Origin of the sequence: Methanoregula sp., from assembly GCF_028679125.1 — an archaeon.
GTDB lineage: Archaea > Halobacteriota > Methanomicrobia > Methanomicrobiales > Methanospirillaceae > Methanoregula.
Genome location: NZ_JAJRCG010000019.1, coordinates 1 through 52106 on the forward strand (window position 1 = coordinate 1; position 52106 = coordinate 52106).

The 52106-nt window shown below is 56.0% G+C and carries 63 protein-coding genes, 1 tRNA gene and 1 rRNA gene; 40 read left to right on the forward strand and 25 right to left on the reverse strand.

Features of this window, described 5'->3' with window-relative positions; translation table 11 throughout:
* The 7 genes from LUQ43_RS10990 to LUQ43_RS11020 form a co-directional block, all read right to left on the reverse strand.
* A partial coding sequence (locus LUQ43_RS10990) for a formylmethanofuran dehydrogenase subunit A (protein WP_299967542.1) occupies positions 1-1163 on the reverse strand: 1163 nt, incomplete at its 3' end.
* 1 nt (position 1164) lies between these two features.
* Positions 1165-2541 carry a formylmethanofuran dehydrogenase subunit B gene (locus LUQ43_RS10995; protein WP_299967544.1) on the reverse strand — a complete coding sequence of 459 codons (1377 nt, stop codon included), beginning with the start codon at positions 2539-2541 and terminating at the stop codon, positions 1165-1167.
* 2 nt (positions 2542-2543) lie between these two features.
* Entirely contained in the window at positions 2544-2954 is a 411-nt protein-coding gene (locus tag LUQ43_RS11000) for a molybdopterin dinucleotide binding domain-containing protein (RefSeq protein WP_299967546.1), read from the reverse strand.
* Positions 2955-2969: 15 nt separating this feature from the next.
* Complete coding sequence (locus tag LUQ43_RS11005) at positions 2970-3233, reverse strand: 4Fe-4S dicluster domain-containing protein (protein WP_299967549.1); 264 nt, start codon at positions 3231-3233, stop codon at positions 2970-2972.
* 889 nt (positions 3234-4122) lie between these two features.
* Entirely contained in the window at positions 4123-4818 is a 696-nt protein-coding gene (locus LUQ43_RS11010; RefSeq protein WP_299967551.1) for a tetratricopeptide repeat protein, read from the reverse strand.
* A 92-nt stretch (positions 4819-4910) separates the two neighbouring features.
* Positions 4911-6158 (reverse strand): DsrE family protein, encoded by a 1248-nt coding sequence (locus tag LUQ43_RS11015; RefSeq protein ID WP_299967554.1) that lies wholly within the window; start codon positions 6156-6158, stop codon positions 4911-4913.
* 10 nt (positions 6159-6168) lie between these two features.
* The gene (locus tag LUQ43_RS11020; protein WP_299967556.1) at positions 6169-6411 is read right to left on the reverse strand and encodes a sulfurtransferase TusA family protein; all 243 of its coding nucleotides are present in this window, start codon (positions 6409-6411) and stop codon (positions 6169-6171) included.
* Between the two features lie 160 nt (positions 6412-6571).
* Here LUQ43_RS11020 and LUQ43_RS11025 point away from each other — a divergent pair, with 160 nt between their 5' ends.
* Together LUQ43_RS11025 and glp are read left to right on the forward strand one after the other, a co-directional pair.
* Entirely contained in the window at positions 6572-6748 is a 177-nt protein-coding gene (locus tag LUQ43_RS11025) for a hypothetical protein (RefSeq protein ID WP_299967558.1), read from the forward strand.
* Positions 6745-7953, forward strand: a complete 1209-nt coding sequence (glp, locus tag LUQ43_RS11030) for a gephyrin-like molybdotransferase Glp (protein WP_299967561.1) — start codon at positions 6745-6747, stop codon at positions 7951-7953. The genes LUQ43_RS11025 and glp overlap by 4 nt, the downstream gene beginning before the upstream one ends.
* A 197-nt stretch (positions 7954-8150) precedes the next feature.
* Here glp and LUQ43_RS11035 read toward each other — a convergent pair whose 3' ends face one another.
* Positions 8151-9284, reverse strand: coding sequence for a putative sulfate/molybdate transporter (locus tag LUQ43_RS11035; protein ID WP_299967564.1), 1134 nt, complete (start codon positions 9282-9284; stop codon positions 8151-8153).
* A gap of 192 nt (positions 9285-9476) precedes the next feature.
* Between LUQ43_RS11035 and LUQ43_RS11040 the strand changes: the two genes are divergently transcribed.
* The 5 genes from LUQ43_RS11040 to LUQ43_RS11060 all read left to right on the forward strand — a co-directional run bounded on the left by LUQ43_RS11040 (position 9477) and on the right by LUQ43_RS11060 (position 13343).
* Entirely contained in the window at positions 9477-9665 is a 189-nt protein-coding gene (locus LUQ43_RS11040; protein ID WP_299967567.1) for a hypothetical protein, read from the forward strand.
* A gap of 14 nt (positions 9666-9679) precedes the next feature.
* Positions 9680-9865: a hypothetical protein gene (locus LUQ43_RS11045; RefSeq protein ID WP_299967570.1), complete on the forward strand. Its 186-nt coding sequence runs from the start codon at positions 9680-9682 to the stop codon at positions 9863-9865.
* A 129-nt stretch (positions 9866-9994) separates the two neighbouring features.
* Positions 9995-10783: an MBL fold metallo-hydrolase gene (locus LUQ43_RS11050; RefSeq protein WP_299967572.1), complete on the forward strand. Its 789-nt coding sequence runs from the start codon at positions 9995-9997 to the stop codon at positions 10781-10783.
* An 83-nt stretch (positions 10784-10866) separates the two neighbouring features.
* Positions 10867-12519 carry an ATP-dependent DNA ligase gene (locus LUQ43_RS11055; RefSeq protein WP_299967575.1) on the forward strand — a complete coding sequence of 551 codons (1653 nt, stop codon included), beginning with the start codon at positions 10867-10869 and terminating at the stop codon, positions 12517-12519.
* Positions 12520-12587: 68 nt separating this feature from the next.
* Positions 12588-13343: a hypothetical protein gene (locus LUQ43_RS11060; protein ID WP_299967577.1), complete on the forward strand. Its 756-nt coding sequence runs from the start codon at positions 12588-12590 to the stop codon at positions 13341-13343.
* Between the two features lie 11 nt (positions 13344-13354).
* Here LUQ43_RS11060 and LUQ43_RS11065 read toward each other — a convergent pair whose 3' ends face one another.
* The 4 genes from LUQ43_RS11065 to LUQ43_RS11080 are packed head-to-tail and all read right to left on the reverse strand — an operon-like array spanning position 13355 to position 16284.
* Positions 13355-14503, reverse strand: coding sequence for a hypothetical protein (locus LUQ43_RS11065; protein WP_299967704.1), 1149 nt, complete (start codon positions 14501-14503; stop codon positions 13355-13357).
* 36 nt (positions 14504-14539) lie between these two features.
* Complete coding sequence (locus LUQ43_RS11070) at positions 14540-14869, reverse strand: hypothetical protein (protein WP_299967579.1); 330 nt, start codon at positions 14867-14869, stop codon at positions 14540-14542.
* Entirely contained in the window at positions 14853-16043 is a 1191-nt protein-coding gene (locus LUQ43_RS11075; protein WP_299967582.1) for a glycosyltransferase family protein, read from the reverse strand. The genes LUQ43_RS11070 and LUQ43_RS11075 overlap by 17 nt, the downstream gene beginning before the upstream one ends.
* Before the next feature lie 40 nt (positions 16044-16083).
* On the reverse strand, positions 16084-16284 hold the full coding sequence (locus tag LUQ43_RS11080) for a PspC domain-containing protein (RefSeq protein ID WP_299967585.1): 201 nt from the start codon (positions 16282-16284) through the stop codon (positions 16084-16086).
* 103 nt (positions 16285-16387) lie between these two features.
* Between LUQ43_RS11080 and msrA the strand changes: the two genes are divergently transcribed.
* The 4 genes from msrA to LUQ43_RS11100 all read left to right on the forward strand — a co-directional run bounded on the left by msrA (position 16388) and on the right by LUQ43_RS11100 (position 18599).
* Positions 16388-16882: a peptide-methionine (S)-S-oxide reductase MsrA gene (gene msrA, locus LUQ43_RS11085; RefSeq protein WP_299967587.1), complete on the forward strand. Its 495-nt coding sequence runs from the start codon at positions 16388-16390 to the stop codon at positions 16880-16882.
* A 45-nt stretch (positions 16883-16927) separates the two neighbouring features.
* Positions 16928-17182, forward strand: a complete 255-nt coding sequence (locus LUQ43_RS11090; RefSeq protein ID WP_299967590.1) for a hypothetical protein — start codon at positions 16928-16930, stop codon at positions 17180-17182.
* 101 nt (positions 17183-17283) lie between these two features.
* Complete coding sequence (locus tag LUQ43_RS11095) at positions 17284-17538, forward strand: hypothetical protein (RefSeq protein WP_299967593.1); 255 nt, start codon at positions 17284-17286, stop codon at positions 17536-17538.
* Positions 17539-17651: 113 nt separating this feature from the next.
* Positions 17652-18599, forward strand: coding sequence for a magnesium transporter CorA family protein (locus LUQ43_RS11100; protein WP_299967596.1), 948 nt, complete (start codon positions 17652-17654; stop codon positions 18597-18599).
* Between the two features lie 176 nt (positions 18600-18775).
* Here the strand turns inward: LUQ43_RS11100 and LUQ43_RS11105 are convergent.
* A tRNA-Val gene (locus LUQ43_RS11105) sits at positions 18776-18849 on the reverse strand.
* Between the two features lie 148 nt (positions 18850-18997).
* Here LUQ43_RS11105 and LUQ43_RS11110 point away from each other — a divergent pair.
* From LUQ43_RS11110 to LUQ43_RS11120, 3 genes are all read left to right on the forward strand, one after another.
* Entirely contained in the window at positions 18998-19312 is a 315-nt protein-coding gene (locus tag LUQ43_RS11110; RefSeq protein WP_299967599.1) for a DUF4389 domain-containing protein, read from the forward strand.
* Between the two features lie 105 nt (positions 19313-19417).
* A complete protein-coding gene (locus LUQ43_RS11115; RefSeq protein WP_299967601.1) occupies positions 19418-19588 on the forward strand; it encodes a hypothetical protein in 171 nt (56 codons plus the stop codon).
* A 704-nt stretch (positions 19589-20292) separates the two neighbouring features.
* Positions 20293-20577, forward strand: coding sequence for a hypothetical protein (locus tag LUQ43_RS11120; protein ID WP_299967604.1), 285 nt, complete (start codon positions 20293-20295; stop codon positions 20575-20577).
* A gap of 107 nt (positions 20578-20684) precedes the next feature.
* Here the strand turns inward: LUQ43_RS11120 and serA are convergent, their stop codons facing one another.
* On the reverse strand, positions 20685-22289 hold the full coding sequence (gene serA, locus LUQ43_RS11125; RefSeq protein WP_299967607.1) for a phosphoglycerate dehydrogenase: 1605 nt from the start codon (positions 22287-22289) through the stop codon (positions 20685-20687).
* A gap of 173 nt (positions 22290-22462) precedes the next feature.
* On the opposite strand from serA, the gene ppsA reads away from it, so the two are divergent.
* Genes ppsA through LUQ43_RS11160 form a run of 7 tightly spaced genes read left to right on the forward strand, consistent with a single transcriptional unit; the run spans position 22463 to position 29359 of the window.
* Positions 22463-24748, forward strand: coding sequence for a phosphoenolpyruvate synthase (gene ppsA, locus LUQ43_RS11130; RefSeq protein ID WP_299967610.1), 2286 nt, complete (start codon positions 22463-22465; stop codon positions 24746-24748).
* On the forward strand, positions 24738-25847 hold the full coding sequence (gene mfnA / locus LUQ43_RS11135) for a tyrosine decarboxylase MfnA (RefSeq protein ID WP_299967613.1): 1110 nt from the start codon (positions 24738-24740) through the stop codon (positions 25845-25847). The genes ppsA and mfnA overlap by 11 nt, the downstream gene beginning before the upstream one ends.
* 5 nt (positions 25848-25852) lie before the next feature.
* Positions 25853-26401: a hypoxanthine/guanine phosphoribosyltransferase gene (gene hpt / locus LUQ43_RS11140; RefSeq protein WP_299967616.1), complete on the forward strand. Its 549-nt coding sequence runs from the start codon at positions 25853-25855 to the stop codon at positions 26399-26401.
* Positions 26379-27326, forward strand: a complete 948-nt coding sequence (gene dph2, locus LUQ43_RS11145) for a diphthamide biosynthesis enzyme Dph2 (RefSeq protein WP_299967618.1) — start codon at positions 26379-26381, stop codon at positions 27324-27326. Before hpt ends, dph2 begins: the two co-directional genes overlap by 23 nt.
* A complete protein-coding gene (locus LUQ43_RS11150) occupies positions 27323-27937 on the forward strand; it encodes an METTL5 family protein (protein WP_299967620.1) in 615 nt (204 codons plus the stop codon). Before dph2 ends, LUQ43_RS11150 begins: the two co-directional genes overlap by 4 nt.
* The gene (locus LUQ43_RS11155; RefSeq protein ID WP_299967622.1) at positions 27934-29127 is read left to right on the forward strand and encodes an MFS transporter; all 1194 of its coding nucleotides are present in this window, start codon (positions 27934-27936) and stop codon (positions 29125-29127) included. The genes LUQ43_RS11150 and LUQ43_RS11155 overlap by 4 nt, the downstream gene beginning before the upstream one ends.
* Before the next feature lie 52 nt (positions 29128-29179).
* Positions 29180-29359: a hypothetical protein gene (locus LUQ43_RS11160; protein WP_299967624.1), complete on the forward strand. Its 180-nt coding sequence runs from the start codon at positions 29180-29182 to the stop codon at positions 29357-29359.
* Positions 29360-29441: 82 nt separating this feature from the next.
* Here LUQ43_RS11160 and LUQ43_RS11165 read toward each other — a convergent pair whose 3' ends face one another.
* Positions 29442-29717 (reverse strand): hypothetical protein, encoded by a 276-nt coding sequence (locus LUQ43_RS11165; RefSeq protein WP_299967625.1) that lies wholly within the window; start codon positions 29715-29717, stop codon positions 29442-29444.
* Positions 29718-29956: 239 nt separating this feature from the next.
* Positions 29957-30307, reverse strand: a complete 351-nt coding sequence (locus tag LUQ43_RS11170) for a hypothetical protein (protein ID WP_299967628.1) — start codon at positions 30305-30307, stop codon at positions 29957-29959.
* 220 nt (positions 30308-30527) lie between these two features.
* Between LUQ43_RS11170 and LUQ43_RS11175 the strand changes: the two genes are divergently transcribed.
* Together LUQ43_RS11175 and LUQ43_RS11180 are read left to right on the forward strand one after the other, a co-directional pair.
* Positions 30528-31661 (forward strand): hypothetical protein, encoded by a 1134-nt coding sequence (locus tag LUQ43_RS11175; RefSeq protein WP_299967631.1) that lies wholly within the window; start codon positions 30528-30530, stop codon positions 31659-31661.
* On the forward strand, positions 31658-32236 hold the full coding sequence (locus LUQ43_RS11180) for a hypothetical protein (protein WP_299967633.1): 579 nt from the start codon (positions 31658-31660) through the stop codon (positions 32234-32236). The genes LUQ43_RS11175 and LUQ43_RS11180 overlap by 4 nt, the downstream gene beginning before the upstream one ends.
* Before the next feature lie 178 nt (positions 32237-32414).
* Here the strand turns inward: LUQ43_RS11180 and LUQ43_RS11185 are convergent, their stop codons facing one another.
* The 6 genes from LUQ43_RS11185 to LUQ43_RS11210 form a co-directional block, all read right to left on the reverse strand.
* The gene (locus tag LUQ43_RS11185) at positions 32415-33158 is read right to left on the reverse strand and encodes a TylF/MycF/NovP-related O-methyltransferase (protein WP_299967636.1); all 744 of its coding nucleotides are present in this window, start codon (positions 33156-33158) and stop codon (positions 32415-32417) included.
* Between the two features lie 79 nt (positions 33159-33237).
* Positions 33238-33702, reverse strand: coding sequence for a hypothetical protein (locus LUQ43_RS11190; RefSeq protein ID WP_299967639.1), 465 nt, complete (start codon positions 33700-33702; stop codon positions 33238-33240).
* A gap of 76 nt (positions 33703-33778) precedes the next feature.
* Positions 33779-33982 (reverse strand): hypothetical protein, encoded by a 204-nt coding sequence (locus tag LUQ43_RS11195; RefSeq protein ID WP_299967642.1) that lies wholly within the window; start codon positions 33980-33982, stop codon positions 33779-33781.
* Positions 33983-34043: 61 nt separating this feature from the next.
* Complete coding sequence (locus LUQ43_RS11200; protein WP_299967644.1) at positions 34044-34898, reverse strand: DUF6159 family protein; 855 nt, start codon at positions 34896-34898, stop codon at positions 34044-34046.
* An 82-nt stretch (positions 34899-34980) separates the two neighbouring features.
* Positions 34981-35610, reverse strand: coding sequence for a hypothetical protein (locus LUQ43_RS11205; protein ID WP_299967647.1), 630 nt, complete (start codon positions 35608-35610; stop codon positions 34981-34983).
* Between the two features lie 76 nt (positions 35611-35686).
* Positions 35687-36592: an alpha/beta hydrolase gene (locus LUQ43_RS11210; protein ID WP_299967650.1), complete on the reverse strand. Its 906-nt coding sequence runs from the start codon at positions 36590-36592 to the stop codon at positions 35687-35689.
* Positions 36593-36702: 110 nt separating this feature from the next.
* On the opposite strand from LUQ43_RS11210, the gene LUQ43_RS11215 reads away from it, so the two are divergent.
* Positions 36703-37986, forward strand: coding sequence for an MFS transporter (locus LUQ43_RS11215; RefSeq protein ID WP_299967653.1), 1284 nt, complete (start codon positions 36703-36705; stop codon positions 37984-37986).
* 176 nt (positions 37987-38162) lie between these two features.
* Positions 38163-38777 carry a hypothetical protein gene (locus LUQ43_RS11220; protein WP_299967656.1) on the forward strand — a complete coding sequence of 205 codons (615 nt, stop codon included), beginning with the start codon at positions 38163-38165 and terminating at the stop codon, positions 38775-38777.
* A gap of 148 nt (positions 38778-38925) precedes the next feature.
* On the opposite strand, the gene LUQ43_RS11225 is transcribed toward LUQ43_RS11220, so the two are convergent.
* Both LUQ43_RS11225 and LUQ43_RS11230 read right to left on the reverse strand, forming a co-directional pair.
* Positions 38926-39336 (reverse strand): hypothetical protein, encoded by a 411-nt coding sequence (locus LUQ43_RS11225; protein WP_299967658.1) that lies wholly within the window; start codon positions 39334-39336, stop codon positions 38926-38928.
* 62 nt (positions 39337-39398) lie between these two features.
* Positions 39399-40073, reverse strand: a complete 675-nt coding sequence (locus LUQ43_RS11230) for a RibD family protein (RefSeq protein WP_299967661.1) — start codon at positions 40071-40073, stop codon at positions 39399-39401.
* Positions 40074-40194: 121 nt separating this feature from the next.
* Between LUQ43_RS11230 and LUQ43_RS11235 the strand changes: the two genes are divergently transcribed.
* The 15 genes from LUQ43_RS11235 (at position 40195) to LUQ43_RS11305 (ending at position 51840) form a co-directional block, all read left to right on the forward strand.
* Positions 40195-40641 (forward strand): hypothetical protein, encoded by a 447-nt coding sequence (locus LUQ43_RS11235; protein ID WP_299967663.1) that lies wholly within the window; start codon positions 40195-40197, stop codon positions 40639-40641.
* Positions 40638-41276, forward strand: a complete 639-nt coding sequence (locus tag LUQ43_RS11240; protein WP_299967666.1) for a hypothetical protein — start codon at positions 40638-40640, stop codon at positions 41274-41276. Before LUQ43_RS11235 ends, LUQ43_RS11240 begins: the two co-directional genes overlap by 4 nt.
* Positions 41273-41584 carry a hypothetical protein gene (locus LUQ43_RS11245; RefSeq protein ID WP_299967669.1) on the forward strand — a complete coding sequence of 104 codons (312 nt, stop codon included), beginning with the start codon at positions 41273-41275 and terminating at the stop codon, positions 41582-41584. The genes LUQ43_RS11240 and LUQ43_RS11245 overlap by 4 nt, the downstream gene beginning before the upstream one ends.
* A 4-nt stretch (positions 41585-41588) precedes the next feature.
* Entirely contained in the window at positions 41589-42209 is a 621-nt protein-coding gene (locus tag LUQ43_RS11250) for a DUF1673 family protein (RefSeq protein ID WP_299967671.1), read from the forward strand.
* A gap of 2 nt (positions 42210-42211) precedes the next feature.
* On the forward strand, positions 42212-42406 hold the full coding sequence (locus LUQ43_RS11255) for a hypothetical protein (protein ID WP_299967674.1): 195 nt from the start codon (positions 42212-42214) through the stop codon (positions 42404-42406).
* Position 42407: 1 nt separating this feature from the next.
* Complete coding sequence (locus LUQ43_RS11260) at positions 42408-43217, forward strand: SdpI family protein (protein ID WP_299967676.1); 810 nt, start codon at positions 42408-42410, stop codon at positions 43215-43217.
* A gap of 110 nt (positions 43218-43327) precedes the next feature.
* A complete protein-coding gene (locus LUQ43_RS11265; RefSeq protein WP_299967679.1) occupies positions 43328-43777 on the forward strand; it encodes a hypothetical protein in 450 nt (149 codons plus the stop codon).
* On the forward strand, positions 43774-45198 hold the full coding sequence (locus tag LUQ43_RS11270; protein ID WP_299967681.1) for a hypothetical protein: 1425 nt from the start codon (positions 43774-43776) through the stop codon (positions 45196-45198). Before LUQ43_RS11265 ends, LUQ43_RS11270 begins: the two co-directional genes overlap by 4 nt.
* 167 nt (positions 45199-45365) lie before the next feature.
* Positions 45366-47210 carry a hypothetical protein gene (locus LUQ43_RS11275; RefSeq protein ID WP_299967684.1) on the forward strand — a complete coding sequence of 615 codons (1845 nt, stop codon included), beginning with the start codon at positions 45366-45368 and terminating at the stop codon, positions 47208-47210.
* Between the two features lie 197 nt (positions 47211-47407).
* The gene (locus tag LUQ43_RS11280) at positions 47408-47926 is read left to right on the forward strand and encodes a PQQ-binding-like beta-propeller repeat protein (RefSeq protein ID WP_299967687.1); all 519 of its coding nucleotides are present in this window, start codon (positions 47408-47410) and stop codon (positions 47924-47926) included.
* Positions 47927-48007: 81 nt separating this feature from the next.
* A complete protein-coding gene (locus LUQ43_RS11285; RefSeq protein ID WP_299967690.1) occupies positions 48008-48457 on the forward strand; it encodes a hypothetical protein in 450 nt (149 codons plus the stop codon).
* Positions 48454-49563, forward strand: coding sequence for a hypothetical protein (locus LUQ43_RS11290; RefSeq protein WP_299967693.1), 1110 nt, complete (start codon positions 48454-48456; stop codon positions 49561-49563). The genes LUQ43_RS11285 and LUQ43_RS11290 overlap by 4 nt, the downstream gene beginning before the upstream one ends.
* Positions 49560-50669 carry a hypothetical protein gene (locus LUQ43_RS11295; RefSeq protein ID WP_299967696.1) on the forward strand — a complete coding sequence of 370 codons (1110 nt, stop codon included), beginning with the start codon at positions 49560-49562 and terminating at the stop codon, positions 50667-50669. Before LUQ43_RS11290 ends, LUQ43_RS11295 begins: the two co-directional genes overlap by 4 nt.
* Positions 50666-50851 carry a hypothetical protein gene (locus LUQ43_RS11300; RefSeq protein WP_299967698.1) on the forward strand — a complete coding sequence of 62 codons (186 nt, stop codon included), beginning with the start codon at positions 50666-50668 and terminating at the stop codon, positions 50849-50851. Before LUQ43_RS11295 ends, LUQ43_RS11300 begins: the two co-directional genes overlap by 4 nt.
* Before the next feature lie 167 nt (positions 50852-51018).
* A complete protein-coding gene (locus LUQ43_RS11305; RefSeq protein ID WP_299967701.1) occupies positions 51019-51840 on the forward strand; it encodes a hypothetical protein in 822 nt (273 codons plus the stop codon).
* Between the two features lie 155 nt (positions 51841-51995).
* Here the strand turns inward: LUQ43_RS11305 and rrf are convergent.
* Positions 51996-52106 (reverse strand): 5S ribosomal RNA (rrf, locus tag LUQ43_RS11310); the annotation flags it as partial.

Consider the following 52106-nt stretch of genomic DNA (forward strand, 5'->3'; position numbering starts at 1 on the left):
GTCCGGTTCAGGTCCTTGGCATAGAGTGCCAGTTCGAGACCGGTTGCCCACTGGACTGCGTTGGGCGTGACATTCTTGTCATAGATGTAGGGGACAATGCCTGCGGCAGTCTCCATTTCGACATCCACATTGGTCCATTTCAGGTGGTTGAGGCCGTGGAGGTGGTGCTCGAACGGGCCGTCAGCGGTCATCGTGGTGGTCTCGTCCAGGGTTACGCAGCCGAGATCGATGGTGATGTTCTTCTGTTTGTTGACGTAGTCCATGACCTCTTTTGCCTTGGAGCAGAAGTCCTTCCAGCCCTCTCCGCCATAGGAGTGGAACTGGAGGTGGGTGGAGTGCAGGACCTGTTCGCGGCCGAACTTGTTGTGGGTCTTGACACCCTCCGCCAGCTTGAGGGATTCGAGGGTGTCCGGGTAGTTACCGGGGTTGCCGAGATTATTCTGGTGGACGTGGATGGAGTGCGGGAGACCGAGGTACTCATTTGCCTCCATCAGGCCCTTGATGATCTCACCGGGGGTGACATCGAAGTACGGGACCTGGTCGTTGAGGCTTAAGCAGTTGAGACCCCATGCCCATGCAGCGGTGCCACCGGGGTTGACGAGCTTGACACCATAGCCTTTCGTGGTCTTGAGGAGCCAGGCAATATAGGCTGCGGTGTTCTCGACCTCGCCCTTCTTGATGTACTCCATGATGAACCAGTTGTTGGCGAAGACCGGCAGTGCAGCTTCATCAATAATGGGGGTGTCATGGATCTCTTCGTGGGTGTGCGGGGCGAGGAGCGGGGGCATTGCTGCTTCCATGACGAAGGTATATCCCATACGGGCATAGTCGTACCCTGTCTTGAATACCGAGGGAATCGAGAATCCGGACTCCATGCGGTACCCGTTCTTCTGGGCCATCCCGCTCATGCAGACGCCCGACCGGAGCTTGTCCTCCGGGCGCATCAGGCGGCCGGCATTGACCTTGGGGCCTGCCACGTGGGAGTGGACATCCACACCGCCGGCCATGACGATCTTACCCTTCGCATCGATGACCTTTGCAGAGGAGCCAACCTTGTCGACAATCTTGCCGTCCTTGATGGCAACATCGCCGACATCGCCGTCGATCTTCCGGGTCGGGTCGATGATAAACCCGCCCTTGACAATAATTTCACCTGATGACATCTCAGATCACCGCCTCTGACTCGGGGTATCTCCGGTCTTCCTTTGCTGCAAGCCAGATGGGCTTGGTCTGGGTGAGTTCGCACATGCGCTCGTAGACCAGGTTGAAGAGTTCCTCGTCGCTTGGGACGCCGGGGAGTCCTTTGAGCACTGCCTTGAACTGGATCGGGACATTGTCCATACGGTAGACAACGCCCGGCTCATCGACACCGGCAATCCGGACCGGGATGTGGAGATCCGAGATCTCGCTTGCCATGTTGAAGTTCGGGTCGATGGTGATGAACGGGTGCTTCTTTAAGTGCTGGACCGGCTGGATCGGGAAGTGTGCTCCCGCATCGGCACCGACATTGACAAAGCAGTCCACTTCGTCCCTCATCGCGAGGTCGACGGAGCTGGTCTCGCCCGGGTTCATGTGGGCGTGGGTGCCCTTGGAAAGGTCAATACAGTACGGGAAGCCGAACTGCCATGCCCAGACCTGGCCGGGACCGGCGATATTGTAGTGGCCCCGCATTGCCATGATCGAGCACTTGGTGTGCTCGTTGAGGTCACGGGTCAGGCTGATTGCGGCATCGATGTTGTGGTTGCGGCCGTTCGTGTGGGTGCAGCCCATGCCGAAGAAGATCATGCAGAACCGTGCGTTCTTCATGATTTCCACAGACTTCTTGATCGTGTCGCGGGGGATACCTGCTACGGTCTCGGGGATGTCGAAGCCACGGAGCACGGTCCGGAACGCATCGAAGAGTTCGTAGTCGTGGCCCTGGTCGAGCATGAGGTGGATATCGGCGAGTTTTGCGGTATCGGTCTCACGCGGGTCGATGGAGAGAACGGTCCTCTGCATCTGTCCCTTCTGGGTGAAGTATCCGCGGGGGAAGATCGAGTACCGGGAGGTGTGGCGGGGGTGGGCGTGCATCGGGTTGCAGCCCCAGAAGACCACAACATCGGCACGGTTCTTTGCCTCACCGAGCGTGCAGCTCGGGTACCCGTTGTCGAAGATTGCAAGGAACGAGGGCCCGTGGCAGATGGTTGCACAGTTGTCGAGCACCGCACCGGATTTTTCTGCAATACGGGCGACTGCGCTCATGCCTTCACAGTTGGTTGAGCCGAAGCCGTAAATGAGGGGCTTCTTCGCCGCGAGCATGGTCTTTGCCATGTAGTCGATAGCCTCGGTATAGGGAATCTCTTTCATGGTGCCATCGGGCTGGCGCATGCGCGGGAGTTTCGGGCGGGTCGGGTCGTTCGCATGGTGGAACAGGTTGGTCCCGATGATACATGCATTGTGAACTTCGAGGACCTTGGTCTCGTCGTCCGAAATAAGAACTTCGAGGTCGTCGCAGGATGAACCGCAGTACGGGCATCCGACACCTTTGATAAGCTTAGGCATTGTTAGTTCCCTCCTTTCCAGAGGCCTACAGCACCCTGAACGAGGTTAAGGGCGGTTTTCAGTTTCTCTTCCGGTGCGGGTTCGATGGTGACCGGGAATCCGCTGTACTGGGGAGTGCCGGTGGACTGGGTCCGGGGCGGCACGACCTGGTTTGCCCAGACACCCTGGCGGATGTGGGCAAGGCCGGGCGGGCAGTACTGGGTCGGCTCGATAGCCTTGACAATAACCGTGCCGCATTCGCTGGTGACACGCACGTTCGTATTTTTCAGGATACCGCCACGCTTCATGTCTTCAGGATTCATCTCGCAGATCGAGCAGGCGATGAAGTAGTTCGGGTTGGTTTTTCCCTGTTCCATCGCAGCGCCTTCCTCGATCGAACGCTGGGTAATCATGTTCAGGTGGATTTTTGCCATTCGTCCATCTCCAGGTTACATCTGTACCAGTGCGCTGGTCTCTCCCCTTCCTGAAAGGGTGATCACTTTGTACGGGCATGCTGCTACACACACGCCGCAGCCGGCACAGAGTTCGTTCTTCGCGTCAACGTTGACAGATTTGCCATCCTTGACGGTATAGATCTTCTCGTTGGTTACCGGGTCGAGCGTATGAAGCTCGAGGGCATTGACCGGGCAGGCAACCACGCAGATGCCGCATCCGGTGCAACGGTTCATGTTTACATGTACTGAAAACGCCATGCACATCACACACATAATAGTGTTAACTTTCTGTTATTTTTTGAATTGTAAATAAACATTGTTAAAGAGGATCGGTATTAATCACAATACATTAACCAAAAATTTTTGCATTTTAAATAAGTTAACAAACGACGGAAATCAAAGGAGGGAAAACGAAAATCCACCCGTATTTGAGATCTCCGGACTGACCGGGCAGGATTGATTAATTCCTGCACAAGCTGAAGCCGGCCTTTGTTCCAGAGAGAAAAATTCCGCGACAGGATCATTGCTGGTGGATCCAATCCTGTGAAAACCCGGTCAATGGGGGGTATCCCGCATACCCCCCCTCCATCCAGAACCAGGCCCAACCCCCTTTTCACTTTTATATTCCGACGTAAACACGGTTCATGAAAGCATCCGGAAACCCGCTGGTCACCGGATTTCCGGGTGCAAACGGGGGGGTATCAACCAGACCCCCCCTGGCATGGGGTGGGGGGGGTGATCGGTCTGGAAACCAACCGGGTGGGGGGGTCTCCCGGATACCCCCCTCCTCAAAACTGGGATGTACGCATTATTGCACGCGTTTTTCATGGGCTGCCCGGAGCAGGGTTCCGACGAAGCAGCCGGTATTGTCACCTACTCAAAACTGATCATGGGGGGGTCTGATCCGGCCAAAGGGGGGGAGGGGTATGCCGGATACCCCCCCACCCCCATGCAGGGGGGGTATGATCGGTTTGAAACAGAAAGGGGTGGGGGGGTATGGCTGGAACGTGGCCTTCACATCCTGCTTCCGGAAATAAATGCCATGTGCGAACATGAGCGTCCCTGTGTTCATGTTATACCGCCGGCACCCAGATGTTCTGCCTGCACGCGGCCCGGAGGATATAAAAAGGGATTGCCGGGATGGGGATTAGAAATTCTTCAGGAGATCCTGGTAACCTGCCACCTGGTTCTGGGTGGCGGTGAGGATTCTTGCTGAGATCATCACAGAGAGCTTGGGATCGATCTCCATCGCCTTCTGATAACTGGCCATCGCCTCCTTGTATGACTGCATTGACTCGTACTGGATTGCAGACGATGGCTGGTAATTCGGGGAACTGAGCGGTACTGATAAGGCCTTTGCAGCGGCCTGGAGTTTCTTGTTCTCTTCGACCGACATGATCAGGTACGTATCCCCTTTCCGCATCCAGATCTTCGAATCCATTGGATTGACCGCGAGCGCGGCATCATAATAGGACAATGCTTCGTTCAGGCTACCCTGCCGGACCAGGCTGTCTCCCGCCCTCATCAGTGCCGTGGTGTCGCTTCCATCCTGGGAAAGCACCTGCCGGTACACGGTTTCTGCCTCATTAACCCGCCCGGTTTTTATCAGCATCTCGCCCTTTTTCTTCAGGATAACGGCATCGGTAGCATTCACGCTGAGCGCATTATCATACATTGAGATGGCCAGCTCGGACTGGTTCATGATCGCAAAGGTGTCACCAAGAGAGACCTGGGCATCCCGTACAACCGTCTTCTCAGTCACCGCAGGTGCAACAGCGGGAAGAACAACAAAAATACCCACGATCGCCACTACCACCAGCAGTATAATCCATTTCAGTTTCATTCAGTGTTCCCGCCCGGTCGTCCTGAGATGAGATGATCTACAAGGTTCGATGGGAAAATAAAATAAAGGTACGGGTGTGAAATCCGGTCCGTTCAGAACACCAGCACCCGCTGGTGCTCTGCCTGCACGTTCCCCGGGGGATAGAACAGGATCTTACCCAGGCCCGGGTACCCGATATCCAGCACCGCATTCAGGTTCTTGTTCTTCGAGAGCCCGCGTTTCTGGAGAGAGGTCATGAGGACAAAGAAGTGGAGGTTCTCGCTCCCCGCCACCGCATTGATCACATCCTGGATATTGAAGGTCATCGACTCCGCAGGGGTCCGGTGGCTCCCGGCAACCGAATATACGCCGTCTTCCAGGAATACCACCCGGGTGAGGACCCCCTGGTGGGCGCAGGCAACCGCAAACGATATGGCGCCATAGGCATGCTCCGAACTGTACGGGCTCCGGGTGACAAGGATCGTGACCGGCGGGGCGGTGCTTGTCTTCTCTGCCCGGTCAAAGGAGACCGCCGGCCCTTTCTTCGGGAACTGGATAGACCCGGAGTTCTCAGAAAGAATGACGTGGGGGCGCTCGAACCGGTCGATCATCGCGTTCATGTCCCGGATCCGGAACGACTTGACCGCGCACGTCGAGATCACCGTGCCCTCCCCGTCGTCCCACGTGCTGTACCCCCGGGCCGTTGCACACCGGTTGCAGGCGATAAACTGGCTGGTCAGCCCCTGTTTTGCTGCACGATCATGGAGATCCTCAATACCTCTGCCGATATTCTCGGACTCCATGGGATTCTGGCCGGTATGGCCCATATGGATCCCGTCAAGGTACGCGTACAGTTCCGGGGACAGGCGGGCTTCGAGCCCGGCAGAGAGGTACTGGATGCCATACCCTGCCGAGAGATGCATATACGGGGACTCGTTCTGGAGCCAGCCGATCGCATCGGGAAGGGGGGGCCGGTTCTGCCGGATAAGCCCCACGACATCATTCCAGAATGATGGCTTGTTACCCGCTGCAAGGCCGTTGGTGTCGATCACCTGATCGGGATACTTCATCTTCAGCTGCTCGATCGATATCCCCCGGAGCGCCAGTTCCTGCCGATCGCAGACAACCCGGATGGCGGTCATGGAGAGAATAACCGACCAGACCTGCTGGGCCTCCGGCTCTTCCAGACTGTAGAGGGCGTCCCCCGTGACAAGAAACGTGAAGACCGGGCTTCCCGCAGGTGCACGGTGCATCAGGGTTTCCGGGTAGAGCTGGACAAAGAAGAACTTGAGGCACTCCTCGATCCATGAGAGCCGTTCGATGGACTGGAGTCCGGAAATGAGGAAAAAATGCGTTGTCATGATGAGCCGGTCACGTGGGATGATGGTATTGTCGTGTCAGCGTGATCTCCCAACACCCGTCTGATGTTGTACGGGTCTCCAGGGTCAGCCCCTCTTCCCGTGCGATACGGGGGATAGAGGTTGTTACGGCGGGGAAATTATCGCAGGTAATGAATAATTCACCGGATTGCTTTAAAGCCTTTGCTTCTTTTCTCACAACCGTGAGGCAGTACGGGCTGGTCTTTCCGGAAATATCGATTCTCTTCTGGGTCATGATCGGGAAACCCCTGCAGCCGGTCTTTATTATTAGATTCCTGTCATCGGCCCGGGTTTATAATTCCATCCCCCGGGAGGGAGGGACATGATGATTCCTTGGATCCTCTCCAAGGGTAAAAGGTAAACGCAATAAGGAAGTATACGAAACATGATGAACCATGAGTGACGAGAAGATCAGGAAGGCATTAGAAGAGGCCGGTATCAGCGAGAAGATCACCTGTCCGCAGGCATTCGCCATTGCAGAGAAGGCAAAGGTCTCCCGGAGTGCCGTCGGGGAGTACTGCACAAAGAACCGGATCAAGATCCGGGACTGCCAGCTGGGCTGCTTCAAATGAGCAGGTTTCTCACTGTCATTGCTGTAACCGATGCTGTTGCTGTAGCGGAGAAGATAGCACCTGCGCCAAAAATGGAAACTGTCCCTGTTGACCAGTGCGCCGGGCGCATACTGGCGCAGGATATTACAGCCGACACGGATATCCCCGGGTTTGACCGCTCGGTGGTGGACGGGTACGCGGTCAGGTCCTCGGATACTACCGGTGCAAGCGGTTCCTCACCGGCCCTCCTCCAGTGCGTGGGCCGGGTGATGATGGGGGGTCGCGATTCGACTCTAGCCATCGGCAATACCGAATGTATATACATCCCGACCGGGGGATTTCTCCCCGCGGGAGCCGATGCGGCCGTTATGGTGGAATATACCGAGAAGGCCGGGGATACGATTCTTATCAAAAAACCGGCCTCCCATGGCGAGAACATCCTGCTGAAGGACGAGGATTTCCGGAAGGGCGATACGGTCTTTTTCAAGGGTCGTAAGATCACCCCCCAGGATGCTGGGGTCCTTGCAGCCTGCGGATGTGCAGCCGTACCCGTGGCGCAGAAACCCGTGGTCGGGATCATCTCGACCGGCAACGAACTGGTTCCGGCCTCGGTTGTACCCGAACCGGGACAGGTACGGGATGCAAACGGCCCCATGCTTGCGGCATGGCTGGCTGAATACGGGTGCATCCCCCGGCGCTATGGTATAATCCGTGACGATCGGGAGTCGTTCGAGATGATGATCGCAAAGGCCGTTCCCGAATGCGATCTCGTCCTCCTGTCAGGAGGCAGCTCCAAGGATGACCGCGACATGACCGCAGCGGTGATTGCTGCCAAAGGGGAGATACTGGTCCACGGGATCGCACTCGCCCCGGGCAAACCCACGATCATCGGAAAGATCGACGGGAAGCCGGTCTTCGGCCTGCCCGGCCACCCGGCTTCCGCATTCGTTGTCCTGATTGCGATTGTCCGCCCGCTGCTCGACAGGATGCTCGGGCAGAAGAGGCCGCTGCTCCGGTCCATCCCCGCCATTCTCGGGGTGAACATCCCGTCGCAGAGGGGACGGGAGGAGTACGTCCGCGTTGTGGTTGATCAGGGTGTTGCAACCCCGCTCTTCGGTAAATCCGGGCTCCTGAACACGCTGGTGAAGAGCGACGGGCTCATCTGTATTCCGGCAGGGTACGAAGGGCTTGAGAAGGGGAGCAGGGTCGAAGTAATCCTCTGGTAATCAGGGGCCGGGATACCGTCCCGGATTCTCATTTTCCTGTCTTTTTTACCTGTGCGCTGACGGGATTTCCCGATGGCAGCCCGGGTGCGTTTCACTCACCAGGTACAGGGTTATTCCATTACGCCAAGGGGGGGGGAAACCGCCGGAAACCGAAAGGGGGACGTAAGCCAGGAACTCCCGGAGCTGTGGTTCACGGATCATGCTGTTTCCCGTAACAATCTCTTCCGGCTCCATGCCACCAGGTACGCAATCACCATCCCCACGAGGAATGCGACCGTTATCGAACTTACCACGGCAAGGATACCAATGACAACGGTGACAAGGAGGGAGTCCGACTTAAAACTGTGGCGGCCCATCTCGATCCCGACAAAGACCAGCAGGGCACCGAGAACACCCACCGCAATAATCGAGAGAACCTGCGGGGATGTGAAGAACAGGGCGAGTATCAGGAAGATCAGGCCTGCATAGACATTTGCCCCGCCGGTCCGGGCACCGTACCGGTACTGCCCGGCAAGCCCCCCGGCCCCGTGGCACATCGGGAACCCGCCAAAGGGAACGGAGGTCAGGTTCATGAGCCCGATCGTGGTCGAGAACTTCCTGGGGGGGACATCCTTCCCGAACAGGTCTTTGGTCAGCAGCGCTGTGGCCAGGATTGCGTTTGCAATGGTCAGAACAACCTGCGGGAGAACGAGCGTCGAGAGTGCCGGCATAAAGTCCGATGGCAGCGGGATGACCAGCTGGGGGGCGGGGATCAGGCTTAACGGGGGTATACCGTAGAGCAGGATTCCCCCTATCAGGCCGATGCCGATCACACAGATCGAGGAGAGGTCCGGAATCCCGCGATACCGGACCAGGAGGTAAAACCCAATGATGACCGCGATACCGATCCCAAAGAAGAACGGGTCCTTTATGATGAATCCTGCCGAGGACCGGAAGAGGAGCAGGGCAAGCCCCAGCTGGATGCCCCGCACCACGCTCTGCGGCACCCACCGTTCGATGATCGAGAAGAACCGGCCGTACCCGAGCAGGAGGAAGATCGCACCAAGGATAAGCCCTGCAGCCGCAATCTCCCCGGCCGATATTCCTCCTACGGCACCGGCTGCGATCACCACCACGGCGATAGCCTTCATCGGCTCCAGCGGGATGGGCAGACGGTAATAGAGGCCGGTCAGGATGAACCAGATCCCAAAGAAGAGCAGGATGTAGCGGGGGTCGACGTCCGAGACAAGGGCAACCGCGAGAATGAGCGGGATGATCGTCCCGAAATCGCCCATCGATCCTGCCAGCTCCGAGAGCGAGAACGAGAGGGGGAGGGGCGGTTCCTGGGTCATGCGGGTTGCCTGGATCTATGTGGGCGGATCGGGGAATCGTTCAATTCCGCCGGGCCGGCTCCACGGGGATCTCTGAATTAGCGTAACGTGATGATAGGAATTAACCTTTTCAACGCGTGCAACAGAAAAAGACCAGAATACTATTCAATAAATTTATCTGTTTGCTGACTGTATCAGTCATTGAGATGCGCTATGGTTGATATGTTCACCGATCTCCTGATCTATGCCGGTATCGGGATAATCACGTTCACTATCGGGATTATCCTCGGGTACCAGCTGCTGATAATGCATTATACCAACCGGTTCATGATCGTTGCCAGGGAATGTTCGGACGCCGATTCCGTCATCCCCATTGTGGATGAACTCTCGCGGGAGTCTTAAAGGAGGGGGAAAATATGGTAGATGTTACGAGTTACGCATTGATCAGCATAACCTGCTTCTGTTTCGGGCTCATTGTCAGTTTCCAGATAGCGCATATCCATTACTGCCACAAGCTCACAGCGCTGGTGCGCAGGTCCATAGCCACCAAGACCATAGCGCCGGTCCTTGCCGAATACGAAGCCCACAAGTCCAAAAAATAATTTTTCCCGGGGGTACTCCCCGACGGTCTTTTCTGAAGTTGTGCCGGGATATTCCCCGGACCCTGGCATTCCCCATCCCTGAACAGGGACGTGTTATACTCTAATACGTGCACGGCAAATAATGAGACAATGCGCTGTACTGTGCTTGCCAGCGGGAGCAAGGGGAACTGTGCTGTCATCGAGGGGAGTGCCGGTGCCATTCTCATTGATGCCGGCCTGAGTGCCAAAGAGCTGATGAGCCGGATGGCTGTTGCCGGGCTGGATGCCGGAAAGATCGATGCCGTGCTGGTCACCCACGAGCACGGCGACCATATCCGGGGGCTTGACGTGACTGCCCGGAAACTTGATGTCCCGATCTATGCAACGGAAGGAACGCTGCACGATTTTCTTGAATACCGCCGTGCATCCAAGAAGCCGCTCCTCCACCATACCTGCCGGTATAACGAGCATTTTGCAATCGGCAATTTTTCCATCGAACCCTTTGCAACCTCCCATGATGCAGCCGAGCCCTGCGGGTATATCGTCAGCGAAGGGGACACCTGCATCGGGTACTGCACGGACACGGGCATCCTGAGCTCTGAAATGCTGGAACTCCTCCGCCCCTGTGACGGCATCGTCCTGGAGAGCAACCACTGCCCGGAGATGCTGGCAAACGGCCCGTATCCCGAGTCATTGAAACGGCGGATACGGTCGAAGAAGGGGCACCTCTCGAACAAGGCCGCTGCCGAATGTCTCCATGGGTTCGGGAAGGATGTTCCGCTCGTCATCTTAGCGCACCTGAGCGAGATCAACAATACTCCCGAGAAGGCGATGGGCAGCGCCCGCGACGGTCTTGGCCTCTTCTACGAAGAAGAGCGGGTCACGGTCGCCACCCAGTGCGGGACGAGCACCGGGTGCCGGCAGGAGATCCGGCTCTGACCGGGTGACCCCGGTACCTCCCGCTATCCCTGATATCAAAACGTTAATCCACATCCCAAGTAAGATCTCACACGAGAAACACCATGCTCTTCCTGGATTTTGCACGGACCTGCGAGCAGCTGGAGAAGACCGCCGGCCGGCTCGATATGATCGAGATCATCAGCCGCGTGCTTCCGGGACTTTCTGATGAGGAACTGCCGGTCTTTGTCCGGTTTGTAATGGGAAGGATTTTCCCGGACTGGAACTCCCGTAAACTGGGCATCGGCCCCAATATCCTCTATGATGCGATCCGGAGTGTTGCCGGCGTCAAAAAAGCGGTCGTGATCGATCGTCTGAATAAATCCGGGGATATTGGCGGGACGGTTGAAGAACTTCTTGCCGTAAAAACCCAGATGTCCTTTTCGCACAATGACCTCGGACTCCTTGAAGTCTACAACCAACTGGTCAGCATATCAGCAAAGGAAGGGGAGGCATCCCAGCGGGAGAAGATGCGCACCGCGATGCTACTTCTCGGTGATGCCCGGCCCCTCGAAGGGCGGTACCTTGCCCGGATCATGCTCGAAGAACTCCGGATCGGGGTCGGGGAGGGCAGCGTGCGGGAAGCGATCGCGAAGGCCTTCAACGTGGACTCCGCGCTCGTGGAGCACGCGATGCAGGCGCTCAACGATATGGGAGAGGTTGCACGGCTCGCCAAAGTGGGGCCTGATGCCCTAAAGCAGGTCAGTATCACGCCGTTCCACCCGGTCCGGATGATGCTCGCCCAGCAGGGCTCCATCGCCGACATGATCGGGGAGCACGGGGAACTCGCTGCCGAGTTCAAGTATGACGGATCCCGGTTCCAGTTCCACAAGAAAGGCAACTGGGCCCGACTCTACTCCCGCCGGCTGGAGGATGTGACCGCGGCCCTGCCGGACGTGATAGAGCAACTGATGAGCGCCACCGACCACGACGTGATCCTGGACGGGGAAGTGATCGCGATCAAGGGCGGGAAACCGATGCCGTTCCAGTCCGTGCTCCGCCGTCTCCGCCGCAAGCATGATATTGCCGAGGCCAAGGAGGCGATCGAGATGGTCCCCAATGTCTTCGACATCCTCTACCTTGACGGCGAGACCCTGATCGACCTGCCCTTCTCAGAGCGACGGAAAAAACTCGTGGACGTGGTGACGATGTTCATCGCCCCGCAGACCACGAGCAGCGATCAGGCCGCTATCGAGACGGTGTACGAGAATGCCCTTGCTGCCGGCCACGAGGGGATCATGATCAAGGTCCCCGCATCACCCTACACGCCCGGCCAGCGGGGGAAGAACTGGATCAAGATCAAGCCGGAAGTCGACACCCTCGACCTTGCGGTGGTAGGGGCTGAGTGGGGCGAAGGGAAGCGGGCAGGTGTCTTCGGCTCGTTCCTTGTGGCCTGCCAGGACCAGGGCCGGCTCATCACCCTGAGCCGGGTAGCCACCGGGTTCTCGGAGGAGCAGCTCGCGGAAGTGTACGAGATGCTCAAGGAGAGCGTGATCAAAAAGACCGGCAAGGAAGTGACATTCGAACCCTCGCTCGTCATCGAGGTAGGGTACGCGGAACTCCAGGCCAGCACCACGTACGAGGCAGGGTTTGCCCTCCGCTTCCCCCGGTTCATCCGGATCCGGGACGACAAGGATCTCGCAGACATCGAGACCATCGAGGGCATCCGGGCCAGGTACCAGCGGCAGGCAAACTCCACGCGGGCTTATCAGGACTGATCGGAGATTGTTCACTGGCAACACGAAACCTCCTGATTTATTTTGATTTGCATATAATCAAGAGTGAAATGAAAACATGGCACTTGGTATTCCTGATTATTGTTCTCCTTGTTGCGACCGGGTGTGTAAGCCAGCCAGTTGTTCCGGAAAAACCGATTGGAAAAGGGTTTCTGGACCTATGCATGTCCGATCCGACAAATGCCGGATATTGGCAGCATGCCGGAGTGGACCTAGGGGACACTCCCACAGAGAATGAAAATGAGAGGAGCCGAAGTGTAGTCGGATGGTTCCCCGCCTGTTCAAACACAACAGTCACCATCTGGGAAAAAACCGGATATGGTGCTGATGAGTGGTATCGTGTCACGCTCCGGACGAACGATGGAAGATCCAATACGGGATGGTTACCTGCCAGTCACATTCTGTTGACTTCAAACGAGACAGGAACCGAATGGAGTGAAAACTATTCTGCACTTGTCGGCTCATGGGACCAGACACAACGGGGAAACGGTGCAAGGATCTGGTATGAATTCAATACTGACGGGACGTTCACCTTCAACTATGACATGATGGGGAACAGGGACAATATGCGGGATAAAGGCAGCTGGACATACCTGGGAAATAACTCCTGGAGCCTGATCTCCAATGTATCCGCTGACCACGGAAACACGTACATATCCTTGGATCAAGGAGGTAAATCGTTTAAATCCGGATTCATCTATTCATCTCAGGTAAACTTAACCCGCAGGGTTGATTCACCGGATTCCGGAACCGCATACTCGTTTGATCCCGCAGTTACACGGGAACTCGTTTATAGTCAGGCGTGATTTCCGGAGTATCAGAACGAAAAGAGCGTCCGCTGAGTGCGCAGCTCGGGGATCAGCGTGCTGTGGGCAACCCAGGCACCCGACCCGGTAACCGCAACAGCCCGGGCAACCGCGGCGTCCAGCGTGGGACACGCGAGCGATGGCCCCTGCATGGCTTTCCGGGTGGCCTCCCGGATCACCCACGTCCCCAGAGGCGCCCAGTACTCGCTCGAGACATGCCGCACCACGATCACCCGGGCAGAACGGCGGATGCTCATGAGGTACTCACAGACCCCGAGCCGGGCAGAGTAGTAGGCACCGGTGATGGGAGAATACCCCTTCTTCGTCATCCCCTCCCGGTCCTGCACGATCACGTCCTCCTCCCCGCCCCAGAGCGTGTGCTTCCCCCAGACCTCGATCATCTCGAACTTCCAGTCGCCCGGCACGAGGATGCAGGTGATCCGGTTTCCGTAGATCTCTCCGGAGAATACGAGGATCTCCTCAACAGACGGGAAACGGGCGATCTCCTTTTTGAGATTGATCGAGAGGGTATCATCCACTGCCGTGATCGCCCACCGGGTGGGAACGAACTTCCGCTTCCGGCCAAGGAGCCCTGCGGTCATCAGTTTCGAGATCTGGTACACGTCAACCGAGGAGTCACTGAGCGCAACGCAGGCATCGGTTGCGGCAAGGTCCGTATCGGAGGTGATCTTATCCACAACCCGATCAACCCGGGCGTTCCCGATCACATCCATGGTCTTCACGGAGCCGGTCATCCCCACCGGTGCAACCGTACCGTCAAAACTTAAGGAGAACGAGACCGGCCGCTCGAAGGCCACATCCACATCGAGCGGCACCGTGGAGAGCGCGATCTCCTGAAGGCCATCCGCTACGGAAGAGAGTGTTGAACTCCCCCGGAGGGTGCGGGCGCGGATGCCCACGATCTCGTCCATGCCCAGGTTGCGGCGGAGCCAGTCCGGGGGATTGTCGGAGTCGTTGATCAGAAGGGGTCCCCCGTGCACATCGGGATACCCGAAACTCCCGATGAAGACCGAGGGGGAGCTTCCCTGGTAACTGCTCGACGGTTTCTGGAGCGCGGATGCCTGGGCATGGAACCGGCTCATGATCGGGCAGCGGGGAAGCCCGCAGAGACCCTTTCCCTTGCACTCCACGCACCGCATCATCGGGGGAGCACCTTCACGGGGACCTGCCCGCCATCATTCGGGGAGGTACGGGTCATGGTGCAGGGACGGAAGGGTGGTAACGGTAGTGACATGCGGGGAATCCGGGTGAGCAGCCGGCGTAACATTCACGAACCGGCTCTCGAATTCAGCAAAGGAGACCCGCCACCCCACATCAAACCGGGCTCCGCACTCCGGGCAGATGAGGATCACCCGGTACACCTCGCGGGTGGACTTGATCGGGTTGTCCTTATCCGCGTTCATCCCGAGAAACGAGGTATGGAACCCCCGTTTGTACCCGCAGGCCGGGCAGGTATGGAATTCCACTCCTGCCTTGATGTGGGTGATCTCACCGGATGTTGTCATATAAATTCCTGAAATTCGTCCTGAAATTATTCCTGAAATTCCTGATGCTGCTCAGACGGGAGGCCCAGATGGAGCGGAACCCGTCTTCCGCAACAGAGATGATGATTTCGGATGCATTCTGCCGCCCGTTGATCTCCGCGTGGGAGGCCCGGAACGGCCGCGGGACAATCTTCATGGCCTCGGCGATCTTCTGCTCCATGATCTCGGGGGTGAGATGCCGCCCGTCAACGGAAGTCCCTGCCCCCATGCTCTCGATCTTCCGGGCATTATTCTGCTGTTCGGGATGGCCCGGGTCCATGATAAGCAGGATCGGTTTCTCGAAGATCAGGGCCTCGTGCAGGGTGGTGAGCCCCCCGTGCACGATGGCTATCCGTGCCGAGGCAAGATGCTCGTAGAGGTTGGGAACGTACCCGTGGGAATGGTAATTGTCCGACGACTCCGGCAGCGCCGGACCGGTATAGAAGACATCGAAGAGGAGGTCTTTTCTCCGGTCGGCAAGGTCTTTGAGCATCCGGTACATCGGGAGCTTGTAGGGTTCCCCGCCAAAACTGGTGAAGATGGTCCTGTTGTCAAACGCGTACCGTTCCGGGTCAAAGCGGTTGAGCGGGCCGGTGAGGCAGTACCGGTCATTTTCATGCTGGGGGAAATGGACATTGTACTCGCTGACGGTGTCAGGTGCCGGGTAATCGGGGATGATCACCCTGCGGGCAAAGCGCAGGTAGCGGCGGATGAGGACATTGAGGATCTTCCAGACAATGGTGGTCGTGCCGTTTGGCCCGTTGAAATGGGTCTGGTTCGTGATAAAGACCACAGGCGCCCGCGCCAGCCGTGCCCCGGTGACACCGGCATACATCGTGTCGCAGACAACGCAGTCAAAACCATACTTCCGGACGAGTTTCTTGACATCGAGGCCCGACCGCATGAGGTTGAAGAAAAGGGTCTTTGAGTTCCACAGGGTCTTATTCAGGCTGAAGAACCCATCCGTTCCCTCGAGGCAGACCTCCCGGTGGATCCGGTGCAGGTCCGTGCATCCGTGCTGGTCCATGAAATCATACGACTTGCCGTACCCGGCATAATGGATCGTATGCCCCTGCTGCTGCATATACTGCCCAAGGTGGAGACAACGGGAGGCATGCCCGAGTCCCTCACCACAGACAACGAAAAGGATCTTCATTCGCGTTCTTGCAGAAGGGTTTGTTCTGATGACAGATGAATTATGGTGTCTCTCCACCGGGCTCTTCGGGAATGAGGACCCATGCAACGAGATAGACAATAATGCCGGTCCCCAGGGAGAGGAGCGTGAGGGCGACCCAGATCAGGCGGATAACCGTGGGGTCGGTGTCGAGATGTGCACCAATGCCGGCACAGACGCCCCCGAGCATGCGTCCATCCTTTGGGCGGAACAGCCGTTTCATGTACAGATTTAAGCCAGTGCAGGAGATAAGCCTCACCCCGATCACCCGGGTGCACGGGCAGAACCTTTTTTTCCCCGCCACCCAAGAATGATCAGATACGACCATGACAGGTACAGAACAGACAACCGGTGTCGCAACATTTGGCGCCGGTTGTTTCTGGGGTGTGGAGGAAGCGTTCCGGACCGTGGACGGTGTACTGGGAACTGCGGCGGGATATATGGGGGGCTTCACCAGGAATCCCCGGTACGAACAGGTCTGCACGGGCGGGACCGGGCACGCGGAAGTGGTGCAGGTCACCTTCGACCCCAAAAAGGTCAGCTATTCCCAACTCCTCGACATCTTCTGGTCGATCCATGATCCCACGCAGCTCAACCGGCAGGGACCGGACACCGGGCCGAACTACCGGTCGGTGATCTTCTACCATGACCCGGAGCAGGGAGCGATGGCGCGGAGATCAAAGGCGGATATTGAAACCTCGGGGCGCTACGGGTTTGGCAAGATAGTCACGCTCATCCAGCCGGCCGGCCCGTTCTACCCGGCCGAGGAGCACCACCAGCGGTACTTTGCCAAGCATGGCGGCAGTTGCTGCCGCCGCTGACCTGAAACACATTATTTATCAGCAGGGCCGGGCTACCATCGTACCATGGATATCTCTGGAACCATCCAGCTTGTCGCAACCCTCATTGAGGTTATTATCGCTGTTGTTGCTGTCCTGATCGCGGTACAGAAGAAGAAATTCTATGGCTGGTTCATTGCCATCACGTTTGCGCTCTTCGTGCTCTTTGATATAGCCCGCATCTTTGCGCTGGAAGTGTCGGCCGAACGGCACGCACTGGTGCTCCTTGTCGCATGCATATCGATGCTCTGCGCAGGGTGGCTGATGTGGAAAGAGAAGTAGGCGGGAAGTGGGCAGTTCCCGCTGCACTACCTGGTCCCCGGTACAGGGTTCCGGACAAGAATTCGCATTGTTTATCAACCACGCCGGGATAAATGCGTACCATGGACGTGTCCGGAACCATCCAGTTCATCGCGACCCTGGCTGAAGTCATTGTCGCCGTTATCGCATTCCTGATCGCCGTGGAGAGGAGAAAGACCTACGGCTATTTCATGGGGATCACGTTCGTCCTTCTCGTGCTCTTTAACCTTGCCCGTATTTTTGCCCTGGAGGTGTCGTCCGAAGGGTACGCGCTGATATTCCTCATGGCATGCATCTCCATGCTCGCGGCCATCTGGATGCTCTGGAAGGAACAGTAATTCTTCCTCCTTTTTTTGTGTTTTTCCTGAACGGTTACGCAGGCTTATAAAGGATACCGGATACCATTAGCTTATCACAACGGTACCTGCGGGTACCGTCAGGACGTGGGGATATGATACAGATTTACCGGTCAAAGAAAGACACCGACCCATCCGTCACTGAGTGTATCGATGCCCCGGCTGACGGCGCATGGGTCCGCATGACCACCCCGACCGATGCAGAACTGGCAGAGATCGCCGGGTCCTGTTCTCTCCCCCCGGAGTTCCTCCGCGCTGCACTCGATGAAGAGGAGCGGCCGCGTATCGATGCCGAGGATGGCGTGGTCCTCATCGTGCTTGACGTCCCGATCGTCACCGAATATGAAGGGATCAAGACCCTGACCACCCTGCCGCTGGGTATCATCATCTCCGAGAAACTGATCGTTACGGTATGCAACCGCCAGTCCCCTATTCTCGATGACTTTATTGCAGGCAAAGTCCGTCACTTCCATACGGTCAAGAAGACCCGGTTCCTCTTCCAGATCTTCTACCGCAATGCCTCCTCCTACCTCCATCACCTGCGCCAGATCGAGAAGACGATCTCAACGATTGAGGTGGAGCTGCACCGGTCCATGAAGAACGAGGCGCTCTTCCAGATGATGGAACTGGAAAAGAGCCTCATCTACTTCTCGACATCGCTCAAGTCCAACGAGGCGGTTCTCGAACGGATCCTGCGCACCAAGCCGCTGAAGATGTACGAGGACGATGCCGAGTTCCTCGAAGACGTCATCATCGAGAACAAGCAGGCTATGGAGATGTCGCAGATCTACCTGCACATCTTGAACGGGATGACCAATGCCTTTGCCACCATCATCTCCAACAACCTCAACAGCGTGATGAAGTTTTTAGCCTCGGCCACGATCATCATCGCGATACCGACGATGATTGCCAGTTTCTATGGCATGAACGTCTTGGACATACCACTCTCCCAGTCGCCCCTTGCCTTCGAAACCATCTTCGGAATTTCGTGCATCGTCTCTGTGGTCCTCGGGCTCTTCATGTGGCGCAAGAAGTTCTTCTGATACACCTCGAACGAACATAATAAAAGAACCCGCCGGTCCCTACCAGTGCCCTGGTGAAGCGACTTTTAACGGTATCGGGGGGAAGGAAAAGCCCTCCTCGTGGGGCATATCGGCAGGGTGAGCCGGCGTTACCCGCAATCGCATCCGCTCGCAGGGAAACAATAAGAGAAAATGTATGGGCCCGCTGAGATTCGAACTCAGGACCTCCGCCATGTCAAGGCGACGTCATAGCCAACTAGACCACGAGCCCTCGTAAGTCTGATGCTCTATAACATCTGTTCTGGTATTATTAAAAATTGTTCCCCCCGAATAGGTCCGGGAACGGTCTGCCGGCCCTATTCTGCAATCAATGCGCATGATTTATGTGCGCAGCTCTCCATCACTGAACCGGTAGTACTATGACCGAAGGAACACCATCCCAGAAGCAGCTCTTCGTCTTCGAACATGACGCAGGACGCCTCGAACTGCTCATCCGTATCGTGTACTGGATCCTGATCGCCATCGTCCTCTGGGTGTACGGGATTATTGCAGTCATCTGCCTCATCATCCAGTGGTTCCACATCCTGATCTTCGGGAGCAGGCATGAGGGGCTCTCGGACTTCGCCAGGGGATACCTGGAATACATGATCCATGTCATGCCCTATACCTACATCATGACCGACAAGCGCCCGGATATCATGCCGGTTCCCGTTAAGGTCTACGAGGAATCATAATTCCCTGTGCCGGGCGCCCGTCCCGGCTCCATCCTTTTTCCTGAACAAACGGGAAAAGAAAGGAAAATAATTTTACTTCACACGTTAACCGGAAGAGTGTATACTATGATGCACAACCGAGGATGCGACAACTGCGGGGCTTTCATCCCCGCAACCGACCTGCTTGGACCACGCTGTGGAAACGCCAATGCGGCTCCCCTTTCAGAACCGAAGATCTTTGAACGCAACAAAAAGGGCTGCGGCATCTGGTCAGCCTGTGTGCCAAACGCCGAGTAAAGAAGTTCTTTTATTTCTTTTGCGTGTCCGGTGCAGTGCCTGCGTGTGGCCTGCACCAGAGATATTACCTTGCCTGTGCAGGGATTCCGTTTTTCCCAGGGTAACTCAGGAGAGATCGCGATCTGTCCGGCAGGGCACCCGTTCATGGATTTCCGGCCCGGGCCCGGCAGAATGCTATTTATCTGCCCGACCCCCTACACCACACCATTGGCATCTGTGCTCAGGATTACGACGTAAAATTTTCCATTTTTTACATGAAAACCGGAGGGGGGTGTAGGGGGTCGGACACATATTTTCGAAGTCCGGTGGCACGGATCGTGAGGCATGCACTGGATAATTATGACGGAAGCTCATCGGACATCCCCGGATTGTGGCATGGCTTATGTACCTGTCCGACCCCCTCCAACACCCATACCCGGGGGAAGGGATTCCGGGAGTCTGCTATACATACCTATAATGGGCCGGGGAACCCATTCCTACCTATCACAACAGAGCGATTGCTTCTTTTTGTACCAGCCATCCGTTGATGATATATGTAGTGGTACACCCGGCGAGTGAAACGAACCACTTTACCGGACCGGAAATACAAAGCATGTGGAGGAAAACAGTATGGTACAGCAGCAGTGCGGGCAACAGATGATGCATGCCCGGATAACGTCATTCAGTCACGGGAATAAAAACCGTGGGGCGGGCGGGGGCATCCAATGACGGTACAGGTAAAATTCATACAATCCGGCTCATTCAATGCAGGGACGTTCAAATTCCTTGATCTTGCCCTGATTACCAAGATGCAGATAAGCCGCCAGCGTAATACCTGTGAACTGGTGGCATTCACCCCGGAAAATCCCCAGCCGGGCAGACCCTATATCCTCGCGACACGGGACAGGGCGAACCAGCTGGAGGAGATCTTAACCGATCTCCAGCAGTTGAAACAGGGAAATATCGATAGCATTTACGAGATCACCGACAGCGAAGCGCATCGGGTATAATACGTAGTGTATAAGTCTTGCCGGTTTTTGATCCGGCTCATTCTTTTTTCTGCCCGGATGGCAATCCGGAGAGACTACAGGATAACCTGGAGTAAAAAAGAGTATTCTCAGATCTTCTTATCAGAAATCCTGGCAAACGATATGGAGAATATACCGGGGAGGCCGCGGATCTCCTCAATCACGGCAGCCGGCACATCGCTGTCAACGTTTAAGACCATCAGCGCCGGTTCCTCAGGCCTGAACCGGCCCACCTGCATGCCGGCGATATTGATGGTATTCTTGCCGAGGATCGTCGCAGCCCTGCCGATAACACCGGGCTTGTCGAGATGCTTGGAGACCAGGACATGACCTTCAGGGATCAGGTCCATCGTATATCCGCCAACCGCAACGATCCGGCTCCGGCCCTTGAAGAAAACAGTGCCGCTGACGGACTCCTCGCCCTGGTCGGTCTTGATCCTGATCGTGATCAGGTTCTTGAACCCGCTTGACTCTTCGGTGACCGTCTCGCTCACCACAATGCCGCGTTCCTTTGCGACAAACTCCGCGTTCACGAGGTTGACCGGCTGCTGGAGGATCGGGTCGAGAAGCCCTTTAAGAGCAAGCCTCGTCACGAACTTCATGCTGCCGGCATAGGCCGAGAGCTCGCCGCCATAGATGCACTGCACGGACGCGAGCCTGCCGCCCGCAATCTGGACCGCGAACCTGCCCATCTTCTCGGCAAGTTCGGCGTAGGGAGCCAGGATCTCTGCGTGCTCGGGGGGGATCATCGGGGCGTTGACCACGTATTTCGCAGAGCCTCCGTTCAGGACCTCGATGCACTGCTTGGCAACCGAGACTGCGACGTTCAGTTGCGCCTCTACGGTGCTTGCCCCGAGATGCGGGGTGACGATGACCTGGTCGAGGGTGAGGAGCGGAGACTCGGTCGGGGGCTCCTGCTCGAAGACATCGAGGGCTGCTCCTGCCACCTTGCCGGACTTTATCGCATCGTAGAGCGCCTTCTCGTCGATGATGCCGCCGCGGGCGCAGTTGATGATCCGGACGCCGTCTTTCATCGTCGCGATGCTTTTCTCGTTGATGACATGCGTTGTCTCAGGAATCAGCGGGGTGTGGACGGTGATGACATCGGCGACCTTGAAGAGCTCGGCCATGGACATCATCTCAACGCCGAGCTGGGCTGCCCGTTCCTTCGTGATGAACGGGTCATAGGCAATGCACTTCATGCTCATTGCCTGTGCCCTCTTCGCAACCTCGCGCCCGATACGGCCGAAGCCAACGATGCCGAGAGTCTTCTCGTTGAGTTCAACGCCCATGAACTTCGAGCGTTTCCACTCCTTCTTCTTCAGGCTCGCGTTCGCCTGGGGGATGTTCCGGGCAAGCGACTGCATCATGGCCATCGTGTGCTCGGTAGCCGCCAGGGTGTTGCCCTCGGGAGCGTTTGCCACGATGATACCTCGCCGTGTCGCTGCATCAACATTGATATTGTCCACGCCGACGCCTGCACGCCCGATGAACTTCAGCTTCTTCCCTGCCTCGATCACCTTGGCGTTGACATCGGTGCCGCTCCGCACCAGCAGGGCATCGTAGTCCCCGATAATTTTGCAGAGCTCGTCTTCCGAAAGGCCGGTTTTGACATCCACGTCAACAGCCGCCCTGAGGATCTCAAGCCCTTCTTCCGCCAGCGGATCGCTGACGAGCACTCTCGCGTTTGCCATAAAAAACCCATATACTATCTGCGCCGGACTTAATGAGGGTTATTCTTTATCCTGCGGATACTCCCCTTCCCCGTGGGGGAAAAACTTCCTGAGTCCGGGGTTCTGCTGTACCATGAAACCTTATAACATAACCCTTAAACAGGGTGCCGGCAAGATCATAAGTGGTGCGAGCAATGAAAACTGTGCCTAATATTCTTTGGCTCGAGGAGATCCGTAAAGAGGATATCATATCCGTCGGGGGCAAGGGGGCTTCCCTTGGCGAGATGGCCTCCATCGGTCTCCCCGTCCCGAAAGCCTTTGTGGTAACCGCCCAGGCATTCCGCAGGTTTTTGGTTGAGACCGGTCTGGAGAAGAAGATTTTTGCATCGTTCGATCGGCTCGATGTGGAGAACAACGAGGCACTGGAGAAGGCTGCCGACAATGTCAAAGCACTTGTCATGAAGGCGAAGATGCCGACAGCCATCCGTGACGATATCAAAAAATCCTACAAGAAGATGGCAGACGGGGAGCTCATTGTTGCCGTCCGGTCGAGCGCCACTGCCGAGGACCTGCCCGATGCCAGTTTCGCCGGCCAGCAGGAGACCTATCTCAATATCAAGGGCGAAACGGCACTCATCTCATCGGTCCAGCAGTGCTGGGCATCGCTCTACGGCGCCCGGGCCATCTATTACCGGGCCAAACAGGGATTCGACGACAATACCGTGAACATCGCCGTGGTCGTGCAGCAGCTGGTGCACTCGGAGAAGGCCGGCGTCATGTTCACATCCCACCCGATCACGGGCGAGTCCCAGACCATCATCGAAGGTTCATGGGGCCTTGGCGAAGCCGTTGTCTCGGGCACGGTCTCTCCGGATAAGTACGTCTTTGACCAGCGGACGGAGAAGGTCATCGACATCTATCTCGCCAACAAGAAGATCGAGATCATTGCAAACGGGGACCATGGTACGAAGATCGTGGATGTGGCAAAGGACCGGCAGGACGCACAGGTTCTCACCGAAGCAGAAATAGCCAAGCTCGCTATGTACGGCAAGATCGCGGAGAACCACTACGGGGTTCCGCAGGATGTCGAGTGGGGTGTCGTGGCAGGGACGATCTATATTCTCCAGTCCCGCCCGATCACGACCATCGGCAAGAAGGAGGGAAGAGGCATGTCAGGACAGAAATCAGACGCAAAGATCATTCTGAAGGGGCAGGGGGCAGCCCCCGGCATCGCCTCCGGCAAGGTCATCATTGTACGAGACGTGAAGGACACCAGCGCGGTAAAGGAAGGGGACATCCTCGTCACGAAGATGACGAACCCCGACATGGTGCCGGCAATGCGCAAGGTTGCGGCCATCATCACCGATGAAGGCGGGATGACCTGCCACGCCGCCATCGTGAGCCGTGAACTCGGCACTCCCGCGGTCGTCGGGACCAAGAACGCGACGAACCAGCTGAAGAACGGCCAGGTCATCACGGTCGACGGGGAGATGGGACTCATCTACGAGGGCGCTATTGCACCCGCAGTTCCGGCCCAGGGGGGAATCTCCCCGCAGGCAGTCATCGCCCACGCCCCGATCATCACGGCAACAAGCGTGAAGGTGAACGTCTCCATTCCCGAGGCAGCAGCACGGGCAGCAGCCACGGGCGCTGACGGTGTAGGCCTGCTCCGGATCGAGCACCTGATCCTCGGCCTCAACAAGACCCCCGGCTGGTATATCTCCAACAAGAAAGAGGAGGAGTTCATCAAGGAACTCCACAACGGCATCAAGATCGTGCTCGACGCATTCCCGGGAAAGACCGTCTGGGTCCGCACGCTCGATGCCCCGACCGACGAGTTCCGGAACATGGCGGGCGGCGAGAACGAGCCGCACGAACACAACCCGATGCTCGGCTGGAGAGGCATCCGCCGGGACCTCCAGAGCCCCGACCAGTTCAGGCTCCAGGTCGAGGCATTCAAGCGCCTCTGGAAAGAGGGCTATGACAACCTCGGCATCATGTTCCCGATGGTCTCCCACCCCGACCAGTTCATCAGGGGAAAAGAGATGATGCGGGGATGGGGTGTTGACGTCGAGAACGTAGATCTCGGTATTATGATCGAGATCCCCTCGAGCGCGATCATGATCGAGGACTTCATCCAGGCCGGCATCAGGTTCGCATCGTTCGGCACCAACGACCTGATCCAGTACACGCTCGCCATTGACCGGAACAACGAGAACGTGGCCGACATGTACAACCCCCAGCACCCGGCTGTCCTCTCCCTCATCCACAACGCGATCCAGGTCTGCCGCGCCTACAACGTCGAATGCTCGATCTGCGGGCAGGCCGGTTCCGATCCCAAGATGGCGGCCTGGCTTGTTGAGCATGGCATCTCCAGTGTCTCGGCAAACATCGACGCCATCGCAAAGATCCGCGAAGCCGTGGCAAAGACAGAAAAACGCATCATCCTCGAAGGCGCGAGAAAGAAAGATGCTGAATAAGGGTCAGTCTGAAGAAGAACTCTTCACGTTCCTCGCGCAGAAGAAGCAAGAGGACCTAGACCACGATTTTATTTTGAGCTCCATGTGCACGGTCCCGCACTCCGTTGCAGTGCGGGCGCACTGCATGTTCATGGAGACGAACCTCGGCGACCCGGGGCTCTTCCCCGGCACCTTCTCGCTCGAACAGTTGCTGGTCCACCGGTTCGGCTCCCTTTTCCACTGCGAGAACGCCGGCGGCTATGCCACGAGCGGGGGAACAGAGTCCAACCTCCAAGCGCTCCGCCTCGCAAAGACGCAGAAGACCGGTATTTCCACTCCCAATGTCGTTGTGCCGGAATCCGCCCACTTCTCCTTCAAGAAGTCATGTGATATCCTCGGCATCGAGATGCGGGGTGTCTCGATCGGGAACGACTTCCGGATGGATGCGGAGAATGCTGCCGGGCTCATTGACAAAAATACCATTGCACTGGTCGGCGTTGCCGGCACGACCGAGTACGGCATGGTCGATCCTATCGCCGATCTTGCGAAGATCGCACAGCAGCACGATCTCTTCTTCCACGTGGATGCGGCGTTCGGCGGCATGGTCATTCCCTTTCTCGACCGTCCCATCCCCTTCGACTTTTCCCTCCCGGGGGTCACGACCATTGCGGTTGACCCGCACAAGATGGGTATGAGCACGATCCCCTGCGGCTGCCTCCTCACCCTTGACCCGCACCTGCTCAATTCCCTCAACATCGATACGCCCTACCTTACGGTGAAGCAGGAATATACGTTGGCCGGCACCCGGCCCGGTGCTCCCGTTGCCGGGGCGCTCGCCGTGCTCGATTATCTCGGCATCGAGGGGATGAAAGCCGTTGTTGCGGGGTGCATGAAGAACACGGAGCGCCTGATTGCCGGCATGGAGACGCTCGGGTTCCCGCGGGCTGCAACCCCCGATCTCAATGTCGCGACGTTTGTCGCTGCAAAGGACGCGGTACCTGCACCGTGGAGGGTCTCGTGGACCCGCCGCAACCACCTGCGGACCGTCTGCATGCCGCACGTGCACGCAGGACGAATCGAGGCATTCCTTCTCGATATGCAAAAAACCAGAACACGGTGAACACTATGCTCGACAGACTTGTTGAATCGCTGGAAACCTGCCCCATGGTGAAACGCGGGGAGTACAATTACTTCATCCACCCCATCACCGATGGCGTACCGATTGTTGACCCTGCCCTCCTCCGCGACGTGGCAACAGCCATGATCAAGGTGATGGACTTGAACAATGTGGACAAGATCGTTGTCGTGGAGGCCATGGGCATCCACATCGGAACGGTCCTCTCCACGATGACCGATATCCCGATGACCGTGATGCGGAAGCGGGTTTACAACCTCCCGCACGAGGTCCCGGTACACCAGAAAACAGGGTACTCCAAAGGAGAACTGTATCTCAACGGGGTATACAAGGGCGATCGCGTGGTCATCATCGACGACGTGGTGAGCACGGGCGGGACGATGAAAGCGCTCCTTGCCGCACTCGAAATTGCCGGTGCAGAGGTCGTGGATGTCTGCATCGCTATCCAGCGCGGCGATCCCGATATCGGCCGGCCCTACAAGTCCCTCGTAAAGATCGAGGTGGACGAAAAGGTGCATGTTGTCAAACGGTTCATCTGACCTGGTACAACAACTGAGGGCGCGGGGTGCGAAGCGCGTTGCCCTCCAGTTCCCGGAAGGGCTGAAGCGGAAGGCTCTGGAATATGTCGCGGGACTCCGTGAGGCCGGCTTCGAGGTGATCGTCAGCGGCGATCCCTGTTACGGAGCCTGCGACCTTGCGCTCGATGCCCTTGCAGAAGCAGACGTGCTCATCCATGTCGGGCATGCCCCGGTCGATGACCGGCCGGATGTCATTTTTCTTGCCTATGCGGTTGATTTTGAGCTGCCCGTTCTGGACAATGCACTCCCGCTCCTGCAAGGAAAGAGCACGGGACTGGTGACGACCGTCCAGCACGCCCACATGATTCCGGCAATGGAGGAGTACCTGCGTTCGAAGGGCATTGACGTGCGGGTGGCAGCGGGGCGGGGGAGGACACCCCTCCGCGGGCAGGTGCTCGGGTGCTGTTTTTCAACTGCGATAGATACGCAGGCCGATGAGATCCTCTTCGTTGGTACCGGCTTATTCCACCCGATTGGGATCGCGCTCACGACCAGGTCCCGTGTCATCGCACTCGATCCCCTTGCCGGCACCGCACAGGAAGTGAGCGGGGAGGCACTCCTGCGCCGGCGCTTTGCCGTGATCGAGAAGGCCCGGGATGCAAAGAGTGCAGGAATCATTGTCAGCACCAAGAGCGGGCAGGCACGGATGCATCTTGCCCGCCGCCTCGCTGCACTCTCTCCCGCTGCCGTGATCGTGACCATGCAGGAAGTGAACCCTGACGAACTGCTGAACCTCGGGTTTGGCTGTTACGTGAATACGGCCTGCCCCCGGCTCGCCTACGACGACCAGGTGCGGTTCCCCGTGCCCGTCCTCTCCCCGCAGGAGTTCGAGATCCTCTGCGGCACCCGGACCTGGGAGCAGTACGAGATCGATGAGATCCCATGAAACTCAAAGCACTTGAGATGACCCTCCAGCGCCTTGCGGGGTTCTCCCGGCCCCGGGCTGCGCTCGAACAATACCAGACACCGGCCCCGCTCGCAGCGCGGCTCCTGTATCACGCCCTCATGAAGGGCGATATTGAAGGGAAACGGATCTGTGATCTCGGGTGCGGCACCGGCGTACTTGCCATCGGTGCCTGGCTCCTTGGCGCCGGATCGGTGGCGGGGATCGAGATTGACAAGGATGCACTTCTGGTTGCACGCACCAACGCGGAACTGCTCGAAGCGGACGTGGAGTTCATCCAGGCTGACGTCAGGGACCCGGGGACCATCGCAAAGGCAGGGGCGTGCGATACGGTCATCATGAACCCGCCGTTCGGGGCGCAGAAAGCCCACGCCGACAGGCCGTTCATCGACCTTGCCCTCCGGCTTGCGCCTGTCACGTACGGCATCTTTAATGCAGGATCCACCCCATTTGTAAAAACCTACACAGAAGGCCGGGGGGAGATTGCCGAACGGGTCGGCGGTTCATTCCCGATAAAGCGGACCTTCGCGTTCCACACAAAGGACGTGCAGGAGATCGAGGTCGAGATCCTACGACTGACACGGATACCGTGACACCGCCCCGCAGTGTCAGACAGACCATCACCGGCCTTTCGGCAGCCCACCTGGTCACCGACATCTACATGCCGGTACTGCCGGCCATCCTGCCGCTCCTGATCGCCCAGAACGGTTACTCTTACCTTGCCGCCGGGCTGCTCGTGACAGCCTATAATATCACGTCCTCGTTCACCCAGCCGGTGGTCGGCTGGCTCTCGGACAGAAAAGGGCTCACGATCAGCGTGAGCATCAGCCTCTTCATCAGCGCACTCTTCGTGGCCCTGATGGGAGTGGCGCAGAACTATTACCTGATCATGGCCTTTGCGGTTCTCGCTGCTCTCGGGCATGCCTGCTTCCACCCCACGGCCCTGAGTCTCGTCAGCCGGCTCTGCTCTCCGGAGAACCGGGGTGCTATCACCTCCTACTTCGTGGTCGGAGGAAATATCGGGTACGCGATCGGCCCGGTGCTTGCCGCGGCACTCGTCCTGTGGCTGGGGCTCCCCGGGCTCCTGCTCCTCATCATCCCGGCTGCTATCATGATCTTCGTCCTCCGCCATCTGCTCCCGGGGGGGATTGCTGCTGCCCGCGAGATGCATGCAAAACCTGCATCCCCACCGGGCGAGACACGGTCGATCAGGCCCTTTGCAATCCTGATGGCCGCATCGATCCTCCGGGCCTGGGCAGTCTTCGCTGCCATCACGTTCCTGCCCATGTACCTCGTCACGCTGGGCTATGACCTGGTGACTGCGAGCGCGGTCATGACCCTGATGCTCCTTGCGGGCGTTGCCGGGCAGATCGCCGGTGGCCGGATCTCCGACCGGATCGGGAGAAAGGAGTTCATGGTCTTCGGTCTTGTGGGGGCAATCCCGGCATTCTACCTCTTCTTCGCAACCACAGGGCTGATCTCTGTCATTGCGATCCTCATCTTCGGGTTCTTCCTCTGGTCCACCTTCTCCGTGGCCGTAGCGATGTCCCACGAGCTCCTGCCGGGAAATGTGGGCCTCGCATCGGGGATGATGCTCGGGCTTGCCATCGGCTTTGGCGGGCTCGGTGTCGCGGTCAACGGGATGATCGCCGACCATTACTCCCTTGCCGCAGCCCTTGGCACCATTCCCATCCCTATTGTCGGCGCCGTGATCCTGATGGCGCTGCTGCCCTATCCGTGGAAGACTCTGTCTGGCAGGAAGCCAGGCGCTTGCGCACCATAAAACGGCAATATCCTTATATTGCCCCGGGGAAAACCGTATGTGAGGATTGTTTATGGATAAAGTTGGAGTTATTTCGCTGATTGTCGGGATTATCCTGTGTGCCCTTGGAGGGTATGCCATCTGGGCATTTTTGCCGCAAGTGATCATCGCAGTCCAGGGACTGATCGGCATTGTCGTGCTGCTCGCCGGCCTGATGATGGTGGTTTTCGGCATCCTGATCTTTAAAGATTGAAATTATTGAACGGGAAGAAGATCCCGCCATCTTTTTTAAAATTTCTGCAGTTCCATTTACTGCAAGAGCGATCTCCACAGTTTTAAATTCTGGAGATTACTCTCTGTTTTCTGGAGATTTTTTTCAATTCCCATCCGCGGGTGTAAGCACCAGGCGCATTTTGTGCTATTGTCAGAATATTCCAAAACAGTACTTCTCTCACAATTTCTCTGTGAATTCTGGTAGTGTACACTACCTGCCGAAAACCTGGGTGTGTTATACCAGTATCAGTATCGCAATCGATCTCCGGCAAAAAAATTTCAATCATCCCCTCACCCCCTGCTTGAAATTTTTCAGGCAGGGTCCGGTTGATCGGCAAACCATCTCACGCCGGCAAATCAAAAATTTTGTCGCTTGTACATGCATTTTGTCGGATAATTATCCGATAATCGCCTCATCAACCGACACCTCATGATCGCGATTGGAAATTTTTCAGCAGAGTCTGGCTGAAAAAAATATGCTCTGGAATACCTTAATCCAGACAAATTGCTGGAACCCTTTGTGTCTCTGAAATTTCTCCGGTGAATCGTGAATAGTCAGCAACCCATCACATCCCAGTCATCTGAAACAACGAAGAACCGTAACAAAAGTAACGAATTGGGATTTTTCCCGGATCCCTTCCCGGACGAAGAGCCGGATGAGATCAAACCGGAACAACTCTTCGTCAATCGTTCCGGGACCATGGAGAACCCGGGACAGGAAAATCCATTGAAGAAACACCCGAATATCCTTGTACAGGAGCGAGATGAGGGTCAGCAGGTACCAGATCGCAACGTTTCTGGATGATATCGTAGTATTCGGCTGGCTTTTTTGCCATATCGTGACCATATCCGGCACCCGCTGCCTGTTGAGATCGTACGCTTTTCTTGAGGTCGGGTTCAGCTTTAGTGAAGTATTGGAACAGGTCAATCCCCTTGACCAGTAAGATTATATATTGTTTAAGATAACAGGACATTAATTAAAACGAGGATTACCCGGGTCTCCTGGAGGATTACTCCCTGCACTCAGACACGGGAAATGTCCCCCCGATCCCGGGGAATTACGGTTCACGGATACCTCTATGGTGAAATTCACAGGAATTTGTCTTCAATTTCAAAATTCCCGCATTTTTTCTTTTATCGCACTCCTGATGTTCGTCACCGTATCCGGATTCCTCCTGTCTCCGGTTGTTGCCCTTTCCACCGATACCCCCTCAGGACTACCGGCAATGAATGATACCCATGCATCCAGTATCCTCATTACCTGCAGGGATGCCAACACCAAAACGGGAATTGCTGATGTACGGATGTACCTTGATGGAGAATACCGGGGTACGACTGCCGGAACGGACGGCCACATCATAGTCTCCCCGGTTTCCCCGGGAAAACATACCCTCAGGGCGGTTCGACGGGGTTTCATGGAAAACATCAGTACGATCCAAATTCCGGATGAGACAAATGCCATCCTCCTGCTGCACCCCGCAAAGATCATCCCGATAGGGGAAACAGGGCCAAAAGAGGAACGGATGGATATTGTCTTTGTCCCTTCAAAGACACAGTACGACTGCACGAAAAAAGAGAAAGTGATTACCGATTACTATACCGCAAATGAAGATAACTTCAGGACGGACGTGAACACGCTTATCAAAACACTGTTAGTCCTGAATTCAAGAACCGCAAACCATTCGTGCCTGCCGGAAGATACCCCGAACCGGTTCAATTTTTATTATTACTCGGATCCCGGCGACTTTGCCGATGCTTTCAGCGGGTGTGCCGGAACCCTTCCCGAGGATTTCTGGGAGGACGCACCCTTTACGGATGTGGCGGTCATCATCTATCCGAAGTATACGGGAAGTTACACCGGACCCCCCTGTGAGCCAAACGGCTGTTCCAGCAGCATGGGACCCGGGACAAACTCCTGGTTCAAGAGCCCGGCAAATGCCGGATCGGTATTCATGCATGAGGCCGGCCATGCGGTGTTTGGCCTGATCGACACCTACTGTGGTGAGACCTACTATACCGAGAACAATCCCACACCCAATGTCTGGAGCAGTCAGTCTGCATGTATCCTTTCAGCACAGGGTAACCGCTGGGATCCCTCGCTCTGCCGGCAGATTGTCCAGACGTCAAAAAATGGAACAACCGTCACCTGCACGAAAAAATTCTGGCGATATGACCCGGAACCGGATCTCATGGGAAATTCGCTCTTTTATGGCAAATTCGGGAACGCAACAACGCTTCACATCCACTATATGCTGGATAACATCAACAGGTGGAATCCATGAAACCTGTCATACTCATCGGGGCAGTTGTTCTGCTGTTCTGCCTGGTCACAGGATCAGTAACCATGTCTGATGACGATGATCAGGAAAAGATCATCTGGATTATCCTCGGGATTCACAAAGACGGCGTTGCCCTGGAATCCGTGGAAATCCGGTATGGCCATGCCCCTAACCTCGGATATCAGAACGGGAATTTCACAGCAACGATACTGGCGCCCAACGGGACCCATCTGTTTTCTTTCGATGTCTGGGATCCGCGAAGCCAGGTAGAGGCATATGGTTTCAGGAATGAACTGGAACGCCATGAGCAGATGGAAAATTCCAGTCTCGAACAAGGCTATAAAGATCTCGGAGAGAGGGATGATATCGACCTGCCGCTCATCATCCCCTACCATCAGGATATCCGGACGGTCAGCCTGGCGGAAAAAGAGTCCGGGGCCCTGCTGATATCGGTCAATGTTTCACCGGCCGTGGATACCTTTCGAAGCCGGTTCCCCAAAGATCCCGATATGATCGAGGGCCACAGCACCGTAACGAAGAGTCTGCTCAGACAGATGATGGGCACGTGGCCTTTTTGATCCAGGCGGGATTATCACCGTCATTTTCCTGATTATCGTATTCCGCAGGAAATGAAGGACCTGACGACAGAACGGTTGTATTGGAAAAGTGATTCACACCAGGCATGAGGAAAAATGAGGGGTGCCATTTCCCATGAACCGGTGCCCGACAGATTGCGCATCTCACACGGGAGTGAGATCAGACCTTGACAACAAGGCACTGGGAGCCCGCGGTCTCCAGCACCGGCTCGGTCTTCTCTTCAAAGAAGTCGTCAAAGGCCTTCTTGACGCCGGGCGCCGTGATATAATCATGGGAGATGATGATGCCACCCGGGTTCATCCGTGAATAGAAGAACTCAAGGCATGACTTCGTGCTCTCGTAGCAGTCCACATCCAGGTTCACGAGCGAGAAACGCTTGTCCTCAATGGGCCCGGCGGTCTCCGGGAAGATGCCCTTGTAGAAGTGGACGTTGCTGTCTTCTTTTAAGTAGTTCCTCACGCTGTCGTAGGACGCGGCGAACTTTCCCTCGTAGAAGGGCCAGACCATGTCGATATCATCGACTTTCGGCAGGCCTTCGAATGTGTCGAAGAGATGGAGGGTCTTGTCCCCCTTCGCGGAACAGATGATCTTGGCCGACCCGCCCTTGTATACGCCAACCTCCGCGATGTCCCCTGGCACTTTCTGGGTCTTTTTGACGGCCATGTAGATATGGTAGGCCTCGATATCCTCGAGCAGGAGTTCGGTCTCCTTCCGGATCTTGCGGAGGTTTTTTGCAAACTCCTTTCTTCGGTCGCACCCGTAATGGGAGAGCCGGCCCCGGTTCGCAATGTCGTTACCCATGAACGGCTCAAAGAAGACAAACTTGCGGAACTTGAGGATATACCTGCTCGGAACAACCGAATCAAAAAGGCAGAAAAGATTCTTCTTCGGGAACAGGCTCATGTCCTATAATATACGCATTCCCGAGATTTATAAATCTCGGAACAGGGAAAACCGTACAAGGGTCAGCCGGTTGCCGGATTCATTTTTTTGCAGGGGGGATCTCGTGCACTCCGGGTTCCGGGAGTTCGGCACTGACATCCAGTTCATCGAGGAACGGCATCAGGCAGGAGACACAGGGTTCAGGCCGCACATTGCTGCCAGACGGGATCTCCCCGATTGTCACGATCTCGACCATCAGCGGGAACTCGTCCATGGTCTGCTCGAACGAGGGATCGTTCTCCTGCGTGAACCGGAGGAAACTCTCCACCTGGATGACCGGGCGTTCATACTCGGGAACACCGGCATATTCAGCCAGCACCTCTGCAAGGGACTTTGTCCGGGCAAGGTCTTCCTCAAAGAAAAGATACACCGTGACACCGTAGTTGTCTGCGATCGATGCAAGTTTCCGTATGTCAACGGATTTTCCAGGAAAGAGTCCCAGGCGACCGAGTTTTTCAGCGGGATTTTTACCGGGCACGGCAGCCCATGCGGCGGGTTTCAGCATACCAGTAATGGGGCGGCAGGGGGCGTAAATATAACGATAAGTGCCCCAACGGGGGACGGGAAAAAGGAGGTCCGGATTATTCCCGCCCGAACTTGTTCAGGAGCGAGAACCCCACTCCAAAGAAGAGGACAGCCGCGACCGGCCAGACCGACCAGGTGATCTTTCCATTGGTGTATACATCGATACCAACAAAGAATACACAGATCATCACCATGACAGCGATGCTGTACCACCATTTCGGCTTACCTTGTGCACCCATTGCATCTCTCATCATACTCATAATATCAGAACCTGTTGTACCTGATGGATAAAGAAAGGTTGTTGGCCGGGAGTATACCCGGTCAGATATTGCCACCGGATAAGTTCCCGGGCCCTGCCTGTTTTGGCATGAACGCGTTCTGGATCTGATCCTTGCTGAACGCCGACGGGATGGTACCGGTCTTTGCGTACGTGTAAAGCGCTGTTACAAAGATGCCCTGCATTGCCGAGTACACCACGGCAAGGACAACGACAAAGAGCAGGAAGAGTACCAGCGCAGGGATGAAGAGGATGCCTCCCGCAATGAAGAGGGTCGCAAACACGCAGGCTGCACCGAGGAGACCGACGACAACAAAGATGATGGCGATTGACGCTGCCCCGACAATACTCTCGCCCCAGGTCTTCCTGACAAGGGAGAGGGACTCCTTGAAGGAGTCGACAACACCCTTATCCTCAAGGATCAGGACCGGCACGACAAAGTACGTGATCAGGCTCCAGACTCCACCGATCATGGCAAGGATAATATCGCCGATAAAACCCGCACGGTCTTCAAGGAGGTTCAGGATCAGCCCGACCGTTGCTGCAATGACTGCCCACCCGAGGATTGCGGGGAGGTGCCGGGCGGAAGCGGAAAGTCCTTCCCCCACGGTCATGGACTTCCCGTTCAGTTTCGCGTTCACGCACGAGATCAGGGCCGTGTTGAAGAAGATCACGACAAAGTAACTCACCAGGTAGAAGAGGAAGAGGTACACAAGGCCGATGATCGATCCTGACGCGAACAAGGACTTCGAGACGATGAGCGGAAGGACAAAGGACAGGATGACAAGGATGGTCACGATCCCGGAGAGGACCGGGAACACGAGCAGTTTCTTGTCATCTATGAGGACGTCCCAGCTCGTTTTGACAAGCGAGAGACTCCTGCCGATACTTTCGAACATAGATCAGCATAGTAGGCGGTATGAGATGAAGATTACGGGAAATTTTCCCAAAAAAGAGGTATTTTTGCGCCGGTTCTGGCAGTTATTGCCTGCGGCGCATCCACGCGAGACCTGCTGTGCAGCACCCGAGGAGTGCGATCACCACAGAGAACCCGGGCGATTTTGTGACGGGAGGGGCTGTGGTGACCGGGGGCAGCGTCAGCGTGGGAACCGTTGTCTGCACCGGTGCCACCGTCGCCCCTGCTACCGGCTGGGAGATGAGAATCTCGCTTCCCGGCACAACATTGCCGGTATTGTCGATCTCAACAAGGTCGAGGACAGTCACGGTGCCGGTTGCCGATGCGGGAACAGTACCGGCGATGGTGACGGTAAACGATACATCTCGGTTGATGGAATAGGAGAGTATCTCGCCGTTGATGAATGCGGCAGAACCCGACGCCGTCTGCTGGGCTGCATTGTTGCCGTCAAGAATTACCTGGATATTCCACCGGGCATTCTCGAGGCTGGTCTGCATCTGGAGATTGTGGGTCTTCGGGAAGGAAGTGCCACTGGGGATTGCGAACGTGGCCACGACCTGTTCCTGCCCACCGGGTACGAGCGGGGGATTCGGGGTAAACGACTGACTGACAAGCATGGGACTTGCGGAAGCCGGAAGCACGACAAGCAGGAGCAGCAGGCACCCGCAGAGCAGGAAACGGTTCATCGGGTTCATGGAGTATCGTAACCAGTGTGGTTACCTTACAATTGATAGAAGTGTCGGTTTGGTTATCGCAGAGCAGGATAACAGTTCAGCGGCCCTGCACATTCCGGATAACCTGGCCGGCGTGATCGATGGCTTCCTGCCCTTCAGGAATCTGGCCGGCAAACATCTGCCAGCAGTGGAACATATCCTCCCAGATCTCGACGTGAACCGGAACGCCGGCCCACCGGGCTTTCTCGACAAACGTGCCTACATCAGAAAGGAGGAGCTCGTGGGTGCCCACCTGGATATAGAGGCGGGGGAGGCCACGGAGGGTGCCGAAGACCGGGGATGCGAGCGGGTTCTCCGGGTCATGACCGCCAAGGTAGGTGGTCCGGATAGCATGCAGACGATCGGGCGTCATCCAGTCCCGCGCCGAGTTCTTCTCAACCGATTCCCCGGTGAACCGGAGGTCTGTGGCAGGGGACATGCAGACCGCTGCCGGGGGAAGCGTATATCCCTTCCCGCAAAGCGAAAGCAGGGTGGAGAGCACGATGTTGCCCCCCGTGGATATGCCAACCGGGAGGATGCGGTGGGGCATGAATCCCCTGGCCTGGAGATAGTGGTATGCATCTATGGTATCCTCGACCGGCGCCGGGAAGATGTGTTCCGGGCTCAGCCGGTAATCGACCGAGAAGACCCGGGTCTTCGCGGCACGGGCGAGCCGTATGCAGAGGCCGAGGTGATCCTCAGTCGACCCCAGGGAGAATCCCCCTCCGTGGAGGAAGAGTATGACAGAATCCATGGCGGATTCCCGGACAGAGATCCAGTAACCGGAAAGATCGTCACGGATGGCGGCCTTTTCCACGACAAATCCGCCTTCATTGATGAGTTCTTCCTGCATCTCAGCGTAAAACGCGGTAAAGTCTTCCCGTATTGCAGCAAGGGGCTTCTTCTGGTCGGGGGCATGCGACCGGATGATGGAGAGGAGTTCGTCCGGGGACTCGCGTATCATTAACTCTGTGTTAGAGAGGCTGGATAATAAAGGGTGGGGGTGTTACGGGCAGGCCTTGCGGATCCGGTGCAAAACCGAACGCATATCTGGCGCAACGCTGACATTACCTGATGCAATCCGATGACGAACTGGCTGCACGGACCGTCCGCAAGGTTGGCCGCCGCCTGCTCCCGTTCCTGTTTATTCTCTATGTCGTAGCATTCCTCGATCGCGTCAACTTCGGGTATGCAGCGCTCGAGATGAACAGCGCGCTCGGACTCTCTGCCGAGGTCTTCGGCTTCCTCTCCGGCATATTCTTCATCGGGTACCTGCTCTTAGAGATCCCGAGTAACATGATCCTCCAGCGGATCGGCGCCCGCATCTGGATCAGCCGGATCATCATCAGCTGGGGGATTGTTGTCATCCTCACCGCTGCTGCAATGGACGCGTACCAGATGGCCGCGTTCCGGTTCATCCTCGGGGTTGCGGAAGCCGGGTTCTTCCCGGGGATCATCCTCTACATCACCTGCTGGTTCCGCAAGCAGGATCTCGCCAGGGCCGTTGCCCTCTTCATGACGGCACTCGCGGTCTCGAACATCATCGGCGCGCCGGTCTCGACCTGGATCCTCGACAACATCAGCTGGTTCGGCATTGCGGGCTGGCGGTGGCTCTTCATCCTCGAAGGTCTGCCGGCACTCGTGCTTGGTGTCATCACCTGGTTCTACCTGAGCGATCGGCCGAACGATGCAACGTGGCTCGAACCAGAGGAACGGGACTGGCTTGTAGGGGTCCTTTCCCGGGAGAACAAGGAGAAGGCTGATCAGCACCGCAGTTTCCGGGAAGTTCTCCTGGACCTGCGGGTCTGGCACCTCGGCCTCGTCTACTGTACGGTCACCATCGGGCTGTACGGCCTTGGGTTCTGGATGCCGCAGATCATCAAGTCACTCTTTGGGGGATTCTCGAACTTCGAGATCGGGCTTGTCATGACCATCCCCTATCTTGCTGCGCTCGGCGCCATGATCCTCTGGAGCGCCCATTCGGACCGGACGGGAGAGCGGGTCTGGCATACCGCAGTCCCTCCCGTGATCGGGGGGATCGCGCTTGCCGGTGTCGGCTTTTTTACCGGCACCCTCCTCGCCTTTGTCCTGATCATCATCGCAACGGCCGGCATCTACTGTTTCTTCGGGCCGTTCTGGACGCTTCCTGCTATCTTCCTTGCCGAAGCAGCGGCTGCCGTCGGGATTGCTGCAGTCAACTCAGTAGGGAACCTTGGCGGGTTCATCGGCCCTTCCATCGTCGGGCTCCTGACCGGGATGACCGGATCGACCAGCGCCGGGCTGGTCGCTCTCGGGGCATGTCTCGTGCTCACGGGCATTCTCACGCTCGCGGTCCGGGTGCAGAACAAGGGAACCTGACCGTGATCCGTGGGGTCTGGAAGAAGATTGCGTTACCGTTGCGGAAAGACCCGTACTGGGGGAATTCGGTATGTTAATAAAAGATTATGAAAAATACTTTTTTATCCCAGTCCGGACCCTGTGCTGACAGGGAACGCGGATACGGGTGATTTGTCCTATTATCGGGAGAAATACTCATGAGATTCACACATATCAGTATTTTAGTCATGCTCGTTGTGATTGCGGTTGCGGTTGCAGGGTGTTCATCCTCACAACCGGCCACAACGGGCAGCCCGTCACCGGCTGCCACGGGTGCCGGCAGCGCAACAACCCCGACATCCGGTGCCCAGAGTTCCGGAAGTACGGCATCAGCCAGTGCTTCGGCCAGCGGATCGCAGCTGTTCGGAGGGCTCTCTTACAACTGGGTCGAATACAAGATGGTCGGGAGCGCAACCGGTGATGACCAGATGATTGTCTATTACAAGTACAACCAGAAGACCGGGACGTGCACGATGCGGTTCGAGGGGGCTGCTGCCGAGGCAATGAAGGGCATGGCAACCGAGATGGACTGCAGTTCCACAGGGGGTTCATCGTCATCGAACCCGAATGATGTGAAATCCGATGTCCAGTTCGTCAAAGTGGGTACGGAGGTAGTCACGGTTCCTGCCGGGACATTCACGGCAGACAAATATACATCCACCTACCAGGGTACGACATCCACCTACTGGATCGTCATGGGGAAGCCGCTCATCAAGATGCAGGGCGGGGATTCAACAGGTTCCGTGGTAATGGAACTCAATGGAATGGGATAATTCCCAAAACAGGCCCTTTTTTTTATTATTTCCCCTCTAGCCCAGCGAATGACGCTTCTCTATCGCGAACCGTTTCTCAAGGATCTCGCGGGTGATCTTGTAATCGAAGGTCAGGACATAGGGTGATGAGAGCGCAGTTACCAAACACTCACAGATAGTACATGAGCACCGTCTGCTGATACCCGTCCTTGAACGTCCCGACGATATTCACGCGTGATGCATCCGATACTCCACGGTAAACAAAGTTATACGTGGAGCCCGGGACGGGATCAACAATAGTCCGCTCATTGTACGAGCCGGCTCGGTTGTCAACGCGGATCGTAAAATACTGGAGATCTGCGGCATCGGGACCGCCGTTATACGTAACATTCACCATGGTTGTCGATGAGGTGACGGTGAAGTTCAGGGATTTCTCCGCATCGGTGGTGGTGACAGCGGGGGGGAGCGTGGGCGGGGTCTGGGGAAGGGTCGTTACCACCGGGGGGGTTGCCGGCTGGGAACAGCCGCAGGTGATAACAAGCACGATAATAAACAGGCAGATCCAATGCACGCATCTCATGATGGGGATGTGGGAGAGAATATAAGATAAATGTTGGGGATTTCAGTCGGTTCCCTGCGGATCTAACCGGTTTTCTGCGGGGTATACCGTGACCACACAATCCCGTTCCCCAGAACTTCCGTGTGCCGGTGCGTGAGCGGAACCTGCAAATCCCGGATCCCGGCATGCAGCGGATCACACAGGGTCGGATCAGCCCTCCCGCCGGCAATGAAGGGATGGACAAGGATACTTATCTCGTCAACAAGACCCTCATGCAGGAGCACGCTGTTGAGCGTCCCTCCACTGTCGACCCGTATTGTCCGGACACCGAACTGTCGGTTGAGTTCCTCAAGGGCGGCACGCATATCCACCTGCTGTTCCCCCGCACGGATCACGCCGATCCGGCATTGCCGGAGATAATCGAGATATTCATCCGGTGTCGAACCCGAACAGAGCGCAATAAGATCCCGCATGTACGGCCAGGATCTCAGGGTCTCCCAGCACCGCACCCGGCCTCTGCTGTCCGCGATCACCATCAGGGGGCGGGGGTCAGGCCCATCTGCCGGAGGCGTGAACATCTTCCGGTGCTCGGCCGGGACTTCGAGTGTGGGAGCGGCAAGGATCGTGGAGCTGCCGAAGAGGATAGCGTCAGGGTTCCACTGTGCGGCGAGCGTATAATACAATTCCAGATCAGCGGGAAAATTTGTGATGCGGCCATCGAGACTTGTGGCTGTGTGGAGGATGACTCTGGGTAACATAACCGTTCCTGATCACCCATGGGACTTACATGAGATAAAAGAGAGGCGCGGGGGGTGAAACTGGCCGTCAGTAGCTAAAAGCAGCCAAATATTTATAGTGTCAACATCATAATGTTGACGTATGTTCCTGCCAACGAACGACAAACAGTTCGGGTTCTGGGCATTGCGCAGGAGCGGTGAATCCAATATCGGGATTGCCAACCGCTTCGGCATCTCTCGCCAGGCCGTATCCCGGGCACTCCTCCTCATGGACGATCGGATCGAGACCACCCTGCGCGAGATGGCGCAGGCCAACCAGATCTCGGTTGAGAAGATCAATGCGGAACGCGGCATCCTCCTCGGCCGATCGATCCCGTTCCAGACTGCGGCGATCATCTTCGTATCGGAGAAACACGGAGTACAGGTCTGGTACGAACATGACGGCGACTGCGGCACGTGCCAGAGATATACCGAATGCATCGAGCTGCTCTGGGATTATGCCACCGAACTCGGCATCCAAATCAAGAAGACCGCGGACCCGACGAAGATGGCAGAAGAACTGTTCGCAAACGTGAAGGCGATGTTATGATCACGAGGATTTCTGAGATTATTCACGAATGGACGGGCTGGTGCCCGAACAGGAATGCCATGAATGCAAAGAACTGCGGTAATACAACATTCAGCCTCGGTGCGGACAGCCTGCAGGTAAAAAATCCCGGGCCTTCAGGAACCGATGGATCCGGTACACCATGGGAAGGGAGATATGAGCATACCCAGCGGGGAACACTTATCCTCTGTGCAGTATCCGCTGCCATCATCCTGATCCTCGCACTGGCATACATATTCGGTCCCGAATGGGTTGCACTCATCGTAGCGGGCATCCTGATCGTTGTGCTCGCAATCATGACCACCCTGACCGTCACCATCAGGGAAGGGCTCCTCCGGATCCGGTTCGGACCGGTCGGGCTTATCAGGAAGAGCTGGCCGGTATCGGAGATCGCCATGGTGAAAACGGTTACTAATTCCTGGTACTATGGCTGGGGTATCCGCATAACGCCATACGGCCCGCTTTATAATGTCTCCGGGTATGAGGCTGTTGAGGTGCAACTTTTCTCCGGGAAGACATTTCGGATCGGCACCGATGAGCCGGAAGCCCTGAAGGCCGCGATAGAAAAGGCACGAACAGAAAAAAAGGATCTGTCACGCTCTATGGGACCGCAATGACACAGATCATTTCAGACAAAATTTGGGCATATCTGGGCTGGTGCCCGAATGCCCGTACCCTGGACGGACAGACACCCCGCACCAGCAGAATTAACCCCACGGGAATTACCGATCCGGAACCGCCACAGCCCCAGACAATCCCAATGAGGATCGCAACGCCCGCTTGGATGACCGCCATTGCGCTCGCGATCCTCGTTGCCACGTTCTTTGTCGGAGGAAATCTCTGGTGGGTGGCATTTGTTCTCGTCGTCCTTGTGATATTAGTCGTTATCCAGATCCGGACCGTTCAGACCCAGCGGAGAGCCTGAAAAAATGCAGTCAGAAGAAAAATACTACCTCAAAGATACGATTATCGAACAGTTCCGCCGGTTTATGGGCTGGTGCCCCCAGGCACAGCAGCGCTCGTTCCACAGGGATAGCGCGATGGATACAGTGCATACATCATCGTCCGGGAGCGCAGGGGGAATGCCCACCCTTTCCTTTGGCTGGAAGAACCGGTACCGCACCCGGGCCCTCGCATTCGCGCTCTGCATGACCGGTGTCGGGATCTCCCTCTTTGCCACATCAACGGGGGACCGGTTCGCGATGTTCGGTATCGGGGTTGTACTTGCCACCCTCCTGTATTGTGCCGACGCCGTCAGATATTGGGAGGTATTCCGGGACGTGGAGAGGGACTGTGTCGCTGACGAGAAGAACTGGAAGGAGGTCTCGGTTGTCCGCATCCTCCCAATCATCGGGGCTGCCCTTATCCTCGCGTTCGTGGGAGCCATCCTCCTCGGCCTGATCCCCGGACTCTCGATGCTCATGGTGAACGGGTTCCTTGCCGGGTTTGCTGCCTGTGGCTGGTATCACGTTCTCACGATCATCATATGGGAACGACGGTCCGGTATCCCGCTGTACACTGATGGGAACCTGATATACCGGAGGATCTGATCATGCAGTCCGACCGGAATGATAACACCTCCCGCGAGACCGGGGGTATCCCCCAATGGATGTCAGCGCTTGGCATCGTTATCCTCTTTGCAACACTGGGTTTCGGGGGCCTTTTCTGGTGGCCGTTCTTTGTTGGGGCGGTGCTTGTCGCGTGCCTTGCGTACTGGTACTATCACCATATCCGGAAGGTGCGGTGACATGGCACAGATTGCAACACATATCTGGAACGCCATGGGTTGGTGCCCGATGGAGGCTTCCATTCAGTATCCGGTGAAAAACTCTGCGGGGGATGCGCAAAAGAAGGCGGCCTCAGGTGACAGTGGGCCGGTTGCCCGCAGGTCTGCCCGGTTCATGCGCCTGGCATGGGGGGTTGTCATCCTCTCGTGGCTCGTCGCATTCCTGGTCCTGCCCCATCTCCCGGAAGTTGTGCCGGTCCACTGGGACCTGAACGGGGAAGCGAACGGGTTCTCCGACCGGCTCACAGGTACGTTCATGCTGCCGGTCTTCATCACGTTCATGACGATCCTGTTTATCGTATTGCCCCGGTTCGATTCCATGCAGTTCACTCTCGAGGCATTCCGGGACATCTATGCGATCATCATCTTTGCCACACTCTCGATGCTCTTCGGGCTGGAAGTGATCGCGCTCCTGGTTGCAGCGGGAACCGACCTACCACTCGTCTCGCTCATCTCCGCGCTGATCGGGTTCCTCTTCATCGTCATGGGGAGCCTGATGCCGCATATCGGACGGAATACCACTCTTGGCATCCGCCTGCCGTGGACGCTTGCGAGCGAAGAGGTCTGGAAGAAGACCCACGAACATGGCGGCCCGGTCTTCGTCGTTGCCGGCGTACTGGTAGTACTCGGGAGCATTGTTGCCGGGATCTGGGCAATTGCCCTGATGCTCGTTGTCGTCATCGCCGCCACACTGTATATCGGGGTCTGGTCGTACCGGCTGGCGAAGGCCGAAACAGCGATGCGGGAAAACAGGGTTCACTCAACTGATTGAGATACACTTACGCCAGAATCCGGCGCCCTGACACCCGGTAATGAATAATCCGCATTGTCTCATATCGGATCTCCCATATATTTATATTGTAAATGTCCATACATTTACACATGTTCCTACCCACCAATGAGAAACAGTTCGGGTTCTGGAAGATGCGGCGCAGCGGGATGTCCAATATCTCTATTGCAAACCTTCTCGGCATTACACGGCAGGGAGTATCGCAGGCACTCCGCGTGATGGACGAGAAGATCGATGGCTCGTTGCGGGAGATGGCGCAGGCAAACCGGATCCAGGTTGAAAAGATCGATGTGGAGAGAGGTGTCCTGTCTGGGCGGTCCGTTCCGTTCCAGACAAAAGCCTACATTTTTGTCTCGGAGAAGCATGGCATGCAGGTCTGGTACGAGCATGACGGCGACTGCGGGGCATGCGATGAATACACCCAGTGTATCGAATTCATCTGGGACTTTGCATCGGAGCTCGGGATAAAGATAGAGAAGACCGCCGACCCGACAAAGATGGCAGAAGAACTTCTGGAAAAGATCCGGGGGAGTACCGTATGAACCAGAATTCCCCGGATACACACTGGTGGCTCGGCCTGTGCCGGAAAACACCGGTGTTCCGTGCCTCAGAGACAGGTGGAGGTTATCAACCTGAACCCGCCCATGTGGGGAGCCCGGACGGAGGAGCCGGCGGACCGGAAACGATCCGGCGGGGAATCGGGGCTGCCCTGTCCGGCACGAAAACCCTTATCCATAACCCGCAGCTCCTCTGGTTCTCGCTCCTTGCCGGACTCGTGCTGGTCGCACACCTCATCGCCCAGGCGGTCATTCATTTCCTGTCAGAGTGGCTGTTCTTCTTTGATACCAACACTCTCCTCCCATCGCTTGTCCTGACATTTGTGGCCTGGGTTCTCGCGGTGTTCTGCCTGGTATTCTTACTGGCGGGTTTTGTCTTGAGTCTCTCTTCAAAGGAAGGCGGTACGGTTTCATTCTTCCAGGGACTAAAGCAGGCAAAAAAATACCTGGTACCTCTTACCGGGGGATCTGTGGTCGCAGCACTCGCGGGGATTTTACTCTTCGCCCAACCCTTCATTGCCCAGGGCGTGCTTTTTGTCAGCAACCCCCAGTGGCTGCTCTTCGCTGGTTCTTCTCATGCCGGTATACCCTCATTACTTATCCAGACATTTGCGATCGAGTTCCTGACCGTGTTCTGCCTGGTAATCTTACTGGCGGGCCTTGTCCTCAGCCTCTCTTCAACGGAAGGCGGTACGGTCTCATTCTTCCAGGGACTAAAGCAGGCAAAAAAATACCTGATGCGTCTTACCGCGTGGTCCGTAGTCATGTCACTTGCCGGCACTCTGATCTACATCGTCGGCCAGTATTCCTACGATCTGACGTGGTTCCAGCCATTCAATATCATATCGGCACTCTCCACTGATCTCTCGATGTTCCTGTTTTACGTGCACTACACGTTCCCTTTCAACATCCTCCTCGCCCCGACCCTCTACCTTCCCAGCCTGCCTCCGGAATTTGGCGGGGATGGGTGGCTCATCACCTGGGCGCTCGAAAATACCCTGATCCTTTCAGCAGTCACCGTATTCCTGTTCGTCCTTACCCTGTTTGTCGTGCCCCTCCTCGTGCTTGAGAAGAAGAGCCTGAAGGAAGCGGTTTTTGGATTGTTTACCCTGATGAAGAAGATCTGGGGTGAAGTGGCGTCCTGCGTTCTGGGCCTTGGAATGGTAGTACTCGCTGCCTGGATCGTGTTCCTGCTCTTCCGGTTTTCCTTTGTTGATCTTGTGTCGTGGGTTGCCGGCCCAATGGACGTTTCGTTCACGCACCACAGTGACGCGTGGATTGCAGCCGGCCTCCTGTACATTCTTGCCCTGTTCAGCCTTGTTTTTGTCGTGGCAACGGTCGGGGGGATTGCAGCACTGAACCTTTACACCTCGGCAAAGATCCGGGCAGATACCCGGATCCGCTGAAACAGAACCACCAGCATAACTTTTTTTTATCACTGACCCTGCTGGCAGATATCCCCGGTAAAAAAATGGTGCCGGGAAGTACCTGTGACCCCCCGGTCCCGAGGAGGATATCGCATAAAATCGCGGACCAGAATGATTTTATATTGTAAATATCAATACATTTACGTATGTCCAAACAAACCAGCAACAACCCGTTCGGGTTCTGGAAGGTGATCCTGCTGCTCATCATGGCAGGTGCAGTTGTATTGTCGATATCTCCCGTATCCGCGGAGAAACCGTTCGTTACTATCGTCGCTAAAGGCGATCAGTCCTATTATATGGGGGAAAAAGTGGTCTTCAGCGGGATGAATACTGATTCAGATTCCACGTACCTCTTCATAACCGGACCCAACCTTGCCGAAGGCGGGGGAAAACTTGCTTCGCCAAATCAAAATGCAACCAGTGGGAATCCCGGTTCATTCACCCTCGTAAAAACCAAACCGGATAAAACCTGGGAATATACCTGGTATACATCTGATGTCAGCCTGGGTGCCGGGACGTATACGATTTATGCAGTGACAAAGCCGGAAACAAAAGACCAGTTCAACGATCTGACAACCTATGGTACGGTCGGTATCATATACAAAAAGCCATTCATAACCGGAGAGATCTCCCCGTCATCAGTTTCACCGGGACAGCCATTTACCATTTCCGGAGTTGCGGAAGGAATCCCACCGGAGGTCCAGGTCTGGATCCTGGGTAATAACTATCTTTCCAGGTCAATTGAATCCGTCAACTCTACTGATGCATCGTACAAGTACGTGGTGCCCGGGGAGGTCACCAGTAAGTTTGCAGCCGGCCAGTACTTTGCGATTGTCCAGCACCCGATGCGGTATAACAAGTTCAATATCGATGTCAGCGGGGATTATGTCAAACTGAACAATGACACAACCATCTTTAAGATCACCGGCCCGGGAAGCCTGCAGGGCAGCGATGCGGCAGACGCACTCACCGCCGCAATCAGCGATCAGGAGGCAAACGATAAGACGTTGGCCAATGACACGTATACCCTGATCCCCTTCCAGGTCACTAATACAGGATCCGGTGCAACCGCAGGTACGGGAGTCACTATTTCCACTGACGGAGATAAGTCATATTACCTGGGAGAAAAAGTGGTTATCAGAGGCCGTAATACCGATTCGGATACCACGTACCTTTTCATCACCGGACCCGGCACCTTCAAGGACGGACCCGGTATCCCCGCCATCGGGGGAAAACTTACCTCCCCCCTGCAGGAAGTAGTCAGCGGGAATCCCGATTCATTCACCACCGTGAAAACTAAGACGGATAAGACCTGGGAATACGTCTATTACACCGCCAATCTCCCGGTGGATGCCGGCACATACAACATTTATGCCGTGAGCCAGCCGAAAGCACTGGACCTGGCTGGCCCGGCTGCCGCAGGTGAAGGGATTATCCTGAAAAAACCCTTCATCACGGCACAGATCTCTCCGTCATCAGTATTACCGGGACAGCCGTTTACAGTCTCCGGATTTGCGGAAGGAGATCCCGAAACGGTCCAGATCTGGATCCTCGGTAAGAACTACTACTCCAGGTCAGTTCAAGCCGTCAACCCTGATGCCTCTTATACGTATACAGTCCCCCGTGAGGTTACCAGTCAGCTTGCAAGCGGCCAGTACTTGGTAGTTGTCCAGCATGCGATGCAGAACACCACGTTCGACATCGATGTCAACGGGGATTACGTCCGCAGCCTGCAACTGAATAACGGTACGAACCTCTTCAGGATCTCCGGCCCGGGAAGCCTGCAGGGCAATGACGCGGCAGACGCACTCGTTGCTGCGTTCAGTGATCCCGTTAATGGTGATGACACCTATACGGAGATCCCGTTCCAGGTCACGGATGCAGGAAATCCGACGCCCCAGGCAACAGATGCTTCAACCGCTCCGGTCCAGCAGTCGACAAAGTACGGTCTGCTCGGGGCGATCGGAGAGGCATTCAGATCATTTTTTTAACATCGACTCTGTTGAAACCCAAAAAAGACGTACGATCAACTTGGTGAAAAGTGATGGGCAAATCAAAACATCCCCCCTTTCGGATGACCTCTGGACGACGATTCAGTGATCCTTGTCCTGGGCATCTCTTATTTTTACTATTCCTGATCATTTCTCTTTTCTTTATTTCCGTTGTTCCTGCTTCAGCGGAAGATGCAATGTTCCGGGCAAATCCGGAGCATACGGGAGTTTATGGCAACGGAGGTAATGAACCGGGAAATTCTGAACTTTGGCATTTCGCTACGGGAGGATTTATCTATTCATCCCCGACTGTAGCAGATGGTATTGTCTATGCCGGAAGTGATGATAAGAACCTGTACGCGATCGATGCGGTGACGGGTAAAGAGAAGTGGAGGTTCGCAACAGGAGACTGGGTGGATTCATCTCCGGCTGTGGCAAATGGGATTGTCTATGTCGGGAGTAATGATAAGAACCTGTATGCAATTGGAACAAACGCATCATCTCTGACAACCGCTCCAACAACGATCTCTTCGACACGCATTACCCTGCCAAGGACAACAATACAACAAACAATCGCTTCAACCCAGACAACTTCTCCCGTACGCGGACAGAATGCGAACCCGACAGTTGCACTTCCTGTTCTCGCGATTATCGTTACCATAATACTCTTTGCTGGAGGGGGATGCCTCCTCAATCGGGTGAAGAATAAGCCATGATCTGACGGGTCCTGAACAATGTCCATTGATTTAGATCGGATCTCCCATACGTTTATATTGTAAATATCCATACATTTACGTATGTTCCTACCCACGAATGAGAAACAGTTCGGGTTCTGGAAGATGCGGCGCAGCGGGATGTCCAATGTCTCTATTGCAAACCTGCTTGGAATAACAAGGCAGGGTGTTTCTCAGGCACTCCTTGCGATGAACGAGAAGATCGAAGCATCGCTGCGGGAGATGGCACAGGCAAACAGGATCCAGATCGAGAAGATTGATGTGGAGAAAGGTGTCCTGTTTGGAAGGTCCATCCCGTTCCAGACCAATGCCTACATCTTCGTCTCTGATAAGCACGGCATGCAGGTCTGGTACGAGCATGATGGCGACTGTGAGGCCTGCGATGAATTCACCCAGTGTATCGAATTTATCTGGGATTTCGCATCCGAACTCGGGATAAAGATCGAAAAGACCGCAGACCCGACAAAAATGGCTGAAGAATTGCTCACAAAAATCAGGGAGAGTGTAAAATGACCCAGGTATCGGAAATTGCCGAGCACTGGTTCGGCCTGTGCCGGAAAGCGCCGGTATTCCGTGCATCAGAGACAGGTATTGGTTATCAACCTGAACCAGCCCATGAGGGGAGCCCGGATGGCGGGGCTGGCGGATCAAGAACGATCCGACGCGGAATCGGGGCTGCCCTGTCAGGCACGAAAACCCTTATCCATAACCCGCAGCTTCTCTGGTTCTCGCTTCTGGCCGGACTTGTGCTCGCGGGAAACGCCATCGGCCAAGGGGCACTCCGCTACCTCGACAGGGCAGTACAACCCGGGGTAATCGTGGAGTTTGCCCGGGACATGTATATCCTGGACTTTTTCCTGGAGTTTATCACAGTGTTCTGCCTGCTGCTCCTGCTGGCGGGCCTTGTCCTGAGCCTCTCGTCAAAGAAAGGAGGTCCTGCATCGTTCTCAAAAGGACTTGCCGGGGCAAAAAAATACTGGAAACCGATCTTCCTGTGGTCGCTTGTCCTGGCACTCGCAGGCATCCTGCTCTTCCGCATCTGGCGTTATTTATTCTTCGGGTTGCCACCTGATTTCCGGTTCCTCAATACCTTCGGGCCATATTTCTTTGACAGCACGATCAACCAGTTCCCCTTCAACTGGACGCTCGACTGGGCCATGTTCACCGAACTTCCGGGCTACGGGGGACGATCCCTGCTGTTATTGATCTATCCGTTCGGGGTTCTAGAGGCGATGAACTTCCTTGTGATCAACCTGCTCCTCTTCGTCCTGACCCCGTTTGTCGTGCCCCTCGTCGTACTTGAACGAAAGACTCTCAGGGAGGCAGTCGCGGGATCCTTTGCCATGATGAAAAAGATCTGGGCGGAGACCGTTACCTGTGCCGCATTCCTTGGCGTTGTCGTCTTCGGTGTATTTCTTACGTACCTGCTTGTCCAGGCTGTATCCGGGATTGTGTCACCCTACGAAACGGTAATGTTCCATCCCACCGTCACCTGGATTACTCTTGCCGTTCTCTATAATCTCGTACTTCTGGCGTTTGCGTTTGTCGTGGTAACCGTCGGAGGGATCGCTGCACGGGATCTTTACCTCTCTGCAAAAAACAGGGTGAGTGCAGCATGACATCGGTATCCGAAACTGCTGAACACTGGTTCGGCCTGTGCCGGAAAGCGCCGACTCTGCGCACGGCCCCGACAATCCTCGCAGTACAGCCAGTCACGGTAAATCCTGCACAATCGGGCAGCAGAGGAGCTGTCGGAGAATCAGGCCGGATCCGGCGCGGGATCGATATCGCAACGGGAAGTATCAGGACCCTGTTCAGGGAGAGGCACCTGCTCTGGTTCTCGCTCCTTGCAGGCCTCGTGATCTTTTTCCTGTTCGTGGCAGAAGGGTGGAGCGTAACACACTATGATTACCTCCCCCTGCCATACAGTATCTGGATTCCCATCGGGAACGCAAGCCTCGTCGTGTTCAACATGCAGTTGTTCCTGATCGAAGCGATCTGCCTCTCCTGCTTCACCTGCCTGCTCGCAGGCATGATCCTGTACCGAAACGAAAGCCGTGCAAAAAAGCCGGTCACGATCCGGAATGCATTTGCCGGGGTCAATGCCCATGCCGGTACACTGGCACCGTTGTCCATCAGTATGGCTTTCGTGGCAACGCTCGTGTTTGAGCTGATATCCCAGAGCCAGCTCATCAGCGGATTCCTGCATACGATTGATATGGCCCTGTTCTACCTGCCCTATGCGTATTATGTACCTAACGGGGTCACTTCCATGTATTATTTCTCATTCAGGATCATGATCATCAACATTGTCCTGTTCCTGCTGGCCCTGTATGTCGTGCCGGGCATCGTGCTGGAGAGCAAAAGACTGCTCCCGGCTCTTGTCGGGTCCGTTACTCTCATGAAGAAGACCTGGCGCGAGCTGCTGGGCTGCATCCTCATCTTCGGGGCGATCCTCCTTATGGTCGCCGCCGTTGCGCTCCTGATCGGGCAGTCGCCCCTGCTGCTCAACCATGACTACGACTTCTTCCTCCAGGTTTCCCGCGGGCAGATCCTGATGACCATTGCATGTTACGGCTTCCTCTTGGGCTGTTGCGTGCTGATGGCTCTCGGATCGACAGTCCTTGGGGTTGCCATCACGGATCTGTATTCATACGGAAAGACGAATTCGACCACACCCTCACGAGAAAACACCTCCCCCGCTGTTGCGGAGCCCGCCCGATGATCCGGGTCTCGGAAGTAATCCGGGCCTGGCTCGGGTTGTGCCCTGACCGCCATGCAGTCCGGAACAGGAACCTGGTGCATCCCCGGGAGATGTATTCCACTATCCCCTCGGGCGACACCTTTTATGTCAACAATGATCTCCATGCCGAATATGGAAACGGCCGGCTTTCACAGTGGTTTTAAATAGGTCTTGTCATCGCAGCCAGCAGCAGCATAGCATTTTTCGTCTTTTCGCCATGACGTTCTCCCGGAGAGAGATCTTTGACGCAAACAACTGAACCGGAACGATCTCAGCAATTCAGAGAAGAAATGTATCAGGACCGTTGCCGTATCGGAAGTGCATGAGAATGATGGGACCCAGGTACCGGATTTTCATTGTCGTTGCATTGATCTTCGCCGCGATATCCGCAGGTTGCATAGATGCTGATCCCCCAGTTTCACCGGGGGTATCACCGTCAACGCCGACAGTAACATTCACGCCGGCAGTTCCGGAAACCACAATCCTGCAGCCAGCCCCAGCCACCACGATTACGGTCAAAGCAACAACTGCACCGGTACTGGTGAAGGTCTTTGGCACGTACCGCTGGGCAGAATACCGGGAGAATAATACGGTGACCATGCCTCCCAATCCCCGCTACCAGTGGGAGTCTGTTGTAAAGACGGAACGGTCGCCTGGCAGTTACCAGGGCATTCCGGCATTCCGCTATACAATCACATCCACTGGCGATTATTCAGAATGCTGTACCGATAATATCGTTTCTCATACAAAGAACGGGCACATTTTCGTAACCGAAATGTATTACGGTGCCACCTCCGGCGCGTACCTCGGGGGATCGATGACTGAGACAATTAAAGGGGAGGCGAAACCTGCCGTGGACCTCCCTGCGGATAACAATACGCAGCATCCTGAGGACAGCCCAAGTGGGTGGACGGGAATCACGCCATTGGAAGATATAAACATCACCCTTACCGATCAGGGAACCGAGTCCGTGACCGTCCCGGCCGGGACATTCACGAATGCTCGTAAATATACCGGCTCATTCTGCGACGGGACACCGATTACATTCTGGGTTACATCGGGCATCCCTGTGCCTGTCCAGTACCGGTTCCCAAACAAGTATCTTGACGGGAACGATCCATTCCAGTCATTTGAATTGAGGGAATGGGGATGAGGAGGGGTATAATCTCCATCCATTTACCGGACAGTTAATTTGTCACGCAGGTCACGAACCTGCCGGTATCTGATTAAACAATACAATAACAGTTTTTTAGAGCATTCGCTCGTTGGTGAAACAATACAAAAACAACTGTCGGATAAGAAGGAAGGTGATAGCAGCTTGGTACAGTTCCCGAGGACTCGCGTACCTCAGTACAGTGCACTACGTGTTCCGGCTTAACTTCTGGGTTCGGAATGAGACCAGGTGTGTCCCGAAAGCTA

What these genes read in the sequence shown, in the direction of transcription:
- LUQ43_RS11230 (WP_299967661.1), bottom strand. Translation starts at nt 40,073, where the DNA reads ATGTTACCCAGAGTCATCCTCCACACAGCCACAAGTCTCGATGGCCGC.
- LUQ43_RS11035 (WP_299967564.1), bottom strand. Translation starts at nt 9,284, where the DNA reads ATGACCCAGGAACCGCCCCTCCCCCTCTCGTTCTCGCTCTCGGAGCTG.
- LUQ43_RS11245 (WP_299967669.1), top strand. Translation starts at nt 41,273, where the DNA reads ATGACACAGATCATTTCAGACAAAATTTGGGCATATCTGGGCTGGTGC.
- LUQ43_RS11210 (WP_299967650.1), bottom strand. Translation starts at nt 36,592, where the DNA reads ATGATACGCGAGTCCCCGGACGAACTCCTCTCCATCATCCGGTCGCAT.
- LUQ43_RS11050 (WP_299967572.1), top strand. Translation starts at nt 9,995, where the DNA reads ATGCGCTGTACTGTGCTTGCCAGCGGGAGCAAGGGGAACTGTGCTGTC.
- LUQ43_RS11010 (WP_299967551.1), bottom strand. Translation starts at nt 4,818, where the DNA reads ATGAAACTGAAATGGATTATACTGCTGGTGGTAGTGGCGATCGTGGGT.
- LUQ43_RS11150 (WP_299967620.1), top strand. Translation starts at nt 27,323, where the DNA reads ATGAAACTCAAAGCACTTGAGATGACCCTCCAGCGCCTTGCGGGGTTC.
- LUQ43_RS11000 (WP_299967546.1), bottom strand. Translation starts at nt 2,954, where the DNA reads ATGGCAAAAATCCACCTGAACATGATTACCCAGCGTTCGATCGAGGAA.
- LUQ43_RS11055 (WP_299967575.1), top strand. Translation starts at nt 10,867, where the DNA reads ATGCTCTTCCTGGATTTTGCACGGACCTGCGAGCAGCTGGAGAAGACC.
- msrA (WP_299967587.1), top strand. Translation starts at nt 16,388, where the DNA reads ATGACAGGTACAGAACAGACAACCGGTGTCGCAACATTTGGCGCCGGT.
- LUQ43_RS11095 (WP_299967593.1), top strand. Translation starts at nt 17,284, where the DNA reads ATGGACGTGTCCGGAACCATCCAGTTCATCGCGACCCTGGCTGAAGTC.
- LUQ43_RS11285 (WP_299967690.1), top strand. Translation starts at nt 48,008, where the DNA reads ATGTTCCTACCCACGAATGAGAAACAGTTCGGGTTCTGGAAGATGCGG.
- LUQ43_RS11115 (WP_299967601.1), top strand. Translation starts at nt 19,418, where the DNA reads ATGATGCACAACCGAGGATGCGACAACTGCGGGGCTTTCATCCCCGCA.
- LUQ43_RS11215 (WP_299967653.1), top strand. Translation starts at nt 36,703, where the DNA reads ATGCAATCCGATGACGAACTGGCTGCACGGACCGTCCGCAAGGTTGGC.
- LUQ43_RS11040 (WP_299967567.1), top strand. Translation starts at nt 9,477, where the DNA reads ATGGTTGATATGTTCACCGATCTCCTGATCTATGCCGGTATCGGGATA.
- LUQ43_RS11265 (WP_299967679.1), top strand. Translation starts at nt 43,328, where the DNA reads ATGTTCCTACCCACCAATGAGAAACAGTTCGGGTTCTGGAAGATGCGG.
- LUQ43_RS11100 (WP_299967596.1), top strand. Translation starts at nt 17,652, where the DNA reads ATGATACAGATTTACCGGTCAAAGAAAGACACCGACCCATCCGTCACT.
- LUQ43_RS11005 (WP_299967549.1), bottom strand. Translation starts at nt 3,233, where the DNA reads ATGGCGTTTTCAGTACATGTAAACATGAACCGTTGCACCGGATGCGGC.
- LUQ43_RS11175 (WP_299967631.1), top strand. Translation starts at nt 30,528, where the DNA reads ATGTTCGTCACCGTATCCGGATTCCTCCTGTCTCCGGTTGTTGCCCTT.
- LUQ43_RS11270 (WP_299967681.1), top strand. Translation starts at nt 43,774, where the DNA reads ATGAACCAGAATTCCCCGGATACACACTGGTGGCTCGGCCTGTGCCGG.
- LUQ43_RS10995 (WP_299967544.1), bottom strand. Translation starts at nt 2,541, where the DNA reads ATGCCTAAGCTTATCAAAGGTGTCGGATGCCCGTACTGCGGTTCATCC.
- LUQ43_RS11255 (WP_299967674.1), top strand. Translation starts at nt 42,212, where the DNA reads ATGCAGTCCGACCGGAATGATAACACCTCCCGCGAGACCGGGGGTATC.
- mfnA (WP_299967613.1), top strand. Translation starts at nt 24,738, where the DNA reads ATGCTGAATAAGGGTCAGTCTGAAGAAGAACTCTTCACGTTCCTCGCG.
- LUQ43_RS11300 (WP_299967698.1), top strand. Translation starts at nt 50,666, where the DNA reads ATGATCCGGGTCTCGGAAGTAATCCGGGCCTGGCTCGGGTTGTGCCCT.
- LUQ43_RS11195 (WP_299967642.1), bottom strand. Translation starts at nt 33,982, where the DNA reads ATGAGTATGATGAGAGATGCAATGGGTGCACAAGGTAAGCCGAAATGG.
- LUQ43_RS11060 (WP_299967577.1), top strand. Translation starts at nt 12,588, where the DNA reads ATGAAAACATGGCACTTGGTATTCCTGATTATTGTTCTCCTTGTTGCG.
- ppsA (WP_299967610.1), top strand. Translation starts at nt 22,463, where the DNA reads ATGAAAACTGTGCCTAATATTCTTTGGCTCGAGGAGATCCGTAAAGAG.
- LUQ43_RS11180 (WP_299967633.1), top strand. Translation starts at nt 31,658, where the DNA reads ATGAAACCTGTCATACTCATCGGGGCAGTTGTTCTGCTGTTCTGCCTG.
- LUQ43_RS11220 (WP_299967656.1), top strand. Translation starts at nt 38,163, where the DNA reads ATGAGATTCACACATATCAGTATTTTAGTCATGCTCGTTGTGATTGCG.
- LUQ43_RS11225 (WP_299967658.1), bottom strand. Translation starts at nt 39,336, where the DNA reads ATGAGATGCGTGCATTGGATCTGCCTGTTTATTATCGTGCTTGTTATC.
- LUQ43_RS11025 (WP_299967558.1), top strand. Translation starts at nt 6,572, where the DNA reads ATGAGTGACGAGAAGATCAGGAAGGCATTAGAAGAGGCCGGTATCAGC.
- LUQ43_RS11075 (WP_299967582.1), bottom strand. Translation starts at nt 16,043, where the DNA reads ATGAAGATCCTTTTCGTTGTCTGTGGTGAGGGACTCGGGCATGCCTCC.
- LUQ43_RS11160 (WP_299967624.1), top strand. Translation starts at nt 29,180, where the DNA reads ATGGATAAAGTTGGAGTTATTTCGCTGATTGTCGGGATTATCCTGTGT.
- hpt (WP_299967616.1), top strand. Translation starts at nt 25,853, where the DNA reads ATGCTCGACAGACTTGTTGAATCGCTGGAAACCTGCCCCATGGTGAAA.
- LUQ43_RS11015 (WP_299967554.1), bottom strand. Translation starts at nt 6,158, where the DNA reads ATGACAACGCATTTTTTCCTCATTTCCGGACTCCAGTCCATCGAACGG.
- LUQ43_RS11080 (WP_299967585.1), bottom strand. Translation starts at nt 16,284, where the DNA reads ATGAAACGGCTGTTCCGCCCAAAGGATGGACGCATGCTCGGGGGCGTC.
- dph2 (WP_299967618.1), top strand. Translation starts at nt 26,379, where the DNA reads ATGTTGTCAAACGGTTCATCTGACCTGGTACAACAACTGAGGGCGCGG.
- LUQ43_RS11190 (WP_299967639.1), bottom strand. Translation starts at nt 33,702, where the DNA reads ATGCTGAAACCCGCCGCATGGGCTGCCGTGCCCGGTAAAAATCCCGCT.
- LUQ43_RS11120 (WP_299967604.1), top strand. Translation starts at nt 20,293, where the DNA reads ATGACGGTACAGGTAAAATTCATACAATCCGGCTCATTCAATGCAGGG.
- LUQ43_RS11065 (WP_299967704.1), bottom strand. Translation starts at nt 14,503, where the DNA reads ATGCGGTGCGTGGAGTGCAAGGGAAAGGGTCTCTGCGGGCTTCCCCGC.
- LUQ43_RS11205 (WP_299967647.1), bottom strand. Translation starts at nt 35,610, where the DNA reads ATGAACCCGATGAACCGTTTCCTGCTCTGCGGGTGCCTGCTGCTCCTG.
- LUQ43_RS11090 (WP_299967590.1), top strand. Translation starts at nt 16,928, where the DNA reads ATGGATATCTCTGGAACCATCCAGCTTGTCGCAACCCTCATTGAGGTT.
- LUQ43_RS11240 (WP_299967666.1), top strand. Translation starts at nt 40,638, where the DNA reads ATGATCACGAGGATTTCTGAGATTATTCACGAATGGACGGGCTGGTGC.
- LUQ43_RS11295 (WP_299967696.1), top strand. Translation starts at nt 49,560, where the DNA reads ATGACATCGGTATCCGAAACTGCTGAACACTGGTTCGGCCTGTGCCGG.
- LUQ43_RS11250 (WP_299967671.1), top strand. Translation starts at nt 41,589, where the DNA reads ATGCAGTCAGAAGAAAAATACTACCTCAAAGATACGATTATCGAACAG.
- LUQ43_RS11305 (WP_299967701.1), top strand. Translation starts at nt 51,019, where the DNA reads ATGGGACCCAGGTACCGGATTTTCATTGTCGTTGCATTGATCTTCGCC.
- LUQ43_RS11200 (WP_299967644.1), bottom strand. Translation starts at nt 34,898, where the DNA reads ATGTTCGAAAGTATCGGCAGGAGTCTCTCGCTTGTCAAAACGAGCTGG.
- LUQ43_RS11290 (WP_299967693.1), top strand. Translation starts at nt 48,454, where the DNA reads ATGACCCAGGTATCGGAAATTGCCGAGCACTGGTTCGGCCTGTGCCGG.
- LUQ43_RS11185 (WP_299967636.1), bottom strand. Translation starts at nt 33,158, where the DNA reads ATGAGCCTGTTCCCGAAGAAGAATCTTTTCTGCCTTTTTGATTCGGTT.
- LUQ43_RS11070 (WP_299967579.1), bottom strand. Translation starts at nt 14,869, where the DNA reads ATGACAACATCCGGTGAGATCACCCACATCAAGGCAGGAGTGGAATTC.
- LUQ43_RS11110 (WP_299967599.1), top strand. Translation starts at nt 18,998, where the DNA reads ATGACCGAAGGAACACCATCCCAGAAGCAGCTCTTCGTCTTCGAACAT.
- LUQ43_RS11020 (WP_299967556.1), bottom strand. Translation starts at nt 6,411, where the DNA reads ATGACCCAGAAGAGAATCGATATTTCCGGAAAGACCAGCCCGTACTGC.
- LUQ43_RS11280 (WP_299967687.1), top strand. Translation starts at nt 47,408, where the DNA reads ATGTTCCGGGCAAATCCGGAGCATACGGGAGTTTATGGCAACGGAGGT.
- LUQ43_RS11260 (WP_299967676.1), top strand. Translation starts at nt 42,408, where the DNA reads ATGGCACAGATTGCAACACATATCTGGAACGCCATGGGTTGGTGCCCG.
- LUQ43_RS11235 (WP_299967663.1), top strand. Translation starts at nt 40,195, where the DNA reads ATGTTCCTGCCAACGAACGACAAACAGTTCGGGTTCTGGGCATTGCGC.
- LUQ43_RS11045 (WP_299967570.1), top strand. Translation starts at nt 9,680, where the DNA reads ATGGTAGATGTTACGAGTTACGCATTGATCAGCATAACCTGCTTCTGT.
- serA (WP_299967607.1), bottom strand. Translation starts at nt 22,289, where the DNA reads ATGGCAAACGCGAGAGTGCTCGTCAGCGATCCGCTGGCGGAAGAAGGG.
- glp (WP_299967561.1), top strand. Translation starts at nt 6,745, where the DNA reads ATGAGCAGGTTTCTCACTGTCATTGCTGTAACCGATGCTGTTGCTGTA.
- LUQ43_RS11275 (WP_299967684.1), top strand. Translation starts at nt 45,366, where the DNA reads ATGTCCAAACAAACCAGCAACAACCCGTTCGGGTTCTGGAAGGTGATC.